Annotated in this window: 51 protein-coding genes; 14 read left to right on the top strand and 37 right to left on the bottom strand. The window is 32.5% G+C overall.

All coding sequences use genetic code 11. From position 1 onward, the window contains the following. The first annotated feature begins 297 nt into the window (after nt 1-297). The 4 genes from BMW63_RS07120 to BMW63_RS07105 are packed head-to-tail and all read left to right on the top strand — an operon-like array spanning nt 298 to nt 2,069. On the top strand, nt 298-516 hold the full coding sequence (locus BMW63_RS07120) for a hypothetical protein (RefSeq protein WP_074722671.1): 219 nt from the start codon (nt 298-300) through the stop codon (nt 514-516). Between the two features lie 11 nt (nt 517-527). Further along, nucleotides 528-782, top strand: a complete 255-nt coding sequence (locus BMW63_RS07115; RefSeq protein ID WP_074722669.1) for a hypothetical protein — start codon at nt 528-530, stop codon at nt 780-782. A 24-nt stretch (nt 783-806) separates the two neighbouring features. Continuing rightward, nucleotides 807-1,196 carry a hypothetical protein gene (locus tag BMW63_RS07110; protein WP_139174211.1) on the top strand — a complete coding sequence of 130 codons (390 nt, stop codon included), beginning with the start codon at nt 807-809 and terminating at the stop codon, nt 1,194-1,196. A gap of 39 nt (nt 1,197-1,235) precedes the next feature. Then, nucleotides 1,236-2,069, top strand: a complete 834-nt coding sequence (locus BMW63_RS07105) for a hypothetical protein (RefSeq protein WP_074722665.1) — start codon at nt 1,236-1,238, stop codon at nt 2,067-2,069. A gap of 233 nt (nt 2,070-2,302) precedes the next feature. On the opposite strand, the gene BMW63_RS07100 is transcribed toward BMW63_RS07105, so the two are convergent. Then, nucleotides 2,303-2,602: a DUF6943 family protein gene (locus BMW63_RS07100; RefSeq protein WP_245744898.1), complete on the bottom strand. Its 300-nt coding sequence runs from the start codon at nt 2,600-2,602 to the stop codon at nt 2,303-2,305. Nucleotides 2,603-3,829: 1,227 nt separating this feature from the next. On the opposite strand from BMW63_RS07100, the gene BMW63_RS07095 reads away from it, so the two are divergent. Continuing rightward, the gene (locus BMW63_RS07095) at nt 3,830-4,036 is read left to right on the top strand and encodes a hypothetical protein (RefSeq protein WP_232226431.1); all 207 of its coding nucleotides are present in this window, start codon (nt 3,830-3,832) and stop codon (nt 4,034-4,036) included. 7 nt (nt 4,037-4,043) lie between these two features. After that, the gene (locus BMW63_RS07090) at nt 4,044-4,841 is read left to right on the top strand and encodes a Fic family protein (protein WP_074722663.1); all 798 of its coding nucleotides are present in this window, start codon (nt 4,044-4,046) and stop codon (nt 4,839-4,841) included. 115 nt (nt 4,842-4,956) lie between these two features. Here BMW63_RS07090 and BMW63_RS07085 read toward each other — a convergent pair whose 3' ends face one another. The 34 genes from BMW63_RS07085 to BMW63_RS06920 all read right to left on the bottom strand — a co-directional run bounded on the left by BMW63_RS07085 (nt 4,957) and on the right by BMW63_RS06920 (nt 46,137). Next, nucleotides 4,957-6,027 (bottom strand): hypothetical protein, encoded by a 1,071-nt coding sequence (locus BMW63_RS07085; RefSeq protein WP_074722661.1) that lies wholly within the window; start codon nt 6,025-6,027, stop codon nt 4,957-4,959. A gap of 147 nt (nt 6,028-6,174) precedes the next feature. Continuing rightward, on the bottom strand, nt 6,175-6,495 hold the full coding sequence (locus BMW63_RS07080; protein ID WP_074722659.1) for a hypothetical protein: 321 nt from the start codon (nt 6,493-6,495) through the stop codon (nt 6,175-6,177). Between the two features lie 14 nt (nt 6,496-6,509). Next, the gene (locus tag BMW63_RS07075; RefSeq protein WP_074722657.1) at nt 6,510-6,857 is read right to left on the bottom strand and encodes a hypothetical protein; all 348 of its coding nucleotides are present in this window, start codon (nt 6,855-6,857) and stop codon (nt 6,510-6,512) included. Nucleotides 6,858-7,066: 209 nt separating this feature from the next. Then, nucleotides 7,067-9,031 carry a DUF2779 domain-containing protein gene (locus BMW63_RS17975; protein ID WP_074722655.1) on the bottom strand — a complete coding sequence of 655 codons (1,965 nt, stop codon included), beginning with the start codon at nt 9,029-9,031 and terminating at the stop codon, nt 7,067-7,069. Next, the gene (locus BMW63_RS17970) at nt 9,032-10,276 is read right to left on the bottom strand and encodes a DUF4407 domain-containing protein (protein WP_074722653.1); all 1,245 of its coding nucleotides are present in this window, start codon (nt 10,274-10,276) and stop codon (nt 9,032-9,034) included. A gap of 1 nt (nt 10,277) precedes the next feature. Beyond that, nucleotides 10,278-12,302 carry a protein kinase family protein gene (locus BMW63_RS07060; RefSeq protein WP_074722651.1) on the bottom strand — a complete coding sequence of 675 codons (2,025 nt, stop codon included), beginning with the start codon at nt 12,300-12,302 and terminating at the stop codon, nt 10,278-10,280. Beyond that, on the bottom strand, nt 12,299-13,075 hold the full coding sequence (locus BMW63_RS07055; protein ID WP_074722649.1) for a hypothetical protein: 777 nt from the start codon (nt 13,073-13,075) through the stop codon (nt 12,299-12,301). Before BMW63_RS07055 ends, BMW63_RS07060 begins: the two co-directional genes overlap by 4 nt. Next, nucleotides 13,075-13,836: a VWA domain-containing protein gene (locus tag BMW63_RS07050; protein ID WP_074722647.1), complete on the bottom strand. Its 762-nt coding sequence runs from the start codon at nt 13,834-13,836 to the stop codon at nt 13,075-13,077. The genes BMW63_RS07055 and BMW63_RS07050 overlap by 1 nt, the downstream gene beginning before the upstream one ends. After that, nucleotides 13,829-15,217, bottom strand: coding sequence for a phospholipase D-like domain-containing protein (locus tag BMW63_RS07045; RefSeq protein ID WP_074722645.1), 1,389 nt, complete (start codon nt 15,215-15,217; stop codon nt 13,829-13,831). The genes BMW63_RS07050 and BMW63_RS07045 overlap by 8 nt, the downstream gene beginning before the upstream one ends. A 21-nt stretch (nt 15,218-15,238) precedes the next feature. Continuing rightward, nucleotides 15,239-16,513: a 5-methylcytosine restriction system specificity protein McrC gene (locus BMW63_RS07040; RefSeq protein ID WP_074722643.1), complete on the bottom strand. Its 1,275-nt coding sequence runs from the start codon at nt 16,511-16,513 to the stop codon at nt 15,239-15,241. After that, entirely contained in the window at nt 16,503-18,878 is a 2,376-nt protein-coding gene (locus tag BMW63_RS18385) for an AAA family ATPase (protein ID WP_074722641.1), read from the bottom strand. Before BMW63_RS18385 ends, BMW63_RS07040 begins: the two co-directional genes overlap by 11 nt. A 14-nt stretch (nt 18,879-18,892) precedes the next feature. Then, nucleotides 18,893-19,237, bottom strand: coding sequence for a hypothetical protein (locus BMW63_RS07030; RefSeq protein ID WP_074722639.1), 345 nt, complete (start codon nt 19,235-19,237; stop codon nt 18,893-18,895). Nucleotides 19,238-19,260: 23 nt separating this feature from the next. Further along, nucleotides 19,261-20,766 carry a DUF4062 domain-containing protein gene (locus BMW63_RS07025; RefSeq protein WP_074722637.1) on the bottom strand — a complete coding sequence of 502 codons (1,506 nt, stop codon included), beginning with the start codon at nt 20,764-20,766 and terminating at the stop codon, nt 19,261-19,263. 7 nt (nt 20,767-20,773) lie between these two features. After that, complete coding sequence (locus BMW63_RS07020; RefSeq protein WP_074722635.1) at nt 20,774-21,835, bottom strand: protein kinase family protein; 1,062 nt, start codon at nt 21,833-21,835, stop codon at nt 20,774-20,776. An 8-nt stretch (nt 21,836-21,843) separates the two neighbouring features. Then, a complete protein-coding gene (locus tag BMW63_RS17965) occupies nt 21,844-23,037 on the bottom strand; it encodes a type IIL restriction-modification enzyme MmeI (protein WP_074722633.1) in 1,194 nt (397 codons plus the stop codon). Beyond that, nucleotides 23,001-25,577 carry an Eco57I restriction-modification methylase domain-containing protein gene (locus BMW63_RS07010; protein ID WP_074722631.1) on the bottom strand — a complete coding sequence of 859 codons (2,577 nt, stop codon included), beginning with the start codon at nt 25,575-25,577 and terminating at the stop codon, nt 23,001-23,003. The genes BMW63_RS17965 and BMW63_RS07010 overlap by 37 nt, the downstream gene beginning before the upstream one ends. Before the next feature lie 2 nt (nt 25,578-25,579). Then, nucleotides 25,580-28,399, bottom strand: a complete 2,820-nt coding sequence (locus BMW63_RS07005; protein WP_074722629.1) for a helicase-related protein — start codon at nt 28,397-28,399, stop codon at nt 25,580-25,582. Then, nucleotides 28,392-33,605: a DEAD/DEAH box helicase gene (locus BMW63_RS07000; protein WP_074722627.1), complete on the bottom strand. Its 5,214-nt coding sequence runs from the start codon at nt 33,603-33,605 to the stop codon at nt 28,392-28,394. The genes BMW63_RS07005 and BMW63_RS07000 overlap by 8 nt, the downstream gene beginning before the upstream one ends. A gap of 490 nt (nt 33,606-34,095) precedes the next feature. Then, nucleotides 34,096-34,998 (bottom strand): helix-turn-helix transcriptional regulator, encoded by a 903-nt coding sequence (locus tag BMW63_RS06995; protein ID WP_074722625.1) that lies wholly within the window; start codon nt 34,996-34,998, stop codon nt 34,096-34,098. A gap of 304 nt (nt 34,999-35,302) precedes the next feature. Next, nucleotides 35,303-35,803 (bottom strand): YqiA/YcfP family alpha/beta fold hydrolase, encoded by a 501-nt coding sequence (locus BMW63_RS06990; RefSeq protein ID WP_074722623.1) that lies wholly within the window; start codon nt 35,801-35,803, stop codon nt 35,303-35,305. Between the two features lie 115 nt (nt 35,804-35,918). Beyond that, complete coding sequence (locus tag BMW63_RS06985) at nt 35,919-36,989, bottom strand: hypothetical protein (RefSeq protein WP_074722621.1); 1,071 nt, start codon at nt 36,987-36,989, stop codon at nt 35,919-35,921. A gap of 144 nt (nt 36,990-37,133) precedes the next feature. Then, nucleotides 37,134-38,504: a hypothetical protein gene (locus tag BMW63_RS06980; RefSeq protein ID WP_139174210.1), complete on the bottom strand. Its 1,371-nt coding sequence runs from the start codon at nt 38,502-38,504 to the stop codon at nt 37,134-37,136. A gap of 50 nt (nt 38,505-38,554) precedes the next feature. Further along, a complete protein-coding gene (locus BMW63_RS06975) occupies nt 38,555-38,953 on the bottom strand; it encodes a hypothetical protein (protein ID WP_074722617.1) in 399 nt (132 codons plus the stop codon). A gap of 4 nt (nt 38,954-38,957) precedes the next feature. After that, nucleotides 38,958-39,161 (bottom strand): hypothetical protein, encoded by a 204-nt coding sequence (locus BMW63_RS06970; protein ID WP_074722615.1) that lies wholly within the window; start codon nt 39,159-39,161, stop codon nt 38,958-38,960. Between the two features lie 12 nt (nt 39,162-39,173). After that, entirely contained in the window at nt 39,174-39,764 is a 591-nt protein-coding gene (locus BMW63_RS06965; RefSeq protein ID WP_074722613.1) for a hypothetical protein, read from the bottom strand. 113 nt (nt 39,765-39,877) lie between these two features. Next, nucleotides 39,878-40,327, bottom strand: coding sequence for a cyclic-phosphate processing receiver domain-containing protein (locus tag BMW63_RS06960; RefSeq protein WP_083380377.1), 450 nt, complete (start codon nt 40,325-40,327; stop codon nt 39,878-39,880). A gap of 5 nt (nt 40,328-40,332) precedes the next feature. After that, complete coding sequence (locus BMW63_RS06955) at nt 40,333-40,923, bottom strand: hypothetical protein (protein WP_074722611.1); 591 nt, start codon at nt 40,921-40,923, stop codon at nt 40,333-40,335. 13 nt (nt 40,924-40,936) lie between these two features. Then, a complete protein-coding gene (locus BMW63_RS06950; RefSeq protein WP_074722609.1) occupies nt 40,937-42,025 on the bottom strand; it encodes an AAA family ATPase in 1,089 nt (362 codons plus the stop codon). A gap of 72 nt (nt 42,026-42,097) precedes the next feature. Beyond that, nucleotides 42,098-42,739 (bottom strand): hypothetical protein, encoded by a 642-nt coding sequence (locus tag BMW63_RS06945; RefSeq protein WP_074722607.1) that lies wholly within the window; start codon nt 42,737-42,739, stop codon nt 42,098-42,100. A gap of 86 nt (nt 42,740-42,825) precedes the next feature. Then, nucleotides 42,826-43,437 carry a P-loop NTPase family protein gene (locus BMW63_RS06940; RefSeq protein WP_074722605.1) on the bottom strand — a complete coding sequence of 204 codons (612 nt, stop codon included), beginning with the start codon at nt 43,435-43,437 and terminating at the stop codon, nt 42,826-42,828. A 74-nt stretch (nt 43,438-43,511) separates the two neighbouring features. Then, nucleotides 43,512-44,435 carry a hypothetical protein gene (locus BMW63_RS06935; RefSeq protein WP_074722603.1) on the bottom strand — a complete coding sequence of 308 codons (924 nt, stop codon included), beginning with the start codon at nt 44,433-44,435 and terminating at the stop codon, nt 43,512-43,514. A gap of 40 nt (nt 44,436-44,475) precedes the next feature. Beyond that, complete coding sequence (locus tag BMW63_RS06930; protein WP_074722601.1) at nt 44,476-44,754, bottom strand: helix-turn-helix domain-containing protein; 279 nt, start codon at nt 44,752-44,754, stop codon at nt 44,476-44,478. Nucleotides 44,755-44,865: 111 nt separating this feature from the next. Next, nucleotides 44,866-45,711 (bottom strand): RteC domain-containing protein, encoded by an 846-nt coding sequence (locus BMW63_RS06925; protein ID WP_074722599.1) that lies wholly within the window; start codon nt 45,709-45,711, stop codon nt 44,866-44,868. 132 nt (nt 45,712-45,843) lie between these two features. Further along, nucleotides 45,844-46,137 carry a tyrosine-type recombinase/integrase gene (locus BMW63_RS06920; protein WP_074722597.1) on the bottom strand — a complete coding sequence of 98 codons (294 nt, stop codon included), beginning with the start codon at nt 46,135-46,137 and terminating at the stop codon, nt 45,844-45,846. Nucleotides 46,138-46,451: 314 nt separating this feature from the next. On the opposite strand from BMW63_RS06920, the gene BMW63_RS06910 reads away from it, so the two are divergent. The 3 genes from BMW63_RS06910 to BMW63_RS06900 all read left to right on the top strand — a co-directional run bounded on the left by BMW63_RS06910 (nt 46,452) and on the right by BMW63_RS06900 (nt 48,456). Then, nucleotides 46,452-47,354 carry a hypothetical protein gene (locus BMW63_RS06910; protein ID WP_074722593.1) on the top strand — a complete coding sequence of 301 codons (903 nt, stop codon included), beginning with the start codon at nt 46,452-46,454 and terminating at the stop codon, nt 47,352-47,354. 182 nt (nt 47,355-47,536) lie between these two features. Beyond that, on the top strand, nt 47,537-47,746 hold the full coding sequence (locus BMW63_RS06905) for a DUF6140 family protein (protein WP_074722591.1): 210 nt from the start codon (nt 47,537-47,539) through the stop codon (nt 47,744-47,746). Nucleotides 47,747-47,751: 5 nt separating this feature from the next. Beyond that, nucleotides 47,752-48,456, top strand: a complete 705-nt coding sequence (locus BMW63_RS06900; RefSeq protein ID WP_074722589.1) for a hypothetical protein — start codon at nt 47,752-47,754, stop codon at nt 48,454-48,456. A gap of 566 nt (nt 48,457-49,022) precedes the next feature. Here BMW63_RS06900 and BMW63_RS06895 read toward each other — a convergent pair. After that, nucleotides 49,023-50,270: a site-specific integrase gene (locus BMW63_RS06895; protein ID WP_074722587.1), complete on the bottom strand. Its 1,248-nt coding sequence runs from the start codon at nt 50,268-50,270 to the stop codon at nt 49,023-49,025. A 1,056-nt stretch (nt 50,271-51,326) separates the two neighbouring features. On the opposite strand from BMW63_RS06895, the gene BMW63_RS06885 reads away from it, so the two are divergent. The 4 genes from BMW63_RS06885 to BMW63_RS18105 are packed head-to-tail and all read left to right on the top strand — an operon-like array spanning nt 51,327 to nt 52,963. Beyond that, nucleotides 51,327-52,082, top strand: a complete 756-nt coding sequence (locus BMW63_RS06885; RefSeq protein WP_074722583.1) for a hypothetical protein — start codon at nt 51,327-51,329, stop codon at nt 52,080-52,082. 1 nt (nt 52,083) lies between these two features. Continuing rightward, nucleotides 52,084-52,509 carry a DUF5675 family protein gene (locus tag BMW63_RS06880; protein ID WP_074722581.1) on the top strand — a complete coding sequence of 142 codons (426 nt, stop codon included), beginning with the start codon at nt 52,084-52,086 and terminating at the stop codon, nt 52,507-52,509. Nucleotides 52,510-52,524: 15 nt separating this feature from the next. Continuing rightward, nucleotides 52,525-52,803, top strand: a complete 279-nt coding sequence (locus BMW63_RS06875; RefSeq protein WP_074722579.1) for a hypothetical protein — start codon at nt 52,525-52,527, stop codon at nt 52,801-52,803. Then, a complete protein-coding gene (locus tag BMW63_RS18105; RefSeq protein ID WP_175460268.1) occupies nt 52,790-52,963 on the top strand; it encodes a hypothetical protein in 174 nt (57 codons plus the stop codon). The genes BMW63_RS06875 and BMW63_RS18105 overlap by 14 nt, the downstream gene beginning before the upstream one ends. A gap of 112 nt (nt 52,964-53,075) precedes the next feature. On the opposite strand, the gene BMW63_RS06870 is transcribed toward BMW63_RS18105, so the two are convergent. After that, the gene (locus BMW63_RS06870; protein WP_074722577.1) at nt 53,076-53,495 is read right to left on the bottom strand and encodes a DUF6943 family protein; all 420 of its coding nucleotides are present in this window, start codon (nt 53,493-53,495) and stop codon (nt 53,076-53,078) included. Nucleotides 53,496-53,748: 253 nt separating this feature from the next. Between BMW63_RS06870 and BMW63_RS06865 the strand changes: the two genes are divergently transcribed. Continuing rightward, nucleotides 53,749-53,970, top strand: coding sequence for a hypothetical protein (locus tag BMW63_RS06865; RefSeq protein WP_074722575.1), 222 nt, complete (start codon nt 53,749-53,751; stop codon nt 53,968-53,970). The last annotated feature ends 557 nt before the right edge of the window (nt 53,971-54,527 follow it).

The following is a 54,527-nucleotide window of genomic DNA, read 5'->3' as shown; positions in this document are numbered from 1 at the left end:
TTCTATGGTCACGATTGAGTCTTTTGTAAGCTGTTTTCATATTACAATTTTAAGTATTTTTTGTCTTAAAATTGCGTTAGATTCCTGACTCTGCGATGTAATTCGCATATTTTCATTAGTATTTGTGACCAATTTTAGGTTGTGCTCATTTCATGTCATTTGCTTTACATTACAAACGTACTGCTTTGTACTGACAAAACGCGTCAGTAGCTTTGCTTAAAAAAATAATTTATGGCTGACACAAATTGACAGTCTGCTGACTTAGTATTGCAGTATTAATTTAAAAAACAAATCATTATGAAAAATCCATTTAAAAAATCAAACACTGAGTTGGACATCAACGGAGTGGGTAAAATTCTAACATCGGGTGCTGCCGCAGGAATGGCAATTGCTGTTTTTGCAGGTAAAAAGGGAAATGTAGGTGGTATTATTGGAGCTGGTCTATCATTGTTAAATGGCGGACTGCTTGTAGCCATGGACGAAGATAATTCAAAACACAATTACAATAACAATTAAAAAGAACTATTATGTTATTTCAAGTAGTATTAGATATTATCGTTTTTCTTATTAAGTACGTTGTCAGAGTTTTATTCGCATTGGCTGCTGTACCATTCGGGGTTTTTATGTTATTAAACAAAATGTTTCCTGTGTTTAGCCATGAGTTGGATTTCTGGTTTTGGTCAGTATTTTCGATATTGACGATAATAGCTTTCTTTTTATTATGGAAACCTATCTTATGGATTATGGGAGCTTTAAGTGTTTTAGGGGCAGGGAATGAGTAATAAATAAACATAAAAAATCTAAAAATGAAAACACTAACAATTTTTATAGCACTACTATTAATGTCATTCGGAGCTAGTGCTCAAGACTTCGAGTATGAAACCATTTGGTCTATGTACAGTGGGAAGAAATTAACCAAAATGCCCAAGTATAATGTTGAGGAAGCGGAATCATTTTCTACAATAAAATGGAAGGAGAAGACGCGAACTATGACTATTTCAACTTCATCGCCTGATGGAGAAAATAAAATTGCTGTTAAAGTAACAGGAATTCTTAAAGAAGCTAATTCAGTTATCTATAAAGGCATCAGTCCTAATGGCAAGATGATTATTGCAATTAATCCAATCACTAAATGGATAGTGATAACTGATATGCAGAATGGAAATTTAATGTATGAATACCACAAAATAGAATAAAATTAATCCTAAAAAGTCCTTTAAAGATGCAATTAAATTATGATTAGAAAAATAATAATAGGATTTGTATTGGTATTCGGGTTATCCGTACAAAGTCAATCTAAAAAGACACAACCGTCTTATGAGGCTAAAGTAAAAAACTATGTACTATGGTTTGAATCACTTCCAGATCATAAGAAGCGAGAAGAGGCTAACGTATTGGTTATGAATTTGAATATGATGTCGGCATATGACAGAGGTATGTGGTTAGCCACTTCGGCTAAATATAGTAAGCATAAAGAAACTCCAGAGGTTAAAGAAATTCTTATTGACAGTTTATCTAATGAAGGAGTAAAGAAGAAACTATTTGCTGATAGCACTAAGCAAGTTGGTGAAAAAGTGGACACGATTATAATACTGAGTAGCTCAATTGCTAAGGATAGAATAGTTGCGTCAAATGCCGAGGTGAGAAAGAAAATTGCCGATTGGAAAGTGGTGATTAACGAATCCGAAAGAAAACTAGACAGCATCCTTGGAACAGCAAGAAATCAGGATCATTCTATGGCAAATAGCAGGATTGTCGATGATTTAGTTGATAAGTCAGAGGAGGGTAATAGAGAACTTATTTCCTTAAGAAGGGATTTAATAACTTATAGCGACGAAGAAGCTTATAAGTGGAACTCTTATTTAATTGACAAGTATGAATTAGAAGTTCAAATATCAGTCCCACATAAATTGACAAATGAAGAATTAGACAGTGGGATACCTAGCGGTATAAAATTTGACAAAAAGGAAAAAAAGTATTTTGCCAAATTCGAAAGAGGTTATAAAAATGGAAACCGATGGGATGAATATAGCAGTTTCCAATTGGAACGAATAGATGGAAATGATTAAGCAAAAAAAGGATTTGTGTAGATATGCAAATCCTTTTTTTGTTTAGATCAGTCCAAATATTCGATACCCATGAGGCTTAAAAGGAGTCGGGACAATTTAGATCGGGCATTTTATTTAGTAAAATACCGTTTCAAAATCACTCTCTTCATTTCGTTTATAAGGACAATATTCTGATGCAATTGATCTTCTTGTTGTTCCAACAATCTTAACACCTTAACTTCTTTTTGTTGTTGCTAAAAATCGTGTAGCATTTCATTGACTTTAGTCGAGAAATCTTTTTTAAAATCTTGGATTCGCAAAAAAGGAATTACAGAGCCATAAAGAGACTGATGCCAGAATTTGAATTTCCAAAGGCAATAAGCAAGCCAGTACATTGTTTCTGAATCCTCTTGGTTTGAGAAAATAATCACATAACTATTGGTAAAAGGCTCTTTTTGGGGCTTGCCGCTGTTCATTCCTTTGTTGAGAATAAAGATTTGGTTTCCCTTGTAAATGGTTTCTTTCTGATGGGTTTTGATGATGAAGTTTGGCATGATTTCTGGTTTTAGATTGTGTGCCTCGCTGCGCTCGGCACCCTACTATTTTTAAAAGGAAAAGAAAAAAAAGAAAGTCGCCTAAGAAGAGGAGGTTTTAAAAGGAGTCCAGTTTTTTTGAAAAAATACTACCCAACTCTTCTGTGGAAATCGAAACCTCATCGGTTTGTCAAATTATGAAGTGGAAATGTAAGGGTGGAGATATTTTCAAAAACCCGGAGGGCTTGAACTTTACTTTTTGAAACCGGAGCTTACCTTTACTTTCTTTTTTTTATTTTTTTTCTTGTATCACAAAACATTCTCGTTACTGTTCTTCTTTTGGGATCGTTCTACTGGAAGCGGCAATTAAACACCCCCAAGCACCGCAAGGAGCATAAAAAAGTGGTCTCGTCTTTTGGGACGAGAAGGAACTTTTTTATGCGGATGAGGAGCGCAGTGGCGGGGTTGCGGCAATCGAATAGCCACCCTAGACGCGGGAGTTGAGCGTCCTTAGACTTCGCTCAGGATGACAAAAGTTGAGGGCTAAATACTAACGTATTTGTGCTACATAAAGGGAGCGAAACGTAGCGGATAGGAGCGTGAAACGACGGGGAAATAATAAAACACTCCCGACTTTTTTTGGAGGGAAACCTTGATTTAGGGCAAAGTGAGGTTTTTCACCGAACGGAGCCAACCCCGATGGCTGTGCGAAGGAGCAACCGCTGAAAAAATAAGGGGCGACAGACATAATACTGCTGATTGCAGAGCAGCGTACCCGCCGCGGCGGGGAAGCGGAACGGAATGAAGCTGCATTGTGGCTGTAATAGCCCCGACGAACGCAGGAAGTGACCGTGTGGAGATGAGGAACGGAACGGCGCAAAAAAAATAGCTGTCCCGCCTTTTCTTTTAGCGGGACTGCTATATTTTTTAGTGCTGTGTAGTGTCTGTGGAATGGAGGGAGACCAAGCTATTTATGATAAAAAAAAGATCCCCTAAATTACACGAAAATTTGTTGTGGAAATATTTGGTTGACCGACTGGAACTGCCGAACGGAACAAAGGGAACGACCGTAGGGAGACCGCTTGATTGCCCGTGATATTTAACGGAAATGTTCTTTTTAATACAGAAACACTTCATTAATACAGAGAAATACGCTGCTATTCTCACGGAATTAAATAGTCTTTATAGTTAAAATATCCATTAATCTGTGTATATTTAGAATCAATTACTTAAATTTGCACTATGTTAATGACAAGGCAAGACATATTATCTTTAAAAAATCTTTCAACAGTAAAGGACTTCGTTTCTGTTGATAGGATACCCGCTGCTTTTAAAAATGATTTTCAAAGATTCTTTTTTGGAAAAACTTTGGTGAAAGATAATGACACTCTTTTTGCTTACCCTCACGATATTAAGATGTGGGTTCGCTTTATATTCAATAAATATAAAGATTAATTCGTTAATGCTTCCCGACTACCTTCAACACTTTAATGAAGCCCTTCAAAAGTTCCAAGAGAAATTTCCAAGGGAAAAATGGTCTCCTGAATTTAAAGATAGCTTAATCAATAATTATTCTTTTTATTCAGCAAGAATAGAGGATGATAAATTGCATTATGGCGATACGATAAAATTTTTAAACAATGAGTTGGTAAGGGTTGGTAAAATGACCTCTTTGCTCAATATTTCCAACCATAAGGATGTTATGAAATCTCTGTTGGATAAACTTGAAGATTTTCAATTGACAGAAGAAATTGTAAAAGGGATTCATCAAGATTTAATGGGGTCTGATTTGGCATGGGAAGTGGAGTTTAAACCAGAACTCATCGGGAATTACAGAAATATTCCAACAGTAGGATCGAGAGAGCCTTTTTTTGAAAATAAAGAATATGCCCCTCATTATAATTTAGCTGTTATTATGGCTTCGCATATGGGGTTATTTAACAACCGCTTTGAAAGGATTGACAATTCTAATGAAGCCACACATATACTTTCTGTTTTGGCCTATTTTCATAATACTTTTTTAAACAAAATTCATCCCTTTGCGGATGGTAATGGCCGAGTTTGCCGAATTATTATGGGAGCGATCATGATGCAATACAATTGCCCTCCGATATTTCCTCTTATCACAGATGAGGAACATCAATTTGAATATATTTCTACCATTGTGAAATGTGAATTAGAAAATAGTGATGATTTATTGGTTCGTTATTTTGCCAAAGGAATGACTGAAAGTTTACTTCAGAGAGTTTACGAGTTTTAATTGAAGTTGCTCTAAAAAAAAACAGTTAAAAACACAATATGAATAGACCTTAATAATCAATCAATATTTGGTAGTAAGTGGTTGACTGTTGCTATTTTTCTATTTCGTTTTTATCCTAGCTATCTAATAACTCATCAGGACTGTTGATTAATGGATCCAACCAATTTGCTTTGGCTGTGGCCCAGTTTATCCATTCTTGCTTCTCTGGTGTTAAGTTATTCATGTTTAATGCATGTTGCTTTTCTGCATCAATGTATTGGCGAATCAAGAGCGTTTTGTTGTATTGTTCTGATAAGGCTACTAACTTATTGTATTTGGTAATTTCTTCATCTCTTATCTTTTTAATTTCAGCTTTACGTTTTTCTTCTTCTTCTCTTTTTAAATTAGCTATTCTTAACCGTTCTTTCCATTCTTTTTCCTTTACGGCTAAGACTTCTAGTTTAGCAACAATTTTCGCTAAGAGTTCTTCAATTTTTACGTGACCGTCTCTCCATTCACGTTCCCCGGAGCGTCTTCCAATTTTAAAAATGAATTCACCAGTTGGTACGTAATCTGAAGTTTCGTATTTGGTTGTTGCTGGAATTCTTTTTTTAGCTTCCCTTAAATCTATTTCAATAAAAACCTCATCAATTACAACACATGCATTACCATATTGTTTTGATATTGTATGGCCTCTATATCTTATTAATTTCGTTAAGGTATCCATAAATATCAAGCCTCTTTCTCTATTGTTTTTTTCCACTCTGATTGGATAGACTATTCTATTATCGTCCCAATATGAAGTGAATTTTATTTTACCATTCCAATAATCTTTGGTTTGAATGGTTAAAACATCAGGTTTTGTAATTTTGTCTGGAACGACTAAGGGAGCTTGTGGATCATTTTCTATTTCCTTGGTATGTATTGTTAATGGAGTTTGATCTACATTGATTGGATTTCCTTCTTCTCTTATGGTTAAAATGATTTTATCCACGCTACCAAAAACAGGATTTAACTTTTCTATTTTAACCTTTTTATTGAATTTGAGTTTTAACCAATAGCCATTTGGAGGCAGTGGTATCTCAAATTGCTTGCATATTTTCTTTATGCCATTATTTGAAAATGCATACTGCATTGTTAGTTTGGAAAGAGGTGTTGACCAAACTAAATCATATAATTGTTTCCTGGACAGTTCTTTAGTTTCCATATAAATTGCCTTTTTTGAATCAAGTAATAAAGGTACCTAATGTTCCTCAGAAAATGAAATTAGCGAAATGGAGCAAACAGCAATGATGAGTTAGGAATACTTGAGCAAACGATGATTTTATTCCCCAGAATGAGATCATTAAATCAACTAATCTAAATACATTGTTATACGAAATGCTAGTTTTTTGGCTTTGCAACTGGGGCAGTAATTTCCTTCTTCATTAAAATATAGATCAAAATTACTGAATTTTTTATCATTGTAATTATCCCCTTTTAAATCATTATCGGAATAAAACAGATACTTCCCTGAGTCTTTATGGTCGAAATAATTGATGTTTTCAAATTCTAAAGTTTCCTTGTTAATAGCAGGTACTGGACAATTAGTTAGATAACTAAATCTACCTCCACCTAGTCTAAATTCATTTTTAAAACCGCAGCTGCGGCATAAGGTTGCTACTATGTTTCCCATTCTATTGTTTTTTATTAATTACCAAATCCTGAAAAGTCGATTAAATAAATATAACCTCTTTCTTTAGCACTTTGAGTCCATTTACTTCCATAATCTGTTCCATTAACTTCATCTGATTTTTGTGTTTCTTCATAAGTATTTATATAAACCGAAGAGACTACAAAACCAGATAATTTCTCTAAGTCATTTAGACTTTTAATTGCTGATTTAGATAATAGGGCTATTTTTTGATACTTATGAATTACATACCAAAATGTAAATACACTTTCAAATTTTTGCAAATAAATACTATCGCCAATTCTAACATTATCTCTAATGTAATCAAAAGAATTACCTCCAAAATTACTAGCACTCCAATACATTGTAAATTTATCTATACCCTCTTTTATTTTTATCCCATATTTATGTTTTGTTGTTGCTTAGATATAGGTGTGAGAATTACCTAAATGTAAAGCTTTTTCACTTTTATGTTTATTAAAAAAAAGGCGTTTTTTTTCTGGTGTAAGCAACTGTGAAAATTTTTTATGGTTGAAAAGAATAAGTTTACTGTATCTATAAATCCTCGATAGTTTCAAATAATTATATCATATTTAAAATGTTCGTAAATCATAACCATACCTAAGGTATCTAATTCACAATACTTAAGCAAGCCATTAGTAATTTCTTCTCGTTCTTTGGGGGGCATATCAACATATTGTAATTTAGCATAGGCCGTTAAGGCGGTTCCACCATCTGCAATGTTTTCCATATCGGAGATGTTTTCTTCTAAATCGGTTACTATCCAATTGTCGAATAATGGGGGTAGCGTTTTGTATGGGTTAATTACGGCATCACCATTTGTTTGTAACCATATATGATTGGAAGGAAAATTATAACTGCTAAGATTGATATTTCCAATAGGATGGCTGTATTTCTGTTTTAGAAAATTACTTGAATTTAATGCTGCAGGTAAAACTGCTTTTATAGAATTAGATCCTTTGGTATGTGGGTTGTAATAATAGTCTTTAACTACTTTGCATAAATCGACCATATTGCGTTCTCCTTCCCAAGGGTTTGCTTGGTTTTTTGTTGCTTTACTGATGGATTTTAAAAAATCGATTAATTCTTTTTTATCTGTTTCATAGCTTTCCTCTAATTGTGTAATAATGGCATTGATGATTGTGTTTTCATGCAGTGCAAATTTAAAAATGGTACCGTTGTCATTTTCTAGTACTTTTTTTAATGCTCTCGCAAATAAGAAATTTGGAAATTCACCCGCTGTATTGTTTATGTATTCGCTTTTGTGTTCTATACTGCCGTCTTCATTGTATTGATGGTGTGAGAATTGGAAAGCAACTTGTTCGTAGGGTTTTCTCCCTGTTGTGAATGGCAATGCTACAGTACTTGTTTCAAAATCTATAAAGTGTAAAGGAAATATCCATTTATCCATTTCCTCTTTTAAAGCTTCTTTTTCTACAAAAATGGTATTGTCATTTGCTACTGCTTTTTCTACTTGTATCCATTGTCTCTCTGATGGAGCAATTCTTCCTGCTTCTGGTTTTATATTGATGTCTTCTACAATCATATTCTCCATTAACAAACGGTTTTCTTCCATGAGGTTTTTTCCTCTGAAGTTCCATATTTGCATTGCATTTGGTTTTTTGAATTCTAATTCTGTCCAACCTAATTGTTTTGAGAAACAATGTTTGAAACCTGATTTTAGTCCTTCTTTTTCCTGTTCTGGTGTTGTTTTGAATTCACATTTTTTACAAGCGGAGAATTGGGTTGGCCATTTTAAATAACTGTCTTCTTGGTATGCTTTTCGGAATGTAGTAATTGCTTCTTCAAAGTTGAGGTTTTCGTAATATTTATATTTATTTTGGATGATATCGTTAATGATGGTATCCACATTTATTTCAGATAGAACAGAAGCGCCAATTTCTTCTAAAGAAGTTGTTTTTTGAATGATATCTGTTCTTGGGTTGCCGTTATTTGGTATTCGGAATAATTGGTTTAAACCATCGATAGCTGCCTTTTTCGTTTTATCGGCCATTAAAAAATAAGCTTCCACTTGTTGTTGCGGTAGTACTTTTTGAACTACATATTTTTGGAATGCTACATCGAATAAATAGGGCTTCCAGTCACTAACTAACCCTCCTCGTTTGCCTATAAAACTATTTTCATCAGTTGGGTCAAATGATTTTGCTTTTACTTCTATTAATTTAATTTGCTTTCCGGATTTAACTAAAAGATCTGTTCTAATGAACAATCCATCGAATTGAAAAGCAGCTTCATAGATTACAACATTCTCTAATTTTAAAGCTTCATGGGTTAGCTGTACTGCTTTATCGTACTCGTAGTTTTCCGTATTTATAAAAATACCGTTAGGGTAGTGGAGGCGTGCTAAAGCTTCTACTTGAAAACCACCACTAGCCAATGCCTGCATAAAAGTATCCTCACTTTTGTTGTTTGCATATTCTTTTTTGGAAGTATAAAAAAGTTTATTTGGACACTCTAGTGCGGTTTTGAAGCGGGATTTGGTTAGTGGTTTACTCATTTAATTATTTCCTTTAATTATCTGAATTGAGTTGTTTTGAATTAATTGTTTTTGCTCTTCTTTCCATTTTTCTATAGCAACAATAGCAATTTCTTGTTGTGCTTTTGCAATTGACTCTAAGATTTCTTTATTAGTATGTAATTCTGCATTTAATTTCTGTTCATATTTTTCTGTATGTATTTTTACTGCAGTATTAATTTCTTGATTAATATTTGATTGTAATTGTAATTGCTGCACTTTTATCTCATGTTTTTTTCTATCTATTATATCATCGTAAGGACCACGCTCAGTCATCATTTTAAATAAAATAGGTGCAATTTCTATAAAAATAAACAATATTGTAATTAACCATTTTGAAAATAAAAGGGTTGTATTTTCACTAGTTAAATCTCCTAAAGCTTTTAGTCTAGCTAATAAACCATCATTTTGAGACTGTACTGTTGTTTGATTTTCAATTTCGACACGTAGTTGAGCGTCTCGTTGATCAATTTTTTTATCTAGTAAATCAATTTTTTTATAATCTAAATCGTTAAGAGCTGAATAATTTGTTTTGTTTTTATTGTAATCTACTTCTGCATCATCTGCTACTTTTTTTAAGTCATCATAGTATCCTCCTTTACCAAGTTTTCCACTGAATTTCCCAGTATTCCATTCATCATTTTTGTCTTTATTTGATTTTTCCCAAAAAAACCTTTTATTTTCAATTATTTCTTCTCTTTTTTTTATGCTACTTACCAATTGAGTTCTTTCAGATTTTAATGAAATTAATTTTGGATCTGTGCTGCTAGAATTTATAATTGTATTTTGAACGATAGCTATATCAGTGCTTATTTTTGCATTTATTTCTTTTTCGAAAAGTTTCAATTCGAGAGGTGTTGAAATTACGAAGCCTAAAATAATTGCCATTACTAATCTAGGAGCAGCTTCAATTAATTCTTGCCTAGAGATGGTTTTTTTTCCATCACCAACACCAAATGAAGCCACAATATATCTATCTAAATTAAAAATTAATGCTCCCCAAAATAGTCCAAAAGGAATTGATAAATAAGTACTTTTGAACGCTGTAAAAAAAGCATACCCACCCGCAAAACTAGCCATTAATGCTGTAAAAATAATTGTTCCTCCAATTCCAAAATACTTACTTTTTTCAGAGGGAACCATTTTTAATACTTCAACTTCTGCACCAGAAGCCCATAAAAATATGTCTTCTGTTTTTTTTCCAATATATTTTATTGCTTTTTTCATATTAGTATTTCATTACTTTATTAAATAAATTTTCAAATAGGTTAGTTGTTTTTTCTTCAACATCTATTTGTTGTTTTGATTTTTCACTTACATCCAATTGAACAAAATCAATTGACTTTTGATTGAAGTTAACTTCATTATTAAAATTAATACTCAAATCTTTAATAATATTATCCGGTATTTTAAAAGCATCATTTTCAAATTGAATATTTTGATTGAAATTCGGTGTTGGAATGAGCATTGTTTTTATAAGTGGGATTGGGAAAGGTTGTGTTTCAATTACCTTTTCAACACTGCTGAAATATCCAGTAGCAGTTAGTGTAAACTCTGTTTTATCTACTATTCCAATTGATGTTTGTCCATTTTTAGCACTACTACCAATCCTTGGAGATATTTTAACTTGATTTGTGTTTTCCGTTTTCCAAAATAAATCGATATTATCTATTCCTTTTTCAATATTAATCTCGTATTTAAACTCCACTATTTCGGGACTACAGACCTTAATTTCTATTTCAGCATTAACTTCTTCATCAAAATTTCCTATTGCAGTTAATATGATTTTTTTGTTTTCTTTAGGATCAATTTCTTGAGTGCCAAAAGCTTCTAAATCATCTATTACTTCAGTAATTCTAACTTTTTTTGTATGACTTGTATCCCAAGAGAGTGTTATAGGAGTTAGATCAATTCGCTCTAAAATATCTGATTTAAAAAATCTAATTAAAGGTTGAATTTTATTTGCTTGGATATTTATTTCTTTAATAGACTCTCCAAATTCATTTACTATTTTTAATTCTACATTCGTGGTATCCTTAAAGTACTGTTTATGATTTAATCCGTTTATTAATATATCATTTATATAAGTTTTATTTCCTTTTGATTGCTTCCAATTAAAAGTAACTTCCTCTTCTGATGAATTAATGGTTTTCTTATTGGTTTTAAAATCTAGAATATTTGGTAACAATTCAAGACCTTCACCAATTTCAAATAAAATATCATACCATTCAGCTACTTTGATTCTTTTATTTGGGTTTTTGAATCCTGAATTAAAAACTTTATTAAAGGCATTAATTAGTTTTTCAAAACCATTATCTTTTAATAAATTATAAAATTGGATTACTCCTTGGTAGGCATTTAAATTTGAAGCATTAAATGTCTTTTCCTCTGTATCAATTACTGGCCAAGTGTGTTTTTTTAAATATTTGGTGTTTGTTTTTTCATCAGCATCTATTAAAAAGAAATAAGGACTAACACCAAAAATAAGTTCAAAAACAGCATTAGCTATAACCCAATTTTCTTCATCTATTCTTTCAATTGTACTTAGATTATCTGAGTCTATTTCTTTAGCTAAAACTTTCCTATATGTGCTTCCAATCCATTGTCCTAATTTACCTAGGGTTGTTGGTTTTTTTTGTGAATCAATGTGGAATCCACTATCATAATCAATTAGTGCTATCTTATTTAATTTATTATTGATCCAAATGGAATTTTCACTAATGTCAGAATGAAGGAAGTTTAATTCGTTTAAAAATTTTATGACTTTAACTAATTGAAATGCATAATATATTCTTTCTGGTATTTCAGTTTGCGCGTATTTTGACTTATCAAAATTATCAGCACCAAAATCTTGGTAGTAGTTTTCATTAAGATTGTGAATTAAAAAAGCAATTATTTCTTTTTCTTCAATTTCATCATAAGCTTTACATACTAAAAAAGGTAGTCCTAATAATTCAGGATAATGATTTATAATAACACCTTCTTTATTAACAAAATCTTTTTTTATTTTAGTATGTAGTAAGGAAATTGTTTCATAAGCATGATCTTGAACTTGAGTGTTAGATATAATTTTTAAAACATAACTACTTGTTTGAATCCCATTAATACTTTCTACTTTAAATACTTCTCCAAAACCGCCACTTCCTAATTCGTTTTCAAAGTAATTAATGCTTTGAATTGGCAATAAATCAATTTCATTATCTACAATGTTAATACAAGAAACATCGGTTATGTTTATTATTGATTTTATCATTTTCTATATTGATTTAAGACTTCGTCTGTAATAATAATTCCAAGTGAAGCATCGTCCTCCAATAAATTTAAGTTGTTCAGGTCATTTAAAACTTCTTCATTAAAAGTTATCAATTTGTCTTGAAAGTCGTCATTATCCTTATGATTAGTTAAAAAAATATTTAATTTTTCTAAAATAATTTGAATAGAAGATGATTCATGTCTCCAAAATCTCCCTTCATTATCTTTAATAATTACATTTTCTTCTAATGAAGTAATACCATCTGTAAAAAACAGTATTATATCTCCATTTGGATTGTTTAAGGAAGTTGAAATTTCACTTTTGATTAATTCTTGCTTTCCGCTTTCTTTTGATAGGTGTCTTGTTAAAGCTCCAGAATCGTTTATGTGAGGATTTATCAGATGATTGAATTTGTATGGTAATAAATCTTGTGTTGACTGATTAAAATCTCCATTTAATTTGATGCAACCTCCATTGCCTAAATATTGAATTTTAACTTTTCTATTTGATTCAACTATTGCAAAAATAATAGTTGTTCCTCCGTTTTCAAGTTTATTTTTTAAAGCAATAATTTCGGAATCTTGAATTAATTGATTAATATCTGTGTACCCCTTTTCGATCATCACATCAGTGACTTTTTCAGATACAACTTGAGATTTGGAGAATTCTCCAATACCGTCACATAGTATTAAAGCTTTGCAATCTTCATCATTAATAAAGTTTGCACTGTCTTGCTTTAATTTAATATTTAAATGTCTAGCTGATAAATACATTAGTCTATTTTTGAAACGGTTGATATACTTTTGATCATGTGGTTTCTTATAGCATCTGGGTCTACATCTGATATAAAAAACGAATGTCCATTTTGATTATTAGAAGCAAGTTCCTTTAACTTATTTTTAGTTTGATTTAAAAAATCTTCATCATTTGACCACCTAATATCTTCAAAAAGAATAGAAGAAACAGTAGTTTTTTGATTTGATTTAATTTTTTTAGTTTTTTCTGATGCAGATTCAAAATGTCTTATAGCACCATCACTTAATATTATAACTAAACTTTGACAGTTTTTGCCTTCATGTTTTTTATAATAATTATTAATTTCTAAATCAACTAAATCCAAAGTATCATCCAAGTACTCAAACTTATAATTTTCTTTAAAAAATAAGGTCGGATTATAATTAATATCTAACATATCATTTGCCATTTTTGATGGTTGTAAGATTGTGGCATGTTCCTCAGCAAATGCATAGACTCCAATATCAAAACAGTTTTTATTTTTACTTTCTAATAAGCGTTTGATTATTTTCTTTATTGCTATATCAATTTCCTCCCCTTTAGAGCTTCCAGTTTTTCCTTCCCAAGTCATGGAACCTGTGCCATCTAAAACAAAAAACACCAACTGGTGAAATAACCTAGGTAATTCAATATTTGAGAGCGCAGAGCTTAAAGCTGCATTATTAAACTTAGAAAGATCTAATTTGTTTTTTGTTGTAGTAGAAATTGTACTATCAACTTTTTGAATTTCTTTACTCATGCTTTACGTAATCTTTAGTTAAATTTTCATATTGGTTCTCTAGTTGTTCTTTTTGATTTTTAAAATAATCATCCCAATTAGTAAAATCTTTAATTGTTATGTATTCTTCTGATAAATGCATTGTTTTTAAGTCAAATACTAAATGATCGTATTTTACTTGAAGTGATGCTAGTTTAGCTAATAAAGTCTCTAATTCACTTACTTTGTCTAACTCATTGATTGGGTTCCCTAATCTTAAATCCGATACAATTTGTTTTACTTTATTTAAATCTTTTAGCTTATATGCTTTAGTCAATTGGTCAAAAGTTTCTGCTGCTTTATTTTCATTTTCAATTACACATCTAGGTGAATCGGGATGGCACAACTTTGAACCTTCACGATATAGTTCTCTTAAAATTTGATTTTCATCTTCTTTTAAATCAGGTATTTCAATTTTTATTTCCTCTTGGTATTCCTCATTATTTCGTTGGAATTCTTCATCCATTTTATGATACGTATCATCTTCAATACCATGTTTATGAAGTTTCTCGTAAATTTTCTTCTTTAAAGCTAATATTTTTCCAATAATTGGGTTTAATTCAATTATATATCTGTGATTGAATTGTTCTATTAAAGCTTCTGTTTCTACTTTTTGAATGGTTAATACTTCTATTTGAATTGCAATTAACTGAATTTGAACTTTTATGCTTTCTATTTCTAATCCTGTTACATCTACTAATTGAGTTTTGGTTTTTTTAAATTTGTCCATTTCATGAATGGCTTTTTCATATTCCTCTTCAATTAATAACTGTACGATTTCCGTTAATTCTTCTGTACTTTTTAATTGTTGCACATAAGGTCTAATGTTTTGTTTTTCACCAATAGCAACAAATGCTTTTATCAAATCAAATATTTTGAATGCTTTGGCTAGATCAAGTTCTTTTTGAAGCGATTGTATTTTGCCTGAGAGTAATTTTAATCGATCAAATTCTTCAATAAAATCATTTGCTCTTTGAGCATGGCCTTCTACAATTGTTACTTCTTCGTTATTTTGCGTAAATGCCTTGTTTGACCAATTTGCAGAACCACTAATCACCACATCATAATCAATCACACAAAATTTCATATGCATTAACTTTTCATCGTTTCCGATGTAAGCAAAAAAGCCACCTTTTTTTTCAATTAATTTATAGTTATTTGAACAGGTGTGGTTAAACTCATGGTTTGTTATTACCACTTCTACTTGAATACCATTTTCTAATAATTCTATTAATTTATCAAACAAAGGACGATCTGTAAACCACGCGACAGCTACACAAACATGTGTTTTTGCGTTGTCGAGATGATCTAAGATTATTTTCTTGACTTTTTTGTCTTTAGTGAAATGTGTTTGTATTTGCATTTGATATAAATATTTATTTCATTAAAATTTAGGCAGTTTTACTGCAACCTTATATACACCATTATAATCTTTGACTTTGTACAATCTAAAATCAACGGATTTTAAATCTTCAAATCCATTAATGATATCAGGATAAATAATTAAGCAATCAATACTTTCGGGATAGGCTTTATCTAAATATTTGTAGACCTTTTCTAATCGTGCATAACCGCTTACTTGACGTACATCTTCATTGTCTACTTTTCTCTTATCGTATTGTTTGTATTTGGCATCAATTACCATATTTAAATCACGTGATTTTAGTACATAATCTAATTCGCTACCACCATGAGTAAAGTGGTATTGCACGTCATTCCCGAAACGATCTTTCAACATTCCCAAAGTGTATAATTCGAATAACTTACTCATGTCTATCCAAAATGGATGAGTTTCAATTTTTTGATTTGTAGTATTTGAAATATTGTAACTGAATCTTTTTAATATGATTTTGGCCAATCTAATAGCATCTTCATATTCTTTGTAGAAGGCATTATTTTTCGTGAATTTTATTTCGCTTAGCTCTATTTTGTCTTCTACCAATTCAAAAGCGGGAAAAATATAATTGAAACTATCCTGAAATGAGTGAAATTGATTACTACTTAATCTATTTGGAAGGTATTTTTGTATAAAGACCAACGTTTTTTTAAGTACTCGATTTTCTAATCCATTTACTCCAAATTCTTCATATTCGCAGTACGTAAGTAATGATTTGTTTTTTAATAGGTTATGTTTAATAGTTTTGCTGATTAGTACTTTTCCTTTTATTTTGCTCTGCAGATTTTTTTCTACTTTGTAATAAGATTTTTTCAAACCTTTCCGAACGATTGATTTCACTAAAGCCAAAAATTGAACTATCAAAAAAGGTGTTAAAACATCTTCTTTGTTCTCAATTAAAATTGTTGGTTCTTCCCATTTTATTTCGAAAAGTTCTTCTATTTCATTTGCAACTTCGGGGTGTTGTAAACAACTAAACAACATTTTATAATAATCAATTTGAACATTATCAGGTTCTAAAGGATTTTTGTTATTTAATTTAGGGTTTATTAATAGAGCATGTTTATCGTGATCTAACCAGGTTAAACCAACATAATAACCGGAATTTAATTTCCACCCATTGTTGTTGATTAATGAGAAACAAAATCCATTGTTCTTTTTTTTAGCAAATTCTGTAGCATAGGAAATCTCCTCAAATTGCCAGTCCTGCTCTTTGATGTTTCCTTCGTGATGTTCCCAATATTTTAGAACTTTACATTCCATATTCACTGATCAATTCACTCATTACTTTCTTTACCAATTCATTATTGTTTAAAATACCGTCCTTGATATATTCTTTTAAAATTGGAATTACTTCGTATTTCATTTTCATTTTAAGAATTGGTTCTGCATCTGCTTTCTCTAAATCTATACCCTCCTCATTTTTGCAAATAAAATAACTATGTCCTAACCAAACATCTTCTGCTCGAAAATCAGAAGCTAGGGTAACGGCATTTTCAATAGATGCTGGATTCACAATTCCCTCAAAATTTTTGACAAATAACTTGGAGATTTTAATAAAAGTTTCTTTGATTTCAGGATGTACTGGTTCAATTTCCGGTAATACATCTACAAAGGCAAAACGTCTTCTTATCGCATAGTCAATATGACCTACGCTACGGTCGGCGGTGTTCATAGTACCAATTATATAGAGGTTATTAGGTAATTCAATCCTTGGGTCTTCTTCAATTTCATATATGCTGTTAACTTCTTTACCACGATATTCTAATGCATAAATCAATTCACCTAATACTGATGGTAAATTGGCACGATTAATCTCATCAATAATTAACACATAATTATTATTTGGATTTTGAAGCGCATCGTTAGCTATTTTAATTAAAGTTTTATCTTCAGTACTATATTTAATATTGTTTTTATCATCTGATTTTGCCACGATTCCCCTCACAAAATCTTCATAAGAGTAGGAGGGATGAAATTGAACTAATTGTACAAAATCAGTATTACCATTTTCATCTTCAATAACTGTTTTTAAACTGGATTTATCAGATGTAATTTTGTCTTTAAGATATTTAGCTATTGCATCCTCATATGATTTAAAACCACCTGTTCTTCCAGGAACATTAAATAGCTCTTCGTTATACGATTTAATGATTTTATTATAAGAAGGACTCCAAGGTTTACTAGTTTCACTTTTAACACTTATAGTATTATTATCTAATGAAATTATTTCAAATATTTTATTACTTTTTCCAGTGAATTTATCCCCGATTTTAAAAAACGACTTTATTATTGCTGGTGAAATGTTTATTTTTTCATCAGGTTTGATAGTCTCATACTGATTTAAGATAGTCTGATTATTCAAAACCATTACTTCGGCAATTATTCCTGCCATACGTGTTTTACCTGTTCCTGGAGGACCTTGTAAAATGATTTGATTTTTATAACTTAAAATATCAATAAGTTCATAAACTTTTGCTTTTTCCATAGAATTATCTTTGAGTATTTCGTCTTTATGAGATTTAAAAATTTGAATAATATGATCGTAATCAAAATGATCTGTAAAGTGTAGTTTTGTATTTGATTTGTTTGCATAATCTAATAATCCGTAACTTAAACCAGAATCGATTTCGAAAAATAATTGTTTGGCAATTTTTTGAGATTTAAATGTTTTATTATAAATGGCAAACCAAATCCTATTAAATCCCTGATTTTGTGCACCGTCAAAATGGACTAATTTTTTACTGGTTAATTCTGTTATTCCAAGATCTTTTTGAATATTTTTTATTAGATTGTTGAAAAACTTTTCTAATTCAAATTTATCAGAGGCAAAAATTAAGGTATAAAGTATTCTAAAATTTGATGTCCATGCTCGATAAACATTTTTATCAAAATCTTTTTCTAATTGAGATTTGAGTAGGTTAATAGTAGGATTGTCAATAATCTTATTGTTGATTAACTCTTCTATTATTTTACTTCTCAATAAAACTACTGGTTGAGAGTTAATATTGTTTTTAGAGTTGTATTCAAAATACAGTTTTTTTAATTCTAGGGCATTTAAGCTATTTATTTTAGAAAAAAGACTTATTTCGTTTTTGCTTAACTCATCATAAAATAATTGAAGCTTCAGGTATTTTTCAATTGTAGGCTTTCTTTTTTCTAACTCTAGTTTTCTTAAAGTTTCTATTTCGTTTTGTTTTTTATCAAAAGCAGGAATAAGAATTTCATCCTCAAATAATTGAAATTCATGTGATGGGATTTCTATAAAAGTAGAATTATCCTTAGGTGCCCACCATTTGGCTAATGTTTTATTGTAATTTTTAGAATTCGTTGCATCTGCAATAGTTATATACTCTCGATCTACCCATTCATCTTCATGCGCCTTAATTATTGAATGTAATGGCCTATTGTCTATAAACATTCCTATTAATTCTATTGACTCATTTGAACGGCATATATAAAACAGATCTCCTTTTTCAGCATTTAAAAAAGCTTCGTATTGCGTTGATTTACTTTGTCCTTTGGCCAAAGTGCCAGACCCCATACTTATAAGATTATTGCTTTTTAATAAATTAAAATTAGCATTATCTATGTAATTTATTCCAAGTGATATTTTATAAAATTTCATCTATTTTTTTAAATCTAATTTATTTCCTCAATAGTAATTCCATCTTCTAAAAACTTATATTTTCCTGGAGCTAATGATATATTTTCTTCGTCCTCATATTCCTCTTCCCATAAATTCTCCTCAGTTTCCCATTCTTCCTTTTTTCTGATGAACTTATATGGCGTTTCAGAACAGTCTATTTGACCTTTTGTGTTTTTCTTGATTTTGAATTTATCTCCAGGTTCTACTTCTATGTGATACATATTGTATCCTTGCTGAAAAAGAATTGCATCACTGTTATAATCCTCATCAGGAGAAATGCCCATTTCTTTCATTGTAGATTCGAAGCTTGGTTCTATTAAAATTTCAAGTGGTTTCATAATTTTTATTAGTTAAATCAATATTATTTGTTGAATTCTTTTTTTAAAGCTGCTCCTTTTTCCGTCAACAAATATCTTTGTTTAGGATGGTTTGGACTATTTGGATATTTTAATTCGATTACTCCAAGTGCTGATGCAGGGTCTAGATAATTTTCTCTGAAGTTCCTTCTGTCTTTTAATCCAAGTTCCTCTTGAATTTCTTGACGGCTCATTTCACCTTCTACTACTTTTAGCAGGTTTCGAACCTCTACAGAAGTATTTGGGTACTTGGTGGGTACTTGGTGGGTACTTGGTGGGAGCTTGGTGGGTACTTGGTGGGTACTTGGTCGGTAAAGGATGGTTTTAAAATCTTCATTTTGCTCGAAATCAGGTGCTTGAAGGTTGTTTGCTTTAGCAATTCTCATGATGTCGGCAGTACCGGTTCCTAAACGTTCTATATACCCTTTTAGGTACATGGGTTCTGCTAAAAGCGGATTGGCCGGAACCGAAGTGTGCAAGGTTTTTAATTTTTCGGTGGTCCAGCCCAAAGGCAATGCTCCGGGGTTTATTATTTCTAGACGGTCACTAAATAACATGACTTGTACGCTACCGTTGCTGGTGTAATCTCTGTGAGCTATAGCATTTACAATGGCTTCCGCTACTATTTCTTTTGGGATTTCATACTTTCCTGGAATTTCAATATCATCTTGACGTGTTCCTACTGAGTAATCCAACTTGGACAAAACGAAATCAAGCGCTTGGTCCACTAGCTCAAACACATCGCCTTTGAATACTTTGTAGGATGGAATTGGTTTTTCTACGATATTTCCGTGAAAATGAACACAACGCACTTCGGAATTGATGAAAAAGCGTTGCGGTTCTTTACCGAAAAGCAATAATGCTGCATTCGTAATGCGGTTGTCATTCATCAAGTTAAGATGTACCAGTATTTCTTCTACAGGTGCGGATGCTGGTAGTTTGAAACCTCTTCTTGCATTTGCTATTTGTACAAAGTCGCTCACTTTATTGGTGTCAATATCTTCTAAAGTTGCTGTGGCATGTAATGTTGCATCAAATGGCCCGATACGGATAAGTTCTTTTTCTATTAAATAATTTACTAAAGCGGCATAAATGGATGCTTTTAATTCATCAATAGTGGAAAAGCGTTTTCTTATTAAAACTTGTTGTGCTTTTTGAATGAATGCATTTTGTTTTTCGTTTCGTTCTTGACTACTAGGACTGGTTAAAAAGATTAATCGTGTTTTGTGGTGCAACGTAGCGTGGTCAAATTCACGTTCTGTTGGCGAAATTCCTTCGCTGTCTTCAAAACCGTATTGTGTACCCAATATGCCTAGATAAATGGAGCATTGTTGCACTTCGTTTAGATAAATTGTATCTGTTCTTTGATCAATAGCCGGTAATCGCTCAAACAAGAAAGGATCGAAAAACCGACCCAATAACGGATCGGACAAAATGTATTCGAATACCATTTGTCTTTCTTCTGCAAACTCTGCTTGAACGCTACTGATGAATATTTTTGTTTTTGGCATTTTAAAACTAATTAAACATTTTTCTATAAACCTCAGTTACATCATGATCTAGGTATTCAATAGTTAGTGTTGAATTCCAATTATTTTCATTTTTGATTTTTTGGATATATAAGTCTATTGCAGTTTGTAAATTAGTTGTTAGATTATCTATTTGGGCTATACTTTGTAGACATTTTATTGTATGTGGAATATGAAAGCCCATCATTGGATGTGGTAGAGTTGTTAGCAGCTGTACAAAATCATTTGCGGATGTTTTATTATTTAAAATGAGGTCAATGAATTTTGAAACAATGCTATAACTTAATTTGTATTCTGAAATATTATTATAATCTCTAAACATTTCGATAATTGGGTCATAATACTTCCATTGATGAAAGGAATGAGAAAAAAAGTACTTAAATAAACCAATATCATTTTCCATTTTAGCTTTCTCAGATAAATCAATTGTTTCTGATTTAAATGAAGAGTTATCAAAATCAATTAATATAGCTCTGATAGGAAATTTTATAGGGTCCTCTTCAATAAACGCAATTATATTTCCAGAATGAAGATCTCCGTGTCCAAAACCTTGACTATGACAAAAGCATATAACTTCTAATAATGAGTTTACATAAGTCAAAGCAAAATCATTTAATACTTTTTGAAAATGAGGTTCATTTTCAATCAAATCAAAATGCTTATTAATTTGTTTCATTGATCTACCTGGAACAAATTTTTGAACAACTGCAATACAATTTATTTTTAAATTTTTCGAATAAAAAGGTTCTACAGTATAGGTTGGTGCTATTTGGTTGTGAATAAATGTTGATGTTATTTTCAAACCTCGTTTAGTACCTTCTTCTGGTACACCATCAAAAAATAATTTCACTGCAACATCAATGTCTCTTTGAATATCTTTACACAGAAATACAAAAGCATAACACCCTTCGCCTAAATCAAAGTCGTTTATTAATTTATATTTGTCTTTATAAACTTCAAGAAATTCCTGTTTAAGAAATTCTTTTTTTTCTTTTAATTCCATTTCCATTTTAAAAACTAATTTTATCCAAAGAATAATTTTTTTTATCATTTTTATTTTTATTCAAATAATTCCCCTTGACCATACTTTTCCCCAGGTTCATTAACTAAATTATTCCCTTTTTTGGCAACAGTTTTCTCCTTCTTCACCGCTTTCTTTTTATCCCACAACCCAGCAGCGACTTCTTCTTCGTGGATTTTGTGGTTGAGTTCGAGTAAGCGTTTTAAGATTTCTTTGCGTGCCTCGGGATGGATGGTATAACGAACCCGATCGTTTTCTGGTAAATACTCTACCTCATAAAAATCATGACGCAAAGCAATATCTAGCCAGCCATAGGCTTCTAAAGTTTTAATATCTATATTTTTATGTATTTCTCTTATATCTACAATATAAGTATCTATAATTTTGCTATCGTGAAATTTGTTATAAAATGATGTCAATCCTACTTTAAATTCATCAAGAAGAACATCTCTTGTTTCTAATAAAGTTTTACCTAATAAATATAAATTTTCATTTGTTTTTATTGGAAATGTTTCAAACACTTTTGATGGAGTGTATCTAAATGTACTCCCCAAAGTATTACCATATTTTTCTGCCCAAACAAAATGAATTGTAGATTGTAAAACTGCGATAATTGAATAATCATCAGTAGTTACAACATATGCAGTTTGTGTAATTGCCGAAGAATAAGGCACTTCTCGAAAGTTTAAGTACTTTGTAGTTTGAGCTGTTGCAAAAAATCGATCTACTTTATCTATTGATTTACGCATTCCTGGTCTATTTTCTGCATAAATCCACCATTTCTCTCGGTTAGCTTGCCTTGAAGTTTTATCTCTAATAGGTTTTACTAATATCTTTATTCTTTCGTATGGTTTTATGTATATTTTAGCTTTTTCTTCTGACCAGTCAAAAAAATTAATAATATATCTATGAGGAATAAGTGATGGCAAATTGTTTAGATCGTCGCCATTAAAACATGGAAAAATTACATCATTATTTTTTTTATCATCAATAATCATTTCATCAAATTCATTTTTTGGTAATAAAAAACCATCACCTAAAAAGTAATAACCTGTATAAATAAAGTTTTGATTCGTAAATAATTTTAAAGGTTCTGGATCAATAACACCATCAGTTAGAAAACTTGAAATCTCACTAACTTCCTTATCTCTTAAATAGCTTTTAACCTCAATAGATTGACCTTTGTAAAAACTAATTATAGAAATATTAGTATTTGCTTCACCTGGGGCCAAGGTGTTGATTTTACTGCGAAATTAATTTTTGAATTATCAGTTATTAATTTAGACAAAGCACCAATTCTTAGATCACCTTCAGATATTGAATCGGTTGATAACAAAGCCATAAAGGAATTTTTACTGTTTATTAAGTTAAATATTCGATTAAAAAAATATACAACTAGATCATTTGCTCCAACATCAGTAAATCTTTGCTTTACAAATTCAATAAACTGATCACCGTAGGCTTTTTTTAATTTTTTATCTCCTAAATATGGTGGATTCCCAAGAATACAATCAAATCCACCATTTTGAAATACTTGTGGAAACTCTAAAAACCAATGAAAAAATCGTTTGTCTATACTTACTGCCATTGCAGCTCCACGATCCAAAATTTGAGCTCCAGATTTTAGGTAGTTCATGTATTGGCTTTGGGTAGTGAGTTTGTCTTTGTTTAAGTCGGTTTTTGGTATAAAGAATTGGGCTACTTGTAAATCGGCAATTTGTTTGAGTCTAAACCATTTTTTACCTGTTGTCAAAGTATGGTAAGCGGCTTCTTTTTTTGCAATTTGTGCCGGTGTGTCTTCGGGCAATCGTACAAAGTCTTGAAAGTCTTTTTGCAAGCCACGCAAGCTTTCGTCGGCTTGCTCTACATTGTAGGTCGTTAATTGTCCTGTGGTTTTTATTTCTAAATTATTTCGGTTTCTAAAAGCTGTAGCGATTTCTTTTTCATCTCCTGGTAAGGTTTTAAATGCTTCACTGGCAATTCCTTTTTCGAGTTCTTCAAAATGCGCTAAACCTACAATGGCATTTCCGCATTTGATATGATGGTCTAAAAAGTTCATGGGTTGCCCTGGTTCGTGTGCTTCTAGCCATAAGGCCACTTTACACAATTCGACCGCCAGTGGGTTTAAATCGACACCGTAAATGCAGTTTTTAATCACATCGCGAATGGCTGCTCTATAAAAAGCAGGAGAAGGTTGTTCGGCACCTTCGCGAATAGAAGCCAACTCGGCTGCAATCTTACGTGCTGCTGATAGTAATATATGTCCTGAACCACAAGCTACATCGCAAACAGTAATAGAAAGTAATGCTTCCTCAGGATTGGTTTCTTTTAGTTTGTCGGCAATGATATATTCTAACGAATGTTTGATGAGTGGTTTCACCAACTCTTCGGGTGTATAGTGCGAACCTGAACTGGAACGACCGTCACCGGTTACAAAACTAAAATGGTATTGGTGTTCAATTTTGGTTAGTACTGGGTCGTATTCTAATAAACCTTCATAAACAGAACCAAATTCTTCAACATCTAAATCGGAGTAATTTACTCTTACTAATTGATTTTGTTCGTTAACAAAAGTGGTTAGTCGTTTAAGCACTTCAATTAAATTGCCATTACTTAAAAATTGCTCTTTGAGAGTTCCTAATGCATTACTAGCAAACAAACCACTACCTAATGGTTTTATACCAATTTTGTTTCCGTATTCTTGATTTTCAAAAAGTAGAAAAGTAGTTTTTAGACTTTCCCATAAATCGTATTTATCGGCATCGATATATACTTTGTTTTCGGTTAGTTTTCGTAAACGTTCAATACTGTAGTATTTGAAATAGATTTCGCGAAAGCGTTGTTGGTCGGCGGTCAACTCTTCTGGAAAAATAAGTTTTCTTTCTTCGAGCACAATTAAAAAAAGTATTCTGTATATTAATCGTAACTGATGGGTGTAGTAGTTACTTGCATTGAGTTGGTTGTTGTCCAACAAAGCTACCAAATCGGTATTTTTTGGATGTTCTAAAAAGCCATTAGCTAATGTTTTTATAGAAATTTCTACCGCTTCACTCAATTTGGTTCGAATACGGGTTCCCGATGCCATACTTTCTTGGTGGTAGTATTCAATTACGGCTTCTGCACCAGCTTCCATTTTTTGAGGCATACGGGTGGCATGCAACACACGGAAAAGCAAAGAGAAGTCGGCATACAATTCTTCTTCAAACATGCGTTCGAGATCGAATTCTAAATAGCTCATGCGTACCAAACGCGTAGCATCACGAAGTAAACGCAAATGTCTTCCGTTAGTCACTAAAGCATAGAGGTGTTCGGTATTGTTGAGGTATTCTTGTACTAAGGCATGTGGTGATACTTTTTGACCACCCGTATCTCTACGTTTGTCTAGGTTATCGTTGTATCCCATAATGTGAATGGGATAATTATCGATATTGGTTGCACCATGACTGATGTTATAGGATTTTCCGTTTATCAACTGGGCACGTTGTAAACCCATTACATAGCCTAATTCTGTTAGTAATGGAACAATTAATTTTTCACGTGTTAACGAAGTTCCAGTGTCACCTTGCGGCAAATTTTCTAAACGTCTCTTGTAGGCTTGCCAATGGGTACGCATGATGGACCATGCCATTCCGATTTCATCTCTAAGAGAGGCCGAACGTGAAAGACCAAAAGCTTCTGGAGTTTGGTGCTTGAATTTTTCTTCGGAACGAATTTTATCTAAAATTTCAGAAGAAACAATATTTCCTTGTATGTTAATGCTAGAAAAACTCATGATTATAATGTTTTAGGTTTAGGCATTAGCACATAAATACCCATTACATCAGGTGGTAAAACTGGGTGTACAGCTTCAAATTTTCGGCCACCTACTAATTCTTTGAACCTACTGTGCGACTCTACTAAATGTATTGCTCTTTCTTGTGATAAGGTTTGCACCTCGTTTTTTAAACCACTGTAGGTTTCTGCAACCTCATCAAATAATTGTTGTTGTCTTTCGTGTGGAATGTTTACCGCACTTTGGGCTTCTAACAATAAATTTTTACAAGCGGTATAGTCTAATATTTCTTTATTGTCTAGAGAACCAGCGTAACCCCATAAGTACATTTCTTCGGCAATTAATTCACGATTACGATTTACTTCTTTGATTACATTACGCACTCTAAATTGGACTATTGTAGTTCTTTTTTGAACCGATTCCGATTGTATTACTGCTGCTCTAGCAATGTGTCCAACACCTGCTTTTGGTTCGAATGCCAACGCCATTATTAATTGAGCCAATTGCTCCACAAATTTGTGGTTACGTCCAATATACACGCGACCTCTAGGAGTAGGAGAAGCAAAACTTAAAGGAATGTTATCAACTTTTGGAAGTATTCTTTTAAGATGTTCTGGTAAATTGAAAGGGTCAAGATTGTATCCCAGTTTGTCTTTGGTAACTGTTGCACCTAATGTTCTGCACGATTGCACCACAAATTGTTCTACTGTGGTTACATCACCAATAACCTCATCAACTTCTTTTAATTCGGCTTCAATGGTTTTTGGGTCAATACTTTCGTGTGCAAAAATACTTCTTAGTTTTTCAGCTTTCTGTTTGGCTTGTTCTAATTGATTGGTAATCAATTTATCAATATTTGATATTTCATCGCCAAAATCTATTTCTGTTTGATTGGCTGAGAAGTTGGCTTTTGATGGATCGAGTAATAGTTCTCTCATTACCGTATCCATAATTGATTTGTTATCGTCTCCAATCACAATAGATACACCAGTGGCTTTTTGAATGTCACGTACTTTTTTAATTAATACTTTCAACACCACTGTATCAATAGGATTATCTTCTCCCCAAATTAAATAAGCATAGACCAAATCAGCCGGTTGACCGTATCGGTCCACACGACCTTCACGTTGTTCCAGTCGGTTAGGATTCCATGGTAAATCGTAGTGCAGTACGGCTGTAAAATGTTCTTGAAGATTGATTCCTTCGGATAAACAATCAGTCGCTATCAGCACCCGTTTTTCGCTTTTACCCATAGCATCTATCATCTCTTTTCTTTGCTCATCGGCAAATTCTGAAGTTATTGTTTGAACGTCTATACTTTTTGGGAGTGCCGATTTTAGTAATTCACCCAGATATTTAGCTGTTGCAATATATCGGCAAAAGATTATGGGGTAAACCCCATCATTTACCCATTGTTTAACTTGGTCTACTGCAATTTTTGCCTTTTGGTCATTTTTAAGTGACATCAATTGTTCGACTTGCTGGATTAAGCTGTCGATTGTAGTGATGTCTTCTGTTTGTAATTCTAATTGCTCCATTAAATCAGTTTCCACTACATCAGAATCATTGTCTTCTGAATTGAAAACCGGGTTTGTTTCTGGAATGTCATCGAAAACTAGTTGTTTTTCTCTTCTGGCTTTTAGCATTTCAAGCCCAGCTTGCGGACTTGACATTACTCCACGTAAAAGTGCCAATGCTGCCCAATAATGTGACAAACCTTTTGCGTTATTTTCGCCTTTTTGTGTGATTTTTTGAGCGAAATTTAGAACTTCGACATAGAAGTTTTTGTAGGCTGTGTTTAATTTATATCCAATTTCTTTGGTCTCTCTTTCTGGGAATGGGGTATCTTCATTAAGCCATCGCTTTATATTGGCTCTTTTTCGCTGTACAAAATAGGTAGATAATTCTTTTCGTTGCTGAGGAGTAATATTCTCAAAATCGAGTTTATCGAATTTTTTGTTTAGCAAACCTAATAACGAACGGAATTCTTCGTCTTTACCACTATGCGGTGTAGCAGTCAATAACAACAGATGTCTTTTTTCGTTTTCTGCAATATCATGTAATAGATTATAACGTTGTTGTTGCGTTTTGGATTTTGCGCCAGCTGGAAGTGCACAAGAGTGTGCTTCATCTACAACAATGAATTCAGGGCAGTCCGTTAAGAATATTCCTTTTTTGGAAGATTGTTTTATGTAGTCAATAGATATTACTTGATAAGGAAACTCTTTGAATACACTTTTGTTTTGATCTAGTGTACGTCTTTCTAGATTACCTAAAGTAGAAGAACGTATAATTTCAGCATCAATATCTAGCTTGTCTTTTAATTCGCTTTTCCATTGTTCACAAAGATGTGGTAAACATATTATTGCAAATCGTTCCACCTCGCCACGTTCCATTGCTTCTTTTAATATCATTAAAGCCTCGACAGTTTTACCAACACCGACGTCGTCAGCAATTAATAAACGTGTAACTTCTTGTTTTAATGACATTACCAAAGGAACAATTTGATAGGATCGGGGACGAAATGATAATTTTCCCATACAACGAAAAGGACCTGCTGCATTTCTAAACGATAATCTTGAGGCATGAAATAATAATTTTGCCGATTCAAAATCGCCAATATCTTTATTTAATGGATATTTTATTTCTGTGTTTGTTATTTCTTGTCCTGAAATTTTAAGTGGTAGATACACTCCTGTAATTTCATGGTCAGAACCACCAAGAGGTTTTATATTTAAAACTTCTTCATCGTCAGACGGCATCACAATCCAATCACGACCTCTATAATTCACTAAAGTACCTGGCTTATGTTCTTTATTCATTTTCTATAACTTTTCTGAAAATATCTTTTCGGTTAGCAATGGCTTCGTCTAAGTTTTGGTCGTATCGCCAAACTATTACGTCGTAACCTGCATCGGCTAATAATCCTCGTTGTTTTCTGTCTTTTTCTTTAACTTCTTCTTTATCATGCACCGAACCGTCCACAAAAACAAAGGTTTGTGTTCCTACATCTACATTATCATAAACAAAATCTGCAGATATGTAATATTCTTTTAGATTGTATTGTGCTTTATCAGGCAATGCTAATCCTTTGTTGTATAAATACTGAATGAATTTTAATTCGGTTGTTGAATTTTTATCGTAAGCTGCTTTTAAAAATTCAAACTGCTTATGGTAATTTTGTTGCTCGTTTTTACTTATTTCCACCGAAGCATCCATTAATAACTCTAATGGTTTTTTAATTAAAGTTCGATCAATTATTTCATGGTGTCTTTGATTGTAATAAGATAATAAGTCATCATAAGAAGCACGTAAAGCTTCAGGTTTATCATCTTCTCTTGTCTCAGGATTGTAATAGCATGTTTTATATGCTTCAGCAAATACCTTTTTTAATTTGTCTGGATTTTTAGTCAGTTCAGAAAGAACCCCTAAACTACTTTCCGCTGCTTCAAATAATAATATATTGGCATGTTCACCAGAGCCCATATTCCAAGCCCCTAGTTCACTTTCTTCAATTTGAAATTCTTTTTCTATTGCTCTTTTAATGGCATATGTAAGTGTAATAACTCCATCCTCATCCAAACCTAGTGTTTTTACAGGTTGAATGTATAACACATCTGCAATGTCTGTTGCATAAACATGCACTCTTTTGATTGGATCTTTTTCTGGTTCCTTTTCTTCTTCCGAAGGGTTCTTCCAAAAACCTGTATTTAATCCGATGTTGTATCCGTTTTCATCACCTGGTTTTGAACGTCTCCATTTACGGTTTAATTGCAATAGCCTTGCTGATGGACCGTATCTCAATTCTAATAATAAGTCTCCATCATATGAAAGTTGGCATTTTTGTGTATTTCTAATTCCACCAGAGAAAGAAAAGTATTGTTCAATATCATATCCTGAAGAGGCACGTTCTTCTTCTTGAGAAGAAATTCGTTCCATTAATTTTGTTTGACTTTCGGATAGTTCTAAAATGTTTGATTTCATTTCAACCCTTTCATCCGTATTCAATTCTAAATTAGTAATTGGGTCATTGTTTATGCTTACGCCTTCCTGGTCTAAAAAGACATAACCCGTTGTTTTACTAATTTTTAATTTGTGTAAAACATTTTCAGTATCATTCAACATCATTCTATTCACACGGTACTTGTTACCCATGTGATAAATAAGATTGTTAGGACCAAATTCTTTTAAAGCAATGAAACGAGGTCGTGAGATAAACTCTCCTTTGTCTCGATTTCCAATAAATGTTCTTACTGGTAATCTAGTAAAGTTATACCCTGGTAAAAATCCTTCAGCAGCTAAATATCTGAAAATATAAAACTCTGATTGTGATGAGTAATTAGCAGTATCATTGAGTAATAACTCTCTTTGTCTTTGTGCTAAAAAGTGGTCTCTGTTGGCATTCTTTTTTACTTGTCCACCCGACTTAATCGAGGGGTCGTCCATCGCAATTCGAGCTTTTTCAATAAGTCGATTGGCATTTCGATATAATTCTCTCCAACGTTTAAAACTATTGTCTAAGTGTTCAAAATATTTAATTGCTTGAATTTCTAATTTCTTTTCTGAATACCAAGTGCTCTGTTCTAATTCTGGTAATATGTTGACTAATGTTTTTTTGAATTGTGCTATCCAGATATGTTTTTTCTCTTGAATCTGATTTAAGATATACGTTTTAATTTCTTCCTTAACAGGTAATTCGTGAGTTTGCTCTAAATTTAATATTTCAGCTACTGAGGTTTTAACTTGTGTTAATCCTAGTTCCATAAAAATATAGGCATTCAAATGTGACTCAATTAATTCTTGATTGGACAGATCTAATTTTGGGGCTGCTACGACACCTGCTACCATTTCTGAAGCGTTTTGGAAGTAATTTCTATCGTGAGGAGAACTGTTAGAACAGTAAGTCATCACTAAAGCTGTTTGTCCGCTACGACCCGCACGACCACTACGTTGTGCATAATTAGCTGGACCTGGTGGGACGTTTCTCATGTGCACCACATTCATGCTACTGATATCAATTCCTAACTCCATAGTTGGAGAACAAAATAAGGCTGATATTTTACCAGCTCTAAAATCAATTTCGCGTTGTTGTCTTTCTGCGGAAGGTAATTGTCCAGTATGTTCGGCACCGTATATATTCTTATTCAAACTAGAATAATTTACTTTATAATAGTTTTGAAAATATTTGTTAGGAGCTATTTCTATTTCTTCAATTGCATTAATACGAACCTTGTCTATCTCAACAGTTTTTTCATCTCCTAATTTCCAAACCACTTGATCTAATCTAAGTCGATATCCTTGGACTGTTCCTCTGCTGCCTTTAATTTCAATATTGTGTAGTATTTGCGCCGATTTCATGATTTCATAAATCTGCACCATATAATCAGATAGTTCGTCACCTCTAAAAGGCAATTCACCCATATGCTTAATAAATTGTCTTTTGAAATATTTCCCCAACGCACTTAAATGACCACATCCAGCAACTTCAATACCATAAGGTGTTTTTCCAACTCCCCTTGGAATTAAGGTGACAGGAGCTTCAATTTTTTCGTTTTCATCTAAACACCAATTACTATCAGTTTTTAGTCGGTCTTTTATTTCATTGGCTAATTCTGCTCTTTTAGTATCTTCTAATTTTCGATGATCTAAAGCATATGAGGTTCTAAAATATGTTATTATTTGGTTTAGTATATCTAACCTTTCTTCAAATGAAAGATTATTCAGTAATAATATATTCTGCCATTCATCATCATCACGGGCTAATTGATCAATTGTTTTATAATCAATTTTTAATAAAGCACATTGTTCCAGATTGGGTGTATTATATCTCCAACCTCTTCTTAAATCGTATATAATTCTTGTAAATAAATACTCTTCGAGCATTTCCTTATTTTTTTCATCTGGATATTTTGGATTATCAGCAGGCCTTCTCGCATATTCCAATTCTTTCAGATTTAGCATTATTGCTGCTCGATTTGCTATGTTACTAGCATTTAGTCCTTCTGGAGTTTCTTTTAATGCATAATATATAGCAGATCTTAGTTGAACTGTAGAAATGAAGTCATTGAAGTGACCTGATTGCAATGATGCATCTTGTCTGTTATCCGTAAAGCTTAAAAGTTTTTGTAGACTTGCGTCTAATCCTTGTTCATTTAATGCTTTGATTGTACTTAATGCCGTAATAGTTGTAGCTGTACTACGTCCTTCATTACCTAATCGCATTAATTTTGTAAACTCATGTATTTTTGAATCGAAAATGACACCAGATGTCGGGTCTAGCAATAGATGACATGGTATAAACCAAGCAAGTTGTTTGGATTTATCTTCATTTTCAGTAAAATTACCTTTTTTATCTATCCAAATTTGTTGAGGAATCTTGGTTTCGTAAAAATTATCAAGTTTAGTTTCATCAGATTTTGTTTTCCATGTTTCTGGTAAGTCTATAATTTTATCGTCGCTCCATATATCACTGCCATTATCAAATAGTATGTAACCGTCAGGAAAATCAAGCCATCCTAACTCTCTTTTTTTCGTTCCTAATTCTTTATTCCCTTTTAATGATTGTTTTGATATTTTTTGGGGTAAATCACTTGGTAATCTTGGTAATAATTTGCCAGAATCGTACTCTTTTTTTACACAAATAAATTCATGACCGGAATAACGACTGAAAAGAACAGGGTAGACATGTAACTCTTCATTAGTCTTTTCATCCCTTATATAAAGAGTATTATCTAGTGTTATCTCTCTATTTGCAGGATTGTCTAATGTTACAGAAACGTTTCCTGTTTGTGCAATAAATTGATGGAATTTAAAAGGAAGATAGCTTTTTCTATTTTCCATTTTGGAGGCTTCTTCATTTAAAGCTTCAGTCCATTGTAAGAATTGAACCAATTTATCTTTGCATAACGATAGATCATAACCACTATCCTCTGATAGTTTGCTAGCAATATCTTGAAGAGTAAGAGGTTTGGCCCTTTGAACGTAACCGTCATCTAAAACATTTAAAGCAATTCTATTTTCTAACCAAACTGCTATTGGACTAGAAATAAATTTTTCCGGTTTATCATTAAAATCTATATCTTCTCTTAGTGCCTTTTTTAATTCACCTAAATTTATAAACTTGGAATTGGTTGTGTTTTCTAAATATTCACCAATAATTTGTGATGTGTCAAAGTTTTTATCAAAAATCTGTTTTCCAACATTTGCAATTGTTTGTTTCTGCTCCAATATGGTTCCTCCACTAGCCATTGTGGCAGAAGTACCAACACAAATAATTTCATTTTGGGTTGAAGCATGAATTCTTCTATTTAACAATGATACATCTGCACCTTGTCTTCCCCTATACGTATGTAATTCATCATAAACTAAATACTTTAGGTTTTTAAATATTGATGCACGCATTGAGTTTTCTGATGCACGTGTCATCATAAGCTCCAGCATCATGTAATTTGTCAGTAAAATGTCGGGTGGTGTTTCTCTAATATTAATCCTATCATTTCCTGCTTCCTGTCCTGTATATTTTGCAAAAGTTAATGGAAATTCATTACCTGTATGCTTTAAATAATTGGCAGCATATTTCTCGATTTCTTGCTCTTGAGAATTAATTAAAGCATTCATTGGATAGACTAATATTGCCTTTATTCCTGCGGTATATTCATTTTTTAATAAATCACTAAAAATAGTTGCTAGAAAAGTTAATGACTTTCCAGAACCTGTCCCCGAAGTCACAATAAAACTTTTTCCTTCAACACCCTTTTTTATAGCTTCAACTTGATGTTTATATAAATCATATCCTCTGAAAACATCATTTAATCTGTGGTCGATGATATTATGTTTTACTAATTCACTAATTGAAGTTCCTTTTTCAAAGGTTGGATTGAATTGAATAAGCGGCTCTGGCCATAATTTACCTCCCGATAATTCTTTATTAACTACGTTCTTAATTCTTTGATCTTTGATGAGAAGGAAACTTTCGATATATGATTTATAGTCACTTATAATTTGATTATGTACTTTGAAAATATTCATAAAAAGATAGAATTGTTTAAATAATTTAATATTTACTTTGACTTAGTTATCAAAAAGACACTTTGTAAATCTAAATGTTTTTAACCTGATAACCTATTCAAAAAATGAACATGTTTCCTACATTATTTAGAACTTTAATAATTTCAATTTAGGAAGTTCAAAAATAGAATTTGTGATTGGTTTTACATTACGGTTTTCCGCATTTAGGTGTATTTAGAAGGGAATATACAATTTGATTCTTCATAGCAATTGATTCTCTTTGGTCTCGTTTGGTTGCAAAAACGTAAATTAACACTGATTTTTCTTCACTTCCAATACCCACTTTTAGTGATATTGAATTAATGATGTGTAAATAGATTTAAAAGTTCCAATAAATTTAATGTGCTGATCATTTGCGTTTTACGAATTATGAAAACTTTTTTATCTAAACTCTATGTATTTATGGTTTAGTATTTTGCATTGATCGTATTACCGGGGAAATCAACCGATGTTATTTATATCGTTTTAATGTTGCCTCCAGCATTTGAATCATTTTGATTTTGAGACTTTCCGGCTCCAAAACTTTTACCTCCTGACCCATGGAAAGTAATTCCATTATGAAATCATAGGTTGGACTCAAGAATAGTTCCATAATACACTCTTTTTCGTTTTCCGAAACGATTTTTTGAGAATGGTGTAATGGAAGTGATTTTATGTAATCGGCCTGACCGTGTGAAAGCCAAAGCTTAATTTTTTCGGGTTTTGTCCCGTCAGAGACGATGCCAAAAGAATATTTGAATTTTTCTGTTGGTTCGAAATTTTGTGGAGCTTCAAATTTTTTCCTGCTTATATCTACATTAGACATGCGGTCTAGGCCAAATGTTTTGAAAACACCCTCTTTTGTTTCTTGAGCTATTAAATACCAACGGTTTCGAGCTTCCTTTAAAGCTATAGGATAAACAGTACGTGTTTTCTTTTCATTATTCGCTTTCCAAAATTTCTCATGCGTAAATTGTATCTCCAATTTATTTTTTATTGCATGTAATAAAGCATGCATGTTTTCGGCTCCAATCGCTTTCCTCTTTTCAATAATTATATGATTGGAAACAGAGTCCGAAATACTTAAAGCATTGAATATCTGAAAGGATTCGATAATTCTATCCGTTTTAACCTCATCGGCATCAGACACTATTTCATATCTATTTTGAGAACGTTTATATTCAATTTCGATTTTATAAATTTCCCGTATTTCAATTATATCACGGTCATACGTACGCTTTGAGATTGCATAATTTTCCTCTTCATCTATTGAATGTTTTACTAAATAGTTTTGCAGCTCTTTAAAAGAGCAAGGATTGGATCGTAACTTATTGATAATTAAATGATGTCGTTTGATGAACTGTTTTTTGGACATTGGTTGTGGTTTTTAAAGAAATGAAATGATTTTGTGAAGCGATATTTTGATTTATTCAAATGTTTTTCTGCCAAAATTTACAATGTCTTTGCCTTTTTTACATAACTAGTTCGAGACCTTATACTGGTAAAAGGGTACTTGTTTTAGGAATTTCAGACAATAATTTGAATTTTTTATCTTAATAATCTCGGTACCATTATTGGTTTAATTCCTATTTAAATGGAACAACTTCGCACGAATAGAATGGCATCGGATTTTTTTTCAGATTGCCATTTTTTAAATTCATTTTTTATAAAAGTACTATTTAATAGCAAAGTTCCTTAAAAAACGATTTTGTTTCCTCTTCAAAAACAGCAACTGGAATTTGATGTGCTAAGTCCTTTTTTATTGCGATGGTATAATCTGTTTTAGCAGCAATATTTTGTGCAAAAAAAGTCAAATTGTCTTTCGCCTTGATAACGGTATCCTGACCGCCTAAAACAATTCGCATAAATAAAGATTGATTCATAGCTATGTTTACAGGAACTATTTGTTCAATAGTACCTATATACGGCAATGCCGGGTTGTATAACAAAGCACCAACACCTAAATTGTTGGCTAAATGATAGCCTGCAAAACCGCCCATGCTGCTGCCTATTATTACATTGATATTTTGCGTTTGATACGTATCGAATAAATGCTGAATCATATTTGGATTGGATTTATAATCTAAGTAGGGTGCAATAACAGCACCGTACTTTTCCAGAATTGTTCTTTTTTCGGGACTTAATTTACTCTCAAGTCCGTGTAGGAATAGGATGTTCATAATAATTTTATCTAAAGTTAAAGATTAGACTTAAAAACTAATCTTTGTTGTTGTCCTCGTTTATGTTTTTTTTATACTAATTTATCTTATTTCCTTCGCAGCAGGTAAAAGCTATTTATATATCTTCAAGAATATCTGTTGCATTTACGATCTTGTTTTTCAAAATATCTGATAATTCATAATATGCTCTAAAAGAGTTGTTTTTTTGTGGCTTTGGACTGTGTTCAAGTTGAATGTTATTAGTTTTTGATAAAATAAAAAACTGCTTTTCTTCGTCTGGTTTTTTATTATCATTCCAGATTTTGTTATCCCACATATATTGAAAATATTCTTGGATTCTTTCTTTTATATTTTCATCGTAACTATCAGACTCCATCAAATCATCATAGTTATTACATGGGTTAAATATTATAATATCTTCTATTTTGTATAATTTTTTCATTTCACCGCCACCACTTTCTCTAAAAGTGATATATAGTGGTTTTTGCTTTATTACATATTTTCCCTTATTGGGACATTCATATATAAAAAATTTATCAATTGCCTCTTTAGACCATTTTGCTGAAGGAATGGAATAGACTTCTTTTTCGTAAAATTTCATGGTTCCGTTTATATTAATTAAAAAATTAAAGTAATCATTGATTAGTTCATCTTCATTTTTATTGTGATAAAGCATTGAAAAAATTTCATCCCAAGCCATTGATATAGTATCACTGTTATTTGAAATACTATCGTATTTAGTTAACACGATTTTGAGAATGTCCTTTTTATTAATTTTTGATAATTCATTAAAAAAATTATTATCTAAGTAATTATCTAATTGTTTTTTAGCGCCAAGAAAATTGATGTTTTTATTAATACTTTTTGCTTCAATGATAATTGCTTTCAATAAAATATTTTTATGATAAAAACGGATTAAAATATCAATTCTATATTTGTTTATGCTTTTCGAAATGAGTTCACAATTGACGATTACCCTATCATATCTACTTAAATCGATTGAAACTGCTTTTTTAATTTTTGGCAGTTGTAGAAACATCTTTAAGGCTATTTCTGATTTAGAAAGAACAATACCTAAACCTTTTGTTTGTTTTGTTTCATCATTTCCTTCTATTACGTTAAAATAACTTGAATTTAGTTGATTATACAATCTAAATGTTACTTTGGGTTTATTTTCAATTGTCATATTCTCTATTTATCTTAAATACAATTTTTTTCTTTTTTTTATGGAAAACCAATTTGATATAAACTGTATGTGTGTTTGTAAAAATACATGAATTCAAATCATTTTTTAATCAATTAGGTCGTCTAATTTTAACAAGCGTAGCATTTAAAGTCCCAATATACTCAACGAAGCATTGTAGTATAAATCAAAATCTTCATGCCTTCCTTCGTATTTCAAATTTGGATAAAAACCGAAATCACCAAAATGCTCATTCATAATAATTCCTTGCATTGATGTCCTTATTGGTACTGCTGATTTAACCGCTTTAATCCAGGCATTTATATTAGTTTGTGACATATTTCTACCTTGTACCCTATGAAGTGTATAATACTTTTTAAGTATGGATATATGCGCAAGCATTTGATTTAAAACACTACTATATCTACCATATAAAGAATTGTATATTGAAACAAATTGAGCGATGTCCTCTGGATTATAACTGGAAAGCTTGAGAGCTCCAGTTTGTATTTTTAGCATATCTGTTTCTCGTTCTTTATCATAGTAGACTGTCCCATATTTACTTAAATCTCTCTTGGTTTGTTGTGCCTCTACTACTAATTTTTTTTGTAATTCTATGTTTTGTACTATTTCCGTGTTTCCAGAAAAGTACTTTATTCCCGTAACAACATTTGTGAATATTTCAGATCCTATATTTTTTGTTTTAGTCGCTTTTGGATTTAATAATGCTACTTCTATAAGTTCGTTATTGGCATGACCTTCTGATTCGAGTAAAACGGCATATTTTGATTCGGAAATAGTAAAAGTTCCAATAAGTTCAGATTCTTGTATAATTGCAGTATCGACCCGTAGTAAACGTTTTGCCATAACAGTTTTATTGCTTGGCACTCGAATCGTTTCGAATTGTTGTGTAGCAGCTAATTGTTTTTCAAATTCCTGATATCTGATGACACGTAAGTCTTTATAAGGTTCTTCCAGCTTTTTTATTGATTTACAATAAAAAAGACATCTTTCAAGTGGAGTTTCATAATCCGGGGTATCAAATAAAGTCCTTGTTTTTTGAGGTTTCTTACCATTAGGGGAAAGTATAATGAGCTCATTGTTGGTTCTGCCATAGCGATCGTGATAGTAAATTTTATTTTTCAGTATTAAATGCTGTGCTTCATCAATCAGCGGTTTTGTTGTTTCATATTTCTCTTTTGACTTACTATAAGTTTCTAGATTGTTTATAATTGTTTTAATATCAGCGTTGAATGCTTCATTGCTTTTTTTTAATTTTAACCATTGGTCATACTCTTTTTTATATCGATTCAACTCCGCAAACATCTCTTTGTAATCCCTGGTCTCCACCAATGTATCTTTGTAAATTGGAATATCGATACTTTTTTCTTCTACTATTTTAAGTGAATTTGTTAGCTTGTTGTTTATTACATCTTCAGCAGTTAAGCTCATTGATTTTTGTTGTGAATACACTGAAAAACATACTATTGTCACTACTATTGTGAATGCTTTTTTCATTTTTATATTATTTGGTTGTACTTTTTTTAATTTTATGAGCACCATTATTTTTAAAATTCTACATCGTAAATATTCGCTCTAATATATGCTAATAGGTCTTTTCTATAATCATCTTTCGATATTTCGCAATCTTTCCAAAAAGTACGGGAGTAAAAATATAAAAGCTCCAAAACATCCTCGTTTGTAGTGGCGAGAACATCGAGATATTTAACGTACCGCCAGAAACAAAAATAGTCTTCATCATAGTAATCGTCTGTTATTCCCAATATTCTTTTTTGAAAAGGGAATCCTTCCACCTCATAGCCTTTCGCTTCACAGTAGTCAATTATGATGGAGCGGACTGAACTTTCATATATCTCGGCAGTTGTAAAATCCTCTATTCCGCTAGGAACTAGTTTCCACTTCTGATACTTTTTTTCGATTTCTACTTTAATTTTATCAATTTCCATAATTCTATTCTATTTTCCAATTTACATCACCTAAATTCAAAACACCATTCATCTCTATTTCAAGCCAATCTCCAAGTTCACAACAGCATAATTTAATGCTACATCCGGAAAGACTATCTGATTCAGCATTTATTTCCACAACGTTTTTTTGATGTGCCTTCATTTTTTCATATTGCTCATCCGAGAGCTCGATACTAATTTTCTTCATAGATTGTAGTTTTTAAAGCCAGTTTAACCATTCGTTTTGGGTTAAATACGGAACATTATTTATGTCACAAATGGACATTGTATGCCCTGTTCCGCCTGTTTTTGGGTTGTCTAAGTCATCGTAAAAGAAAGCGAAGGTAGTAGGCGGAATTCCTGAATTCGTTCCAGTCACTTTAACGGTATCCCTTATGATATAAGCTGCTTTGATCGCAAACCGATCTTTTGCACCGCCAACGTATTTGTCTATAAGTGATTTCGTTTTTTTATTATTTTTCGACTGGTAAACAACTTCCGATTCCTTTACCAAATCAATTTGATCGAGTGAAATGGTTTCATAAGCATTGTTTTGCTTTTCACGATGATTGTCATACGGCGTGATTACTTGCAATCGCTCGGGTGCTAGCTGCAAAACGCCTTGTGTGAAGTAAAAATCGGCACCAGCGGCATTACCACTTCTAAAAGTAGCCAGTGGCAAATGCGTTGCTAAAAGATTCCCTAATTGAATTAATTTCTCTTTATCTAATTCTACAACATTTCGTTTTCCTTCCAAAAGGATTATTGTGTTTTTTGAATTATATTGGGTTGTAAATGCGGATAATGTCATAAGGTGTTTTTTAAATTCTATACAAAAGTAAACTGCGATAACGCCAAACAATGACGTGGTTCTTTGTTTGTGGTCATTTTTTTTCAACTATTTTAATGTCAGCTCCAATTTGGTCATTTCTCCTTGCCAAAACGGTAGCGGTAGGTTGAGAACTGATTCAAAAGACCCTTTATTTTATCGCTGCCTACAGGGTTCATAGAATGACAATAGCATTTAGGACAATCAAAATTGTTGTCTAAACAATAATCAACTAGCCATATAGCACATTCATAACCTGTTTTTTCAGTATGTACCTGTGCATCTTGCCATTCTTTTGATTGGTCATTATCAACAGCTGGAGGTGGTGATGTGTATTCCATATCTGCCAAATCGTGGTCAAAAGAAATAAAATCAGGCAATCCATTTATGGTAATCCATTGAACAAACTCCATATAGTTTCTTACAATCTCCCATTTTTTGTGTAGAAACATAGTTTGCTGTGTGTACCTATAAACATCGTGCGGATGGCGAATGTCATCCAAAAAAAGAAACCGTCCACTTTTATTATTTTTATATGATTGCATTGAAATTATTTTATTTTAGAAAAAAACTGATAATCAACCTTAATCTCCATCCAGACTTCGTCAATATTGTAGATGTCAAACCAGGTTAAATCACTATGATCGTACAAATGATGAAAAGAATAACAATGATTTCTTTTTGCCAGTAGTGAATCTCGAGGAATAAAACACATACCACCAACCGTATTTGAACAAGAGTCATTATATTCTTCTTCCAACTGTCGGCAACCCATAAAGTCATCAGATGTATTTATATAGAAAGGATTGCCGTAAACTTTCGGATCGTATTTTTTATAATGTTTGTTATTCCAATATTCCGATTCAACCTGAATATTGAAATCATTAATTTCTTTATTGGCAACCATCAATTCGCATTGTTTTTCAATTTTTCGATATTGCTTGAATACTTTTTTTTCTTCCTCTCGAAGTTTATCGTTTAGGAGCACTAATTTTTCATCAAGTTCTGTTGACCATTTGAATTGATTATCTATGGAGTCATTCCGATCATATATTGCAATTTTTTCACTTTCATTTCTTTTATTAGATTTTTTCTGAATGGCTCTAATGAAACCTATTTCAAGTTCTTTGTCTATCTTCATATTTTTTATTTATTTAATTTCCGAAACCAACTGCTTTTCTCAGTTTAGGTTCATAATTATTACTGCTATTAAAATTAAAAATGTCGGAAATGGGTAATGGTTGAGTCACTTCAATCTGATAGTTCAATTTGTTCAATAATGCGTTAGTTCTAATAAGAGTAAGAGGTTTGAATTCGTAGATAGTTGAAAGTCTTCCTTTGCGTAAAAGTGCCTTGTCGATATTTGTCACATTAGTATTAAAGGTTGCTACGATTTGGATTCCTAAACTTTCACCCATCAAACCATCCGTTAGATTAAGTAACATAGAGAGATTTGAATTTCGTACCTCATCGCGAGAGGTAATCAATTCTTCGGCATCTTCAATCACAATAACCGCATTTCTATTTTGTAGTAAAAAGGGTGTCATTGCCACATTGTCAAGTTCTCCTGCCATTTTTGTGGAAAGGAATATTACTTTTTTGTGAAGATGATGTATTAAATATCTGATATAAGTAGTTTTTCCTGTTCCGGGATGTCCATGAAAAAGATACAGTCCGTTTGTATTTGACTTGTTTATGTTTTTTACTATTGCTTTATGAATAGTAAAAAAGTCTTCATTGTAATGCAGACTAAAATCGATTTTTGGTTTTTTGATTGCAATTTCTTGAGTTTCCAGCCCTGATTTCGTCATTGTAATTAAGCTAATTTCAGTCGTTTTTTTTCGTTTAATTTTGTATTTCTTTACCTGTTCGAAAATGCCAAGTGCTTCGTTTTTATTTTGTTCCGTAAAATAAAGCATCATACTTTCATTTGAAACATTTATCAAAACACCGGATTCCAGAAAAAAATTATGAATATTTAGTGTGGCCAATTGCGTTACTGCATCGAATTCTTGTCGTGCGATTTGATGTATTATCTTTCCAAATATGCCTATTGCTGCATCAGATCTAAGCTTTTTATCGTCGATTTTATCTACAACATAAATATTTGGAATTTGACCAAAATAGCTATAAAACAGTTTTGAAGTGATTACCATAAGACCTCCGTTCATGAAGGTATCTACTGAGCCATATGTGGGTTTTTCGAATGTTTTTTTGCTGATTGAGTGAGTTGTTCTGTCCATATTACTAATTTTTAATATGCAAAACTATTGTTCCATAGCGACAAGCCATGACGTCTACTAAAAATATCTCCGCTATTTGTTGTTAGGATTTTTATTTATTTCATCCATGTACAATTGCAAATCATATAAACAAATCAATTCTCCATCGTTATTTGCTGTTTGTGCCAGTTGGACAAAACTACTATTTTGTGATAATGAATCTTGTGTCATTTGGTTTTGTAAAATTATGCAAATGACTTGGGAAAGTGTATTTGTATTACAAAGTAAAATGTAGTTTTTGAGATAAATTTGGATTTCAAACTTATGCGTTTCGTGGTCATGATCTAATGCTGTAAAATTCAGATTTTTTGCTTTTAAAGTGTTCTCGCGAATTATGTATGGTTTTTCCAGTTCTTCAATAACTTTATTGATTTGCTCAGTTGGCATCAGGAACGCCGTGAATTTCCAGGTTCTCAGTCTTGGTGCATTGTCGATTAAAAGAGTGACTTGTTGGAAATAGTTGGAATTTCCATTGGCTGTAACAATGAATTCTGTTTTGCTATATTCTTTTTTTGGAAAGACAATTATAAAATCTATTTCCCTGCAGTAGTAGCTGAGATTTTTGCATAACCAAAATAGAATTTCCTTTTGTTTTTCAGGAGATTCATTGCAACTATTTTTGATTCTTTGATTGTTGTCTTGGAACCAGTTCCAGAAGGTGTTGATTTTTTTCATTGTGTGAAAAGGTTATTTGGTTACTCGTTGAGGGTTTAAAGTTTGTTTGTTGCTGTCGCTCGAGATGAAAGAGAGGTGGGTTGCTATTATCGTTTGTCTTTGTCCGTTTTGTCAAAAGCGATTAAGTTGAGCATGTTTCTCAAGCGAGATCTGACTCGATTGCCGTAGGCGGTTTCTATTTCGGATGCGGAGAGGTTTGTGGTGATATGGGTGTAGATTTTCTTAGATATAAAAATGTCGTACCTGGAGAGAATAATCTCTGCCATGACATTGCATTCATTTCCAAAGTATTTGAGGTTCTTTTCGGTGCCTAAATCATCGAAACAGTAGTTTTTATGTTCGGCATGGGTGTTGTGTCCATGGCTGTAGCGCTGAATTACTTCATATCCATCTTTAATGAACTCAAAACTAATGTCCCGGCAGGTTTTCATGAAGAACTTTTTATTTGGTTGAGGTACATAGCGCATTAAAGCCATCAAAGAAGTTTTACCGCAGCCTACTGGTCCAGAAAGCAGAATTCCTTTGCTGAGGTCGATTTCAAACTTAGCTGCAGTACATTCATCATCCAGAAAATAGCAAATCAGTTTTGTGATGTTTGTCGTGTCTTGTTCTAGGAATTGAAATTTGTCTCCAAAGTCCTTTTTGCCTTTTTTTTCTAACCAAGCAATAATTTCTGGATAATTGTATTTTGATGTCATAGTGGGGGTGAGAAGTTAGAGATTGGAAGTGAGAGATGTCTTTCGAATCTTAGAGAACCTGAAACAAGTTCAGGTTAAAGTGGTTCAGCGTAGTTTTTCTCGGTTTCTGCATGGAGATTATAGGCTCTCGTTTGCTCTTTTACTGGGATGTTTTGTGGCATTTTTGCATTGAATTTATTAGTGTTCATCATCCAATTTCGTGCAGCTGCTTTCCAATCTTTCATTTTTGTTTTCCCACCAATGAGCCATCCGTTGCTGGAGTAATAATTAAAAAATCGCTCTGCTTCAAACTCGGAATATTCTTGAAACTTGAAATACTCTTTGGTTAATTCCAATGTTGGGTTCTGCGCTTCGTTCGAAGTGATAGTTTTAGCCTTTTCTTTTTTGGCGGAACTTTTTTGCCGACCATTTTCTGTTTTATTTTTTTTGGAGTCAGCGAATGCGAAAGGCATTTCATTTCTCTTATTTTTTTCTGGATTTTCTAAAATTAAATTATCATCTAAAATTTCAAACTCGGGTGTTCTCTCTCTATTGTTTATATTGTTTTTATATGTTTTTTTATTCTCTATATAGAGCTGACCATTAACCTGTTCAGTTGCCTGACCAATAGGCTGTTCATTTTTTGAACTAGTACGGTCATTTTTTGAACGGGTTGATTCATTTTTTGAACAGGTCAGGGCATTATCATCGGATTTTGCTTTGTATCCCTCTGAGAAATTGTGGACTGTAATAGAAGTACCGGAATACGGATTGAAAGAGGGGTTGTAATCCAAATAACCCAATCGTTGTAAGTCTTTGATGCATTTATGATAGGTGGCATTAGAAGCAATTTTACTTCCTTTCATCATTTCGTCTCGAGTGATAGTTATTGGATTCTTGAACCGGTTCACATTCCAACATTGAAAAATAGTAATGTATAAACTGATGTGCGTTGGATTAAGTGTGTTTTCAAGCGCTATTCGATTAAAGAAACCTGTAAGGTGTTTGATGTAGTTCATAACTTGGATCTTGTATTTGTTTTTTTTGAAATTTCAATGGTTAATTGATTTCGAGCAATTTTTGGATATCGTTATAATTGTAATAAATAATACTTCCAATTTTGGTGTAGTTTAATGTTCCGTTGACGCGTAGGTTTTGTAGTGTGCCAGGGGAGATCTTGAGTAGTTTTTTAACTTCGGAAGATTTGAGCCATTTTTTGGGTTCCGGATTGTGATTGATGATTTCTTTAATTTCCGCTATAAGGTTGTTTTTGAATTCTACTAAATCACCTTTAGTAATAAGCTGATGGCTAAATAGGGTAGGGTTCTCTGTTGTCATACTGTTGTATTTTAATACGTTATGATGCAAAAGAAGTGAAGTTGAAATAAAAAAACACCCAAGTTGGGTGTACCTTGGGTGTTTTTTTTAATCAAAAGATAGTAAAGGCTATTATTTATATTCTTGCTCAGCGAAGCGTTTGTTGAGGTTTTCGCGTAAAACATCTAAGAATTTAGTTTTGTTTATTTTACGATTTTTAATTTCATTACTGGCTCTGTAAATGTCACCTAGTTCGATATCGAATAATTTTTCAAAGGTTTTTGCGATTTCTGCAATATCTGCTTTCCCATTATTGAATACTTTTTGGGTATGCAAGGCATAAATCAATTCGATAAGCGCTGTTTTACTCTCAGTCCATTTTATAGTTTTTACTTCTAGCGTGGGTAATATCATTACTGGTATATTCTCGTTTAAGTTTCTGAGCTTATTGTCTAGATGTCTCATAAAAAGTTCATTAGCCATAATCATCGCAACCTTAAAGTCATGCGTGGTGGAAAAACGGTCGTCTAATTCATAATGAAATGTTTCAAGATTAAAATCAATTTCGGCATTATATCTAATAAATAATTTGTTATCGAGGAAGTTACTTCCCAGACGGTAATAGTTGTAAAACTCAGTGTTATCAATAAAATAACAATTCAATTTAAACAATTCATTGTCGTAATACTCTCTTTGCGTTTTTTTTCCACCTAAAGGTTTTGATGCTTCCAGTTTTCTGATTTTTTTGAAATAAATCATTTTTGAGGTAAATTTTGGTTTTATGTTTTTGAAAAACATAATTTCATCCTCAGTACTTTTAAATTGTTGATCCAGAACCTGATTTTTAAGAATTCTCAACTGTTTAACAATGGATTCTATTGACTTGTCACACATGACAATTGGATTGTCGTAATCAAATGATATGGTTTGCAGTTCGTCCTCAAGTTCACAGAGTACTTTGCGACTGAATTTTATCATAAAAAAATTTGGATTTGGCGTATTATTATTAGTTTTTAGTAATAAAAAGTGCCAAATTAGTTCAATAGTTTAATTAATGCTAAAGAATATGCATAAATCCGAATATCTTTTTTAGTTTCATAATTTCAATTCTTAAATTATTGTTTGTTGCTGTTTTTGTTTAGCTGCGATCAGATTAAGTTTATCTCGTAGCAATTTCATGTCTTCGCCTATTTTTTTGTCTGAAACTTTTGCATAATGCTGGGTAGTGCGTACGTTTTTGCGTATTAGTATTTTACTTACGCTCTCTATTGGAGCTCCATTTGTGAGTCTAATTGTATTTGAAAAAGTGTGCCGGACAATATGGAAGTGGAGTTCTTTTTTAATTTCACAATGGACTGTCATTTCTTTTAAACACGCATTCATTTTTTGATTGCTTTGTGGGATATGAAAAGCAAGATGGTGTCTTTATTTATGGGATTTTTTTTTTGACAATGTGGGAAACCGTAAAGAATCTATATTGTAGTGGTTTACTTTTACTCGATAGAAATGCATCAATATCACTAAAAGTGGGTATTGTGGGTATAGGTTGGAAATCGTCTATTTACGAGCTAGGATAAATAGCAAAGATTGATTTGAAACTTTAAAAAAAGTATAGGATGTTGATGGTATTTATTAGTTAGCCGTCATTGTACAGCAACGTACTGAAAAACAACAACTTTAAATGTAAAAATATAATTTAACCCCAAAAAAAAATACCTATGAAAAAGACTATTTTAATTTTCTTCTTAACATTTAATTTAATTTCTTGTGCTAAACCAACCAAAAATGAATCTATAACAAATGAAACTGAAATTATAAAAAGTAATGTAACACAGGGAAATAATGAAATTACTATTAAATATTCAACTCCTATTAAAGGTTATAATGTAAGTGTAAAATGGCTAATTAGAGGAAAGCTTGAAGTACACGGTTCAGAAAATTTTAGTGGTCCAGCAATGCTGACTTTTGAAAACCTAGAAACTAAAGAAATATCTTGGGTTTTACATCCTGAATTCACAATAGATATTGATAAAGAAAATCTAAAATACTTTACTGTTAAAGATGGTGAATTTGTAAAAACCCAAAGTTTTACACAAATTTCAAAATATATAAAACCAAAATTTGATAAAGTTGGCACTTCCAAAGAAGAAGAAGGATTTGGATACACATACATTCCTTTCTTCTTTCAAGATGTCGATTTTGATGGTAAAGACGAACTTATTCTGACATATGCAAGAACATATGAAAAAGGTGGTTCACAAAATAAAATATTCAAAAGTCCTGATTATGATAGTTTAGAATTTAGCGAAATGACTAATGAACCATTTAATAATTTTTCAGGATTTTACTATGGTAATCCAAGTGCCGACGCATATAGCTATACAACTATAGATTATAAAAATAAAACAATAACTCAACACGGTGCGTCAGGTGCAGGAGGTAACGGAGAGAGTATTTATGAGTTTAAAAAATCAGAATATGAAGATGAGTATCAATTATTCAAAAAAACTGATATAAACAATTACGAAAATAGGGAAGTAAAAGAAACTACAATATCAAAATATGATTCTTATGGAAAAGAAATCATAAAAGTAGATAAAGCAAAAACAACGAACGGCTAACCGCCATTTTGAGCTAGCTGGAATTTATTGGAATTACCGTTTCGCATCAAGTTTTCTTTAAGCCGAAAATTGAGCGTTTACGAATTCCCAGCCATTTCAAAGTGGTAAAATGTTAGCCGTCAGTTTACCGCACCGCAAAGAAATAAAGAACTTAATAAAAATAATTTTAAAAAAAATATATTATGGCATTATACAATATTACAGCAAAAAAGACAGGAACTTGGGGAAGTGTTCATTTTGAAAAAGGAATGAGCGTTGAAGTTGTTTTACAAGGAGCAACTTCTTCTTCAGATTCAATAAAAAAAGTCAAAGAAGCTTTTTTAAATAAATACAGTTTAGATATTGAACATCTTCATTCATCTACTTATTTAGATTTTGAAAAAATAAACTAAAAAATATGAATGATAAATTAAAAAAACTCTATTCTGAAAAATGGGAAAATTTAAGTATTAACTTAAACGAAGTATTAGAAAATCCTGAATTAAAAACTAAACCGACAAATCCATTATTAATTTCACTTGAGAACAATAATTACGAAAATGCGGACATCAAACTTATCATTTTTGGTCAAGAAACAAACGATTGGGAAAAAGATTTCAATGGTAAAATTGATAGCCTTTTACCTGTTTACAAAAGATTTTTTAATGATGGTTACGCATTAAAAACTTACGGTGGACAATTTTGGAATGGCGTAAAAAGATTTTTAGAATTATTACAAAAAAAATATCCAAACAAAACGATTGGAATAGTATGGAATAACGTCATCAAAATTGGTTGTTCAGGTAGAAATAAAAATATGCCGCCACAATACATTTATAAAACAGAAAGAAAACATTTCGATGTTATAAAAGACGAACTTAACATACTAAAACCAAACGTAATTTTATTTATGTCAGGTCCAAATTATGATTATGTAATTGAAGATAATTTTGGCAAATTCAATTCTGCAAATATAGGAACTGAATTTTCAAAAAGACAGTTATCAAAATTAAATATAGGTTTTGGCGAAAATGTATTTAGAACATATCATCCAACATATTTGTGGAGGACAAAACGGTTGAATGAATATTATGAAAAAATTATAAATGAAATAAAAATATAAATAAAAAACCGAACGGCTAACAGTGGTATCAAGAAAAGGCGAGAAATGTGCTAAATTCACGTTTGTCTTTCGTAAGAAAAATTATCTTAGTGGAAAATATACGGTCACGAAGTTCGCCACTTCTTTTAGCTGCGAACCGAAAGTTGATGAACATAACAGAAAAAATGGTTATTACTGATGTATTCAAAAAGCTACCCTTTAATCATATGTGACAATTCAATGAAAATTTCTTCAGAATAAAATATTTGCTTAATCGATATTTTCAATTATTAAAGCAATAAATAAACGTCATAGTGGAACTGCTAAGGTTTAATTGATGTTTAATAAACCAACAATGAAGACTTGTTTGTACGGAAGTGATGACACTACAATTACTATCGTGATTGGATTTTGTAAGATTCAAGAGGCTTTTTAGCCTCTTTTTTGTGCTTTAGGAAAATTTATAGTGTTGGATTCGCGAATCCAACACTATGTTATTTGTTTTTAATATTTTACATCCAATGTCGATTTTTTAGACCTACTCACTATTCTAAGCTCATTAAATGCTAAATTCGACTAGTGAAAATTCAATTAGCCTTTTTGATGATTTTATCATTGTTGCTGCTTAACATTTTGTTTCTCAAAATCATCATGTCCTCACTAACTTTTTTATCCAACACCTTTGCATAATGTTGGGTGGTTCTTAAGTTTTTGTGTCCAAGCATTTTGCTCACGCTTTCTATAGGAACCCCGTTAGTGAGTGTTACTGTGGTTGCAAATGTATGTCGTGCAATGTGAAAAGTAAGTTCTTTTTCGATTTCACAAATGCCTGCGATCTCTTTTAAATAGGCATTCATTTTCTGGTTGCTCAAAATGGGTAATAATTTATTTTGATTGCAGCATTCCGGATGATCCTCGTATTTATCAATAATCATTTGAGTAATTGGAAGAATTGGAATCTTCGAAGCGGTTTCTGTTTTCTGGCGGTGGGTGAATATCCACTTTTCTCCATCAATACCGAGACTTATGTGGGACTTTGTTAAGTTTTTGACATCAATGTATGCCAGGCCGGTAAAGCAGCTAAATAGGAAGATATCGCGTACTAATGAGAGTCTATCTGTTTTGAAATCTTTGTTGATGATATTCTCAATCTCTTCCTCGGATAAATACACCCGTTCCACTTCTCTGATTTTGGCTTTGTAGTTGCTGAAAGGGTTTCTGTCAATCCAATTGTTGGCCAAACAAATCTTTATGATTTTACTGAAGTTCTTGATGTACTTCACCGCGGTGTTGTTGGCGCAATTCCTAACGCTTCGTAAGTAAAATTCATAGTCGGTAATAAAAGCATGATTGATTTTATCAATCTCGATATCGGATATTTTGTATTTCCATTCCAGAAAATCGATCGTGTGTTTTAACGAGGTCTTATAACGCTCCAATGTACCTGGTGCATATTCTTTACCTACCAATTCTTTGATTTTGTTATTATGGTCTTGGAAGATGGGGATCAACATTCGTTTGCGTTCTTCAAAACCAAGGATTTTGTTTTTGATAGTTTCTGCAGTAACCGGAATGTTTTTGTGTATTAATTCCATTTGCCCATCAATAATTTTGATTTTAAACATATCAAGATGGCTATTTATTGTACGGGCTTCTTCTGAACTGCCTTTCATTTTGCCTGCTTCTGTAGACCACTTGGAAATGTCGACAAATCGGTTTGTGCTTAATTCAATTCTTTTGCCATTAATGGTGATTCTTGTGTAGATCGGAACTGAACCGTTTACGCTGGCTTTTGCTCTCTTTGCATAAAAGAGAATTGATACTTTTGTTTTCATCGCGGTAACCTTTTAGTTTATATTAAATTTAAATCTAAAATGACTACAACACAAGATGTTCATATTCTGAACAACTTAATGAACATGTTAATGAATATGTTCGAAAGCCTTGTGTATACTAGCCCGAGATAAAAATCGGTTACCCAAAAGTCATGAGTTTTAGGGTAACCGATTTTATCCCCTTCAGTACACGCATTAATGAATATTTTGGAGGGAGTATAAAAGAAAAAACCCTTTAAATCATACGATTTAAAGGGTTTTAATTCAATTTGTATTTCTACTGGCGGAGAAAGAGGGACTTGTATTCCTCTTTTTATGCTAGTGTTTACGATGTCTCGCAAACTATTTTAAAACAAGGGTCTCGATTTTACTCCTACGATTTATAGGTAAAAAATCATGTAAACTTATCACTGTAAATATAGTGATAATTAAAGGTTTATCAAAGTAAAAAAAGTCCTTTCATCGTTTAAACTTTGAACTAGTTGAGTACTATTATTGAAATGGAATCGGTTCAAAATTTAGTTGCCTAAAATATAATTTCTACCCAATTATCAAAGGTTCAACCTGTTCAATTTTAAGGCTCGTAAATTGGCAAAATTCTTCAATAGACACAAACTCATCTTCTAGTTTGTTTAACTTAATTCTCATTTTTTGAACTAGTCTAATACTTTGGCGATAACTCTTTCCGGTTATGCGTTGTATATCCTTAGGGTATATACATAATCTATTGTTTTTGGCTCTCATACTCTATCTATGACTTTGATTGGGCTTTACCTAATCTGGAACCTTTATGGCTCAAGTTCTGGCACTCCATAAAAATAGTAAATTATTTCTTTGGTTCAGAAGCGGAAATCTACTCCCGTCAATGTTGGTTGTAAATGGGTATTTAGGTCATTTTATGCCATTTGTGTCACAAAGTGACATATGGGATATGGGAGTCTTTTTTATGTGATTTAATTGACTAAAATTTGTTTCATAATCAATCGAAAAGTGTTGCAACAGGATGATGATTGAGAGCGTATTAAGCAAAATTATTCATTTAAAATTTTAGGAATTATGGCAAGACAGAAAGGCATAATTAAATTGAAAGGTACTATCGGAGATATTACCTTTTACAAAACCAAAGATGGGCATTTGGCCCGTGAAAAAGGTGGTGTTGATGCGAGCAGAATTAAAAGTGATCCTGCATTTCAAAGAACCCGTGAAAACGGGGCCGAATTTGGAAGGGCAGGTAAAGCCGGTAAAACGCTAAGAACAGCTTTGAGAACTTTGCTTATTAATTCTGCTGATAGTAGAATGGTGAGCCGACTGACGCAATCTATGGTTAAAGTGATTCAAGCGGATTTAGTGAACGACAGAGGATTGCGTAATGTAATTGATGGCGAAGCGGAACTGCTTGTAGGTTTTGATTTTAATATCACTGGAAAATTAGGGACTACTTTGTTTGTTCCTTTTGTAGGGACAATTGATAGAGCTGCAGGCGAAATTTCAGTTGCTATAGATCCTTTTGTACCTGCCAATATGATTGCTGCTCCAGGTGGAACAACTCACTATAAAATTATTTCAGCGGGAGCCGAAATTAATTTTGAGGCGGAAACTTTTGTGGTTTCCAGTTCTGAAACAGCCATACAACCGTGGGATTCCACTCCAGTTTTAGCCATTAATCAATTGAATGCAGTGACTCCAAACAGTGTAAGTCCGTTGTTTTTGGCTTTAGGTCTGGAGTTTTATCAGGAGGTAAATGGAAAAATGTATCCATTGAAAAATGGGGCTTATAATCCGTTGTCATTGGTACAGGTAAGCGGTCTGTAAGATGGTTTTAGTGTTGAATAGAAGCTATTTTCCCGAGGGAACACAAGGAGTTTTGGAATGGAACGACACTCTAGTTTGTTATACCATCGAGTTGCCTTGGTTGGAAAACCAAAGCCGCATTTCCTGTATTCCTGAAGGAAAATATGTTTTACAGAAGCGTTTTAGCCCAAAATTCAAATGGCATATTCATTTACAAAATGTTCCAGGACGCGATTTTATATTGATTCATCCTGCCAACGACGCCAGAAAAGAACTGTTGGGCTGTATCGCTCCCGTAACGATACAAACCGGAATAGGGAAGGGCAGTGGCTCTCGAATAGCGTTGGAGAAGTTGAAAGCTTTTGTTTATAAAGCTTTGGCAAACAACGAAGAAGTGAAAATAAAGATCCAATCTAATCCTTCGACTCCGCTCAGGATGACAAGGTAAAAAAGTAAAGTAATTATGAATATAGTTGAACGTGCGAAAGCACCAACCCCAAAGTTTTTTAAGGTTTTGAGAAGTATTGGAATGGCCCTATTGGCTATCAGCGGGAGTATAATTGCGGCTCCGGTAGTTTTACCTGTAGCCGTTGTCAGTATTGCCGGATATGCAGCCCTTGCGGGAGGTGTCATTTCGGTAATCAGTCAAATTACGGTTGATGATGAGGCAAACCGAGAGCGGTCCATAGCAAACCAGTTGAAAAAAGACAATCAAAATTTACCCCGAGATGGAATCAAATAACAGCTTGCAAATCGGAACCGCATCTGGAACTTTATTAAGTGTGATGCCAAATATTGTTTCTGAGGATATTCTAAAAACTATTATCTTAGCCGTTGTTGGAGCGATAGTTAGTTTTCTGGTTTCACTTCTTTTAAAGCGGTTGACCAAAAATAAAAAATAAATTCAGTTTCATTAGATTCTGAAACAAGTTCAGAATAAATTCAGTTTTTGTGTGGTAACCTTTACTGAATTTTATAAGAAAGCCTAAATCGCAAGATTAGGCTTTTTTTTGTTTACCGACAGTACCTAGACAAAATACATTTTTTTAGTTCATTAATCAGTTTTAGATTCTTCTCCAGATGTTCTTTTTGTAGTTCTAGCGCTTTGATTGCATCAATATCTTTCTGATGCTGCTCGAAGTCGTAAAGCGATTGATTTACTTTTTGGTCAAATTCGGATTTAAAATTTTGAATTCGGATAAATGGAATAACGGACCCAATAAGGTGCTGATGCCAAAATTTCATTTGCCATAGGCTGTATGCTAGCCAGTAAATCATTTCGGCGTCTTCGTCGGATGAAAAAATGATCACATAACTATTGGTAAAAGGCTCTTTTTGCGGCTTGCCGCTGTTCATTCCTTTGTTAAGGATAAAGATTTGGTTTCCCTTGTAAATGGTGTCTTTCTGATGGGTTTTGACGATAAAGTTTGGCATAATTTCTGGTTTTAGATTATGTGCCTCGCTGCGCTCGGCACCCTAATATTTTAAAAGAAAAAGAAAAAAAAGAAAGTCGTCTAAGAAGTGGAGGATTCAAAAGGAGTCAAGTTTTTTTGAAAAAATACTACCCGATTATCTACAGAAAATAGGAGGAGAGGCAGTCATGTGTAGCCAAAAAAACATCTGAAATGAATGCAGGTTTAAGGGTGGAGATTTTTTTCAAAAACCCGGAGGGCTTGAACTTTACTTTTTGAAACTGGAACTTACCTTTACTTTCTTTTTTTTATTTTTTTCTTGTATCACAAAACATTCTCGTTACTGTTCTTCTTTTGGGATCGTTCTACTGGAATCGGCAATTAAACACCCCCAAGCACCGCAAGGAGCAATAAAAAGCGGTCTCGTCTTTTTAGAAGAGAAGGAACTTTTTATTGCGGATGAGGAGCGCAGTGGCGGGGTTGCGGCAATCGAATAGCCACCCTAGACGCGGGAGTTGAGTGGAGGAGACCCTGATTTTTATCAGGGTAAACGGAGCGAAACGTAGCGGATAGGAGCGTGAAACGGCGGGGAAAAAATAAAACAGTCCCGACTTTTTTTGGAGGGAAAACCTTGATTTAGGGCAAAGTGAGGTTTTTCACCGAACGGAGCCAACCCCGATGGCTGTGCGAAGGAGCAACCGCTGAAAAAATAAGGGGCGACAGACATAATACTGCTGATTGCAGAGCAGCGTAGTTTACGAAGCGGAACGGAATGAAGCTGTATTGTGGCTGTAATAGCCCCGACGAACGCAGGAAGTGACCGTGTGGAGATGAGGAACGGAACGGCGCAAAAAAAATAGCTGTCCCGCCTTTTCTTTTAGCGGGACTGCTATATTTTTTGTGCGGTGTAGTGTCTGTGGAATGGAGGGAAACTAAAGCTGTTTCTTATGGAAAAAGTATACTCATGGTACCTTAAAAGATGTTATTCAACTATATAGTTGACCGACTGGAACTGCCGAACGGAACAAAGGGAACGACCGTAGGGAGACCACCT

This window comes from Flavobacterium frigoris, assembly GCF_900111075.1.
GTDB lineage: Bacteria > Bacteroidota > Bacteroidia > Flavobacteriales > Flavobacteriaceae > Flavobacterium > Flavobacterium frigoris.
The sequence above is the reverse complement of the archived record's forward strand: the minus strand, read 5'-3'. Positions and strand labels throughout refer to the sequence as shown.

Excerpts from the sequence above, each read along its gene's own strand:
- BMW63_RS06970 (WP_074722615.1), bottom strand. The coding sequence starts at position 39,161 with ATGAAGAAAATTAGTATCGAGCTCTCGGATGAGCAATATGAAAAAATG.
- BMW63_RS06910 (WP_074722593.1), top strand. The coding sequence starts at position 46,452 with ATGAAAAAGACTATTTTAATTTTCTTCTTAACATTTAATTTAATTTCT.
- BMW63_RS07085 (WP_074722661.1), bottom strand. The coding sequence starts at position 6,027 with ATGGAAACTAAAGAACTGTCCAGGAAACAATTATATGATTTAGTTTGG.
- BMW63_RS06940 (WP_074722605.1), bottom strand. The coding sequence starts at position 43,437 with ATGACATCAAAATACAATTATCCAGAAATTATTGCTTGGTTAGAAAAA.
- BMW63_RS06885 (WP_074722583.1), top strand. The coding sequence starts at position 51,327 with ATGGCAAGACAGAAAGGCATAATTAAATTGAAAGGTACTATCGGAGAT.
- BMW63_RS17970 (WP_074722653.1), bottom strand. The coding sequence starts at position 10,276 with ATGAAAAAAGCAATAAAATATATTGGAAAAAAAACAGAAGACATATTT.
- BMW63_RS07025 (WP_074722637.1), bottom strand. The coding sequence starts at position 20,766 with ATGCCAAAAACAAAAATATTCATCAGTAGCGTTCAAGCAGAGTTTGCA.
- BMW63_RS06975 (WP_074722617.1), bottom strand. The coding sequence starts at position 38,953 with ATGGAAATTGATAAAATTAAAGTAGAAATCGAAAAAAAGTATCAGAAG.
- BMW63_RS17975 (WP_074722655.1), bottom strand. The coding sequence starts at position 9,031 with ATGAGTAAACCACTAACCAAATCCCGCTTCAAAACCGCACTAGAGTGT.
- BMW63_RS06930 (WP_074722601.1), bottom strand. The coding sequence starts at position 44,754 with ATGACAACAGAGAACCCTACCCTATTTAGCCATCAGCTTATTACTAAA.
- BMW63_RS07030 (WP_074722639.1), bottom strand. The coding sequence starts at position 19,237 with ATGAAACCACTTGAAATTTTAATAGAACCAAGCTTCGAATCTACAATG.
- BMW63_RS06900 (WP_074722589.1), top strand. The coding sequence starts at position 47,752 with ATGAATGATAAATTAAAAAAACTCTATTCTGAAAAATGGGAAAATTTA.
- BMW63_RS06925 (WP_074722599.1), bottom strand. The coding sequence starts at position 45,711 with ATGATAAAATTCAGTCGCAAAGTACTCTGTGAACTTGAGGACGAACTG.
- BMW63_RS07055 (WP_074722649.1), bottom strand. The coding sequence starts at position 13,075 with ATGTATTTATCAGCTAGACATTTAAATATTAAATTAAAGCAAGACAGT.
- BMW63_RS06870 (WP_074722577.1), bottom strand. The coding sequence starts at position 53,495 with ATGCCAAACTTTATCGTCAAAACCCATCAGAAAGACACCATTTACAAG.
- BMW63_RS18385 (WP_074722641.1), bottom strand. The coding sequence starts at position 18,878 with ATGAAATTTTATAAAATATCACTTGGAATAAATTACATAGATAATGCT.
- BMW63_RS07105 (WP_074722665.1), top strand. The coding sequence starts at position 1,236 with ATGATTAGAAAAATAATAATAGGATTTGTATTGGTATTCGGGTTATCC.
- BMW63_RS07110 (WP_139174211.1), top strand. The coding sequence starts at position 807 with ATGAAAACACTAACAATTTTTATAGCACTACTATTAATGTCATTCGGA.
- BMW63_RS07115 (WP_074722669.1), top strand. The coding sequence starts at position 528 with ATGTTATTTCAAGTAGTATTAGATATTATCGTTTTTCTTATTAAGTAC.
- BMW63_RS07040 (WP_074722643.1), bottom strand. The coding sequence starts at position 16,513 with ATGGAATGTAAAGTTCTAAAATATTGGGAACATCACGAAGGAAACATC.
- BMW63_RS07120 (WP_074722671.1), top strand. The coding sequence starts at position 298 with ATGAAAAATCCATTTAAAAAATCAAACACTGAGTTGGACATCAACGGA.
- BMW63_RS07010 (WP_074722631.1), bottom strand. The coding sequence starts at position 25,577 with ATGAGTTTTTCTAGCATTAACATACAAGGAAATATTGTTTCTTCTGAA.
- BMW63_RS06980 (WP_139174210.1), bottom strand. The coding sequence starts at position 38,504 with ATGAAAAAAGCATTCACAATAGTAGTGACAATAGTATGTTTTTCAGTG.
- BMW63_RS06895 (WP_074722587.1), bottom strand. The coding sequence starts at position 50,270 with ATGAAAACAAAAGTATCAATTCTCTTTTATGCAAAGAGAGCAAAAGCC.
- BMW63_RS07100 (WP_245744898.1), bottom strand. The coding sequence starts at position 2,602 with ATGCCAAACTTCATCATCAAAACCCATCAGAAAGAAACCATTTACAAG.
- BMW63_RS06985 (WP_074722621.1), bottom strand. The coding sequence starts at position 36,989 with ATGACAATTGAAAATAAACCCAAAGTAACATTTAGATTGTATAATCAA.
- BMW63_RS06905 (WP_074722591.1), top strand. The coding sequence starts at position 47,537 with ATGGCATTATACAATATTACAGCAAAAAAGACAGGAACTTGGGGAAGT.
- BMW63_RS18105 (WP_175460268.1), top strand. The coding sequence starts at position 52,790 with ATGGAATCAAATAACAGCTTGCAAATCGGAACCGCATCTGGAACTTTA.
- BMW63_RS06945 (WP_074722607.1), bottom strand. The coding sequence starts at position 42,739 with ATGAAAAAAATCAACACCTTCTGGAACTGGTTCCAAGACAACAATCAA.
- BMW63_RS06875 (WP_074722579.1), top strand. The coding sequence starts at position 52,525 with ATGAATATAGTTGAACGTGCGAAAGCACCAACCCCAAAGTTTTTTAAG.
- BMW63_RS06880 (WP_074722581.1), top strand. The coding sequence starts at position 52,084 with ATGGTTTTAGTGTTGAATAGAAGCTATTTTCCCGAGGGAACACAAGGA.
- BMW63_RS06950 (WP_074722609.1), bottom strand. The coding sequence starts at position 42,025 with ATGGACAGAACAACTCACTCAATCAGCAAAAAAACATTCGAAAAACCC.
- BMW63_RS06960 (WP_083380377.1), bottom strand. The coding sequence starts at position 40,327 with ATGCAATCATATAAAAATAATAAAAGTGGACGGTTTCTTTTTTTGGAT.
- BMW63_RS06995 (WP_074722625.1), bottom strand. The coding sequence starts at position 34,998 with ATGTCCAAAAAACAGTTCATCAAACGACATCATTTAATTATCAATAAG.
- BMW63_RS06955 (WP_074722611.1), bottom strand. The coding sequence starts at position 40,923 with ATGAAGATAGACAAAGAACTTGAAATAGGTTTCATTAGAGCCATTCAG.
- BMW63_RS07005 (WP_074722629.1), bottom strand. The coding sequence starts at position 28,399 with ATGAATAAAGAACATAAGCCAGGTACTTTAGTGAATTATAGAGGTCGT.
- BMW63_RS07020 (WP_074722635.1), bottom strand. The coding sequence starts at position 21,835 with ATGATAAAAAAAATTATTCTTTGGATAAAATTAGTTTTTAAAATGGAA.
- BMW63_RS07000 (WP_074722627.1), bottom strand. The coding sequence starts at position 33,605 with ATGAATATTTTCAAAGTACATAATCAAATTATAAGTGACTATAAATCA.
- BMW63_RS07075 (WP_074722657.1), bottom strand. The coding sequence starts at position 6,857 with ATGTATTGGAGTGCTAGTAATTTTGGAGGTAATTCTTTTGATTACATT.
- BMW63_RS06965 (WP_074722613.1), bottom strand. The coding sequence starts at position 39,764 with ATGACATTATCCGCATTTACAACCCAATATAATTCAAAAAACACAATA.
- BMW63_RS07090 (WP_074722663.1), top strand. The coding sequence starts at position 4,044 with ATGCTTCCCGACTACCTTCAACACTTTAATGAAGCCCTTCAAAAGTTC.
- BMW63_RS07080 (WP_074722659.1), bottom strand. The coding sequence starts at position 6,495 with ATGGGAAACATAGTAGCAACCTTATGCCGCAGCTGCGGTTTTAAAAAT.
- BMW63_RS07050 (WP_074722647.1), bottom strand. The coding sequence starts at position 13,836 with ATGAGTAAAGAAATTCAAAAAGTTGATAGTACAATTTCTACTACAACA.
- BMW63_RS06990 (WP_074722623.1), bottom strand. The coding sequence starts at position 35,803 with ATGAACATCCTATTCCTACACGGACTTGAGAGTAAATTAAGTCCCGAA.
- BMW63_RS07095 (WP_232226431.1), top strand. The coding sequence starts at position 3,830 with ATGACAAGGCAAGACATATTATCTTTAAAAAATCTTTCAACAGTAAAG.
- BMW63_RS07060 (WP_074722651.1), bottom strand. The coding sequence starts at position 12,302 with ATGATAAAATCAATAATAAACATAACCGATGTTTCTTGTATTAACATT.
- BMW63_RS06935 (WP_074722603.1), bottom strand. The coding sequence starts at position 44,435 with ATGAACTACATCAAACACCTTACAGGTTTCTTTAATCGAATAGCGCTT.
- BMW63_RS07045 (WP_074722645.1), bottom strand. The coding sequence starts at position 15,217 with ATGCAAATACAAACACATTTCACTAAAGACAAAAAAGTCAAGAAAATA.